At 43.8% G+C, this 57,671-nt stretch carries 51 protein-coding genes and 1 tRNA gene (2 of these 52 running past the window's edge); 31 read left to right on the forward strand and 21 right to left on the reverse strand.

All coding sequences use genetic code 11. The features are described 5' to 3' along the window. From AM228_RS02080 to AM228_RS02095, 5 genes are all read right to left on the reverse strand, one after another. Positions 1-755, reverse strand: the start of a protein-coding gene (locus AM228_RS02080; RefSeq protein WP_054464435.1) for a flotillin family protein. Its footprint begins 841 nt before the window's first position; only the first 755 of its 1,596 coding nucleotides appear in the window; it begins with the start codon at positions 753-755; the stop codon falls past the left edge of the window. A 66-nt stretch (positions 756-821) separates the two neighbouring features. Further along, positions 822-2,207: a flotillin family protein gene (locus AM228_RS02085; RefSeq protein WP_054464436.1), complete on the reverse strand. Its 1,386-nt coding sequence runs from the start codon at positions 2,205-2,207 to the stop codon at positions 822-824. A gap of 30 nt (positions 2,208-2,237) precedes the next feature. Beyond that, a complete protein-coding gene (locus AM228_RS02090; protein WP_054464437.1) occupies positions 2,238-2,846 on the reverse strand; it encodes an NfeD family protein in 609 nt (202 codons plus the stop codon). A gap of 444 nt (positions 2,847-3,290) precedes the next feature. Continuing rightward, on the reverse strand, positions 3,291-3,560 hold the full coding sequence (locus AM228_RS31610; protein WP_156331466.1) for a hypothetical protein: 270 nt from the start codon (positions 3,558-3,560) through the stop codon (positions 3,291-3,293). A gap of 255 nt (positions 3,561-3,815) precedes the next feature. Then, positions 3,816-4,091, reverse strand: coding sequence for a hypothetical protein (locus AM228_RS02095; RefSeq protein WP_054464438.1), 276 nt, complete (start codon positions 4,089-4,091; stop codon positions 3,816-3,818). A 923-nt stretch (positions 4,092-5,014) separates the two neighbouring features. Between AM228_RS02095 and proS the strand changes: the two genes are divergently transcribed. The 11 genes from proS to AM228_RS02150 all read left to right on the forward strand — a co-directional run bounded on the left by proS (position 5,015) and on the right by AM228_RS02150 (position 14,262). Further along, positions 5,015-6,823 carry a proline--tRNA ligase gene (gene proS / locus AM228_RS02105; protein ID WP_054464440.1) on the forward strand — a complete coding sequence of 603 codons (1,809 nt, stop codon included), beginning with the start codon at positions 5,015-5,017 and terminating at the stop codon, positions 6,821-6,823. A 274-nt stretch (positions 6,824-7,097) separates the two neighbouring features. After that, positions 7,098-7,691, forward strand: coding sequence for a recombination mediator RecR (gene recR, locus AM228_RS02115; RefSeq protein ID WP_072160613.1), 594 nt, complete (start codon positions 7,098-7,100; stop codon positions 7,689-7,691). A gap of 187 nt (positions 7,692-7,878) precedes the next feature. Beyond that, complete coding sequence (locus AM228_RS02120) at positions 7,879-9,417, forward strand: hypothetical protein (RefSeq protein ID WP_054464443.1); 1,539 nt, start codon at positions 7,879-7,881, stop codon at positions 9,415-9,417. 128 nt (positions 9,418-9,545) lie between these two features. Continuing rightward, positions 9,546-10,430 (forward strand): hypothetical protein, encoded by an 885-nt coding sequence (locus tag AM228_RS02125; RefSeq protein WP_054464444.1) that lies wholly within the window; start codon positions 9,546-9,548, stop codon positions 10,428-10,430. A gap of 377 nt (positions 10,431-10,807) precedes the next feature. Then, positions 10,808-12,028: a patatin-like phospholipase family protein gene (locus AM228_RS02130; RefSeq protein ID WP_072160614.1), complete on the forward strand. Its 1,221-nt coding sequence runs from the start codon at positions 10,808-10,810 to the stop codon at positions 12,026-12,028. A gap of 343 nt (positions 12,029-12,371) precedes the next feature. Then, entirely contained in the window at positions 12,372-12,536 is a 165-nt protein-coding gene (locus tag AM228_RS31615) for a hypothetical protein (RefSeq protein WP_156331467.1), read from the forward strand. A gap of 68 nt (positions 12,537-12,604) precedes the next feature. Then, the gene (locus AM228_RS31620; protein ID WP_156331468.1) at positions 12,605-12,754 is read left to right on the forward strand and encodes a hypothetical protein; all 150 of its coding nucleotides are present in this window, start codon (positions 12,605-12,607) and stop codon (positions 12,752-12,754) included. After that, entirely contained in the window at positions 12,732-13,139 is a 408-nt protein-coding gene (locus AM228_RS02135) for a hypothetical protein (protein ID WP_054464445.1), read from the forward strand. The genes AM228_RS31620 and AM228_RS02135 overlap by 23 nt, the downstream gene beginning before the upstream one ends. 2 nt (positions 13,140-13,141) lie before the next feature. Next, positions 13,142-13,366 (forward strand): hypothetical protein, encoded by a 225-nt coding sequence (locus AM228_RS02140; RefSeq protein WP_156331469.1) that lies wholly within the window; start codon positions 13,142-13,144, stop codon positions 13,364-13,366. 234 nt (positions 13,367-13,600) lie between these two features. Next, positions 13,601-13,897 carry a hypothetical protein gene (locus tag AM228_RS02145; RefSeq protein ID WP_054464447.1) on the forward strand — a complete coding sequence of 99 codons (297 nt, stop codon included), beginning with the start codon at positions 13,601-13,603 and terminating at the stop codon, positions 13,895-13,897. Further along, a complete protein-coding gene (locus AM228_RS02150) occupies positions 13,894-14,262 on the forward strand; it encodes a hypothetical protein (protein WP_054464448.1) in 369 nt (122 codons plus the stop codon). Before AM228_RS02145 ends, AM228_RS02150 begins: the two co-directional genes overlap by 4 nt. Positions 14,263-14,430: 168 nt before the next feature. Here the strand turns inward: AM228_RS02150 and AM228_RS02155 are convergent, their stop codons facing one another. Further along, positions 14,431-16,107 carry a dynamin family protein gene (locus AM228_RS02155; RefSeq protein ID WP_231636548.1) on the reverse strand — a complete coding sequence of 559 codons (1,677 nt, stop codon included), beginning with the start codon at positions 16,105-16,107 and terminating at the stop codon, positions 14,431-14,433. Between the two features lie 216 nt (positions 16,108-16,323). Next, complete coding sequence (locus tag AM228_RS02160; protein ID WP_054464449.1) at positions 16,324-18,402, reverse strand: dynamin family protein; 2,079 nt, start codon at positions 18,400-18,402, stop codon at positions 16,324-16,326. Between the two features lie 626 nt (positions 18,403-19,028). Here AM228_RS02160 and AM228_RS02165 point away from each other — a divergent pair. The 4 genes from AM228_RS02165 (at position 19,029) to AM228_RS31630 (ending at position 23,706) form a co-directional block, all read left to right on the forward strand. Continuing rightward, entirely contained in the window at positions 19,029-19,256 is a 228-nt protein-coding gene (locus tag AM228_RS02165; protein WP_054464450.1) for a type II toxin-antitoxin system Phd/YefM family antitoxin, read from the forward strand. A gap of 64 nt (positions 19,257-19,320) precedes the next feature. Then, positions 19,321-19,566 (forward strand): hypothetical protein, encoded by a 246-nt coding sequence (locus tag AM228_RS02170; protein ID WP_231636550.1) that lies wholly within the window; start codon positions 19,321-19,323, stop codon positions 19,564-19,566. A 788-nt stretch (positions 19,567-20,354) separates the two neighbouring features. Then, the gene (locus AM228_RS30650) at positions 20,355-23,438 is read left to right on the forward strand and encodes a Calx-beta domain-containing protein (RefSeq protein ID WP_054464452.1); all 3,084 of its coding nucleotides are present in this window, start codon (positions 20,355-20,357) and stop codon (positions 23,436-23,438) included. A 100-nt stretch (positions 23,439-23,538) separates the two neighbouring features. Further along, a complete protein-coding gene (locus tag AM228_RS31630; RefSeq protein WP_156331472.1) occupies positions 23,539-23,706 on the forward strand; it encodes a hypothetical protein in 168 nt (55 codons plus the stop codon). A gap of 616 nt (positions 23,707-24,322) precedes the next feature. Here the strand turns inward: AM228_RS31630 and AM228_RS02180 are convergent. Further along, entirely contained in the window at positions 24,323-26,398 is a 2,076-nt protein-coding gene (locus tag AM228_RS02180) for a dynamin family protein (protein WP_054464453.1), read from the reverse strand. A 120-nt stretch (positions 26,399-26,518) separates the two neighbouring features. Continuing rightward, positions 26,519-26,851 carry a DUF3040 domain-containing protein gene (locus tag AM228_RS02185; protein ID WP_054464454.1) on the reverse strand — a complete coding sequence of 111 codons (333 nt, stop codon included), beginning with the start codon at positions 26,849-26,851 and terminating at the stop codon, positions 26,519-26,521. A 147-nt stretch (positions 26,852-26,998) separates the two neighbouring features. Here AM228_RS02185 and AM228_RS02190 point away from each other — a divergent pair, with 147 nt between their 5' ends. The 3 genes from AM228_RS02190 (at position 26,999) to AM228_RS02200 (ending at position 29,660) form a co-directional block, all read left to right on the forward strand. Then, positions 26,999-27,178, forward strand: coding sequence for a hypothetical protein (locus AM228_RS02190; RefSeq protein WP_054464455.1), 180 nt, complete (start codon positions 26,999-27,001; stop codon positions 27,176-27,178). A 39-nt stretch (positions 27,179-27,217) separates the two neighbouring features. Continuing rightward, positions 27,218-28,729: a threonine ammonia-lyase, biosynthetic gene (gene ilvA / locus AM228_RS02195; protein ID WP_054464456.1), complete on the forward strand. Its 1,512-nt coding sequence runs from the start codon at positions 27,218-27,220 to the stop codon at positions 28,727-28,729. A 484-nt stretch (positions 28,730-29,213) separates the two neighbouring features. Continuing rightward, on the forward strand, positions 29,214-29,660 hold the full coding sequence (locus tag AM228_RS02200) for a helix-turn-helix domain-containing protein (RefSeq protein ID WP_054464457.1): 447 nt from the start codon (positions 29,214-29,216) through the stop codon (positions 29,658-29,660). Between the two features lie 112 nt (positions 29,661-29,772). On the opposite strand, the gene AM228_RS02205 is transcribed toward AM228_RS02200, so the two are convergent. After that, entirely contained in the window at positions 29,773-30,255 is a 483-nt protein-coding gene (locus tag AM228_RS02205) for a 2Fe-2S iron-sulfur cluster-binding protein (RefSeq protein WP_054464458.1), read from the reverse strand. Between the two features lie 207 nt (positions 30,256-30,462). Between AM228_RS02205 and AM228_RS02210 the strand changes: the two genes are divergently transcribed. From AM228_RS02210 to AM228_RS02225, 4 genes are all read left to right on the forward strand, one after another. Further along, the gene (locus tag AM228_RS02210; RefSeq protein WP_054464459.1) at positions 30,463-32,436 is read left to right on the forward strand and encodes a serine/threonine-protein kinase; all 1,974 of its coding nucleotides are present in this window, start codon (positions 30,463-30,465) and stop codon (positions 32,434-32,436) included. A gap of 150 nt (positions 32,437-32,586) precedes the next feature. Beyond that, positions 32,587-34,437, forward strand: a complete 1,851-nt coding sequence (locus tag AM228_RS02215) for a hypothetical protein (RefSeq protein ID WP_054464460.1) — start codon at positions 32,587-32,589, stop codon at positions 34,435-34,437. Positions 34,438-34,496: 59 nt separating this feature from the next. Continuing rightward, entirely contained in the window at positions 34,497-34,682 is a 186-nt protein-coding gene (locus AM228_RS02220) for a hypothetical protein (protein WP_054464461.1), read from the forward strand. A 201-nt stretch (positions 34,683-34,883) separates the two neighbouring features. Beyond that, a complete protein-coding gene (locus AM228_RS02225) occupies positions 34,884-35,507 on the forward strand; it encodes a GvpL/GvpF family gas vesicle protein (protein WP_054464462.1) in 624 nt (207 codons plus the stop codon). Between the two features lie 82 nt (positions 35,508-35,589). Here the strand turns inward: AM228_RS02225 and AM228_RS02230 are convergent, their stop codons facing one another. The 3 genes from AM228_RS02230 to AM228_RS36640 form a co-directional block, all read right to left on the reverse strand. After that, the gene (locus tag AM228_RS02230; protein WP_054464463.1) at positions 35,590-37,122 is read right to left on the reverse strand and encodes a phosphomannomutase/phosphoglucomutase; all 1,533 of its coding nucleotides are present in this window, start codon (positions 37,120-37,122) and stop codon (positions 35,590-35,592) included. Between the two features lie 158 nt (positions 37,123-37,280). Next, on the reverse strand, positions 37,281-37,595 hold the full coding sequence (locus AM228_RS02240) for a nucleotidyltransferase family protein (RefSeq protein ID WP_054464465.1): 315 nt from the start codon (positions 37,593-37,595) through the stop codon (positions 37,281-37,283). A 29-nt stretch (positions 37,596-37,624) separates the two neighbouring features. After that, entirely contained in the window at positions 37,625-40,699 is a 3,075-nt protein-coding gene (locus tag AM228_RS36640) for a glycosyltransferase family 39 protein (RefSeq protein WP_072160615.1), read from the reverse strand. Between the two features lie 608 nt (positions 40,700-41,307). Between AM228_RS36640 and AM228_RS02250 the strand changes: the two genes are divergently transcribed. Both AM228_RS02250 and AM228_RS02255 read left to right on the forward strand, forming a co-directional pair. After that, on the forward strand, positions 41,308-41,694 hold the full coding sequence (locus tag AM228_RS02250; protein WP_197285198.1) for a PPC domain-containing protein: 387 nt from the start codon (positions 41,308-41,310) through the stop codon (positions 41,692-41,694). A 169-nt stretch (positions 41,695-41,863) separates the two neighbouring features. Beyond that, positions 41,864-41,936: transfer RNA gene (locus tag AM228_RS02255), tRNA-Phe, on the forward strand. Positions 41,937-42,148: 212 nt separating this feature from the next. Here the strand turns inward: AM228_RS02255 and fabG are convergent. Both fabG and AM228_RS33920 read right to left on the reverse strand, forming a co-directional pair. Next, positions 42,149-42,916, reverse strand: coding sequence for a 3-oxoacyl-[acyl-carrier-protein] reductase (gene fabG, locus AM228_RS02260; protein ID WP_054464467.1), 768 nt, complete (start codon positions 42,914-42,916; stop codon positions 42,149-42,151). Further along, positions 42,801-43,160, reverse strand: a complete 360-nt coding sequence (locus AM228_RS33920; protein WP_190879810.1) for a hypothetical protein — start codon at positions 43,158-43,160, stop codon at positions 42,801-42,803. Before AM228_RS33920 ends, fabG begins: the two co-directional genes overlap by 116 nt. Before the next feature lie 246 nt (positions 43,161-43,406). Between AM228_RS33920 and AM228_RS02265 the strand changes: the two genes are divergently transcribed. Beyond that, complete coding sequence (locus AM228_RS02265; protein ID WP_054464468.1) at positions 43,407-44,390, forward strand: acyl-CoA desaturase; 984 nt, start codon at positions 43,407-43,409, stop codon at positions 44,388-44,390. Between the two features lie 263 nt (positions 44,391-44,653). Further along, a complete protein-coding gene (locus AM228_RS02270; RefSeq protein WP_054464469.1) occupies positions 44,654-45,505 on the forward strand; it encodes a DUF3598 family protein in 852 nt (283 codons plus the stop codon). Here the strand turns inward: AM228_RS02270 and AM228_RS02275 are convergent. The 3 genes from AM228_RS02275 to serA all read right to left on the reverse strand — a co-directional run bounded on the left by AM228_RS02275 (position 45,502) and on the right by serA (position 49,114). Next, the gene (locus tag AM228_RS02275; RefSeq protein WP_054464470.1) at positions 45,502-46,092 is read right to left on the reverse strand and encodes a chromophore lyase CpcT/CpeT; all 591 of its coding nucleotides are present in this window, start codon (positions 46,090-46,092) and stop codon (positions 45,502-45,504) included. The two genes, AM228_RS02270 and AM228_RS02275, sit on opposite strands and share 4 nt — an antisense overlap. 337 nt (positions 46,093-46,429) lie before the next feature. After that, positions 46,430-47,326 (reverse strand): 50S ribosomal protein L11 methyltransferase, encoded by an 897-nt coding sequence (prmA, locus tag AM228_RS02280; protein WP_054464471.1) that lies wholly within the window; start codon positions 47,324-47,326, stop codon positions 46,430-46,432. Between the two features lie 204 nt (positions 47,327-47,530). After that, complete coding sequence (gene serA / locus AM228_RS02285) at positions 47,531-49,114, reverse strand: phosphoglycerate dehydrogenase (RefSeq protein ID WP_054464472.1); 1,584 nt, start codon at positions 49,112-49,114, stop codon at positions 47,531-47,533. 823 nt (positions 49,115-49,937) lie between these two features. Here serA and AM228_RS02290 point away from each other — a divergent pair. From AM228_RS02290 to AM228_RS02310, 5 genes are all read left to right on the forward strand, one after another. After that, a complete protein-coding gene (locus AM228_RS02290) occupies positions 49,938-50,456 on the forward strand; it encodes a hypothetical protein (RefSeq protein WP_054464514.1) in 519 nt (172 codons plus the stop codon). Between the two features lie 617 nt (positions 50,457-51,073). Beyond that, on the forward strand, positions 51,074-51,448 hold the full coding sequence (locus AM228_RS02295; protein ID WP_054464473.1) for a response regulator: 375 nt from the start codon (positions 51,074-51,076) through the stop codon (positions 51,446-51,448). Between the two features lie 12 nt (positions 51,449-51,460). Further along, positions 51,461-52,090: a chemotaxis protein CheC gene (locus tag AM228_RS02300; protein WP_054464474.1), complete on the forward strand. Its 630-nt coding sequence runs from the start codon at positions 51,461-51,463 to the stop codon at positions 52,088-52,090. A 102-nt stretch (positions 52,091-52,192) separates the two neighbouring features. After that, complete coding sequence (locus tag AM228_RS02305) at positions 52,193-54,571, forward strand: PAS domain S-box protein (protein ID WP_054464475.1); 2,379 nt, start codon at positions 52,193-52,195, stop codon at positions 54,569-54,571. Positions 54,572-54,906: 335 nt separating this feature from the next. Continuing rightward, on the forward strand, positions 54,907-55,686 hold the full coding sequence (locus tag AM228_RS02310; protein WP_054464476.1) for a photosystem II S4 domain protein: 780 nt from the start codon (positions 54,907-54,909) through the stop codon (positions 55,684-55,686). A 213-nt stretch (positions 55,687-55,899) separates the two neighbouring features. Here the strand turns inward: AM228_RS02310 and AM228_RS02315 are convergent, their stop codons facing one another. The 3 genes from AM228_RS02315 to AM228_RS02325 all read right to left on the reverse strand — a co-directional run. After that, positions 55,900-56,370, reverse strand: coding sequence for a DUF2996 domain-containing protein (locus AM228_RS02315; protein WP_054464477.1), 471 nt, complete (start codon positions 56,368-56,370; stop codon positions 55,900-55,902). A 189-nt stretch (positions 56,371-56,559) separates the two neighbouring features. Then, positions 56,560-57,447, reverse strand: coding sequence for a hypothetical protein (locus AM228_RS02320; RefSeq protein WP_054464478.1), 888 nt, complete (start codon positions 57,445-57,447; stop codon positions 56,560-56,562). A 57-nt stretch (positions 57,448-57,504) separates the two neighbouring features. Beyond that, on the reverse strand, positions 57,505-57,671 hold the 3' end of the coding sequence (locus AM228_RS02325) for a hypothetical protein (protein WP_054464479.1). 340 nt of this gene lie beyond the right edge of the window; only the last 167 of its 507 coding nucleotides appear in the window; its start codon lies off the right edge, out of view; the stop codon is at positions 57,505-57,507.

The raw sequence follows: 57,671 nt of genomic DNA on the forward strand, positions 1-57,671 counted from the left end.
AAGGCATTTTTTACCCGTCTTTCCGCCTCCGCTTTGGCAATTTCAATATCTCTTTCAATACGTTTTAGGGCAGTAATTCGCTCGTTTTCCGCATTACGAATCGCTGAAGTAGCTTTAGCCTCCGCTTCAGCAATGCGGGCATCTCGTTGCAATTCCGCTTGTTGCTTGCGGCCAATGGAATTGAGATAATGCACTTCATCAGAAATATTTTGAATTTGCAGGTTATCCAAAACCAATCCTAATTTTTCTAGGTCATCTTCTGCTTCGTCGAGCAAGCTTTTAGCAAAAGCCATTTTATCTTCATTAATTTGTTCTGGAGTCAAAGAAGCCAAAACCCCGCGCAAATTTCCCTCTAAAGTTTCTCTGGCTAAAGTTTCGATTTCCTTGCGACTTTTCCCCAGCAAACGCTCGATCGCATTGTGGATAGTTGGCTCACTTCCAGCCACCTTAATATTCGCCACTCCTTCTACAGTTAGGGGAATCCCGCCTTTAGAATAAGCCCCCGTAACCTTCAACTCGATGATCATATTACTTAAATCCATACGGAATGCTCGCTCTAATAAAGGAGTGCGAATACTGCTACCCCCTTTAACTAAGCGATATCCCACCCGCCGTCCGTCTGCCAAACGGCGATCGCTTCCGGCAAAAATTAACACCTCACTCGGCTGACAAATGTAATAAAGGTTACGCAGAACCAAAGTCCCCGCCCCACCAGCCACACTCAAGATAATTGCTAGTGAAAAAATGAACTCCATAATGATTTTTCTCCCTATTTTTTTGCTAATTTGGCGCGATTAATTAATTCAGGGCAATTCAGGGCGTTAAACTTCGGCTTTATGACCATTGCGACTGACGCTATTTCCCATCACCTTAATTCCCAAAGTATCATCCACGCGATCGAGGAACTGACGGAAAATTTCTGGGTAAGCATTCACTAAACAGGCCAAAGATTTGCCATCTCCGTTATCAATCACATTCACTTGTTCTAGTTTCAAACGGCCAGGAATTTTGGCCGCTTCTCGCAGCACCATTTCTATTTGTTGAATATAAAAAACTTCGGAAGCATCGGTGCCAGTTTCTTGCCAAACTTGGGCGAGGAGTTCGTTCACCAAAGCAGCGGCACTGGCATTTTCCGCCAAAACTGCCGCATCCCCTTTAGCTTTGAGTTGTTGAGCTTGTTTATGGGCTTCTGCGGGGAGCACTTCATCCGCTTCTAAGCGCAACCGCTCTAAGTGAGCTCTAATGGTTTGTAATTGTTGTTCCGCTCTCGCTCTAGCTTCTTGGGCTGCCGCTTTAGTCCGCTCTTCTTCTGACCGCGCTTGTTGTTCTAATTCCGCTTTAATTTTGCGGAGTTCGTTTTCTTTTTCCTGGATAATTGTGCGAGCTTGAGTTTTGGCTACTTGCGCTTCTTGTTCGCATTGGGCTTCTACTCGGTCTGCTTCACCTTTGGCGTTAGATTCGGCAATTTCTGCATCCCGTAAAATTTGGGCAATTTGTTTGCGTCCAATGGAATTCAGGTAATCGACGTTATCAGAAACGCTTTGGATTTTTAAGGTGTCTAAATGGATGCCCAGTTTTACTAGGTCATCTTCTACATCTTGGGCAATGCGTTCGGCAAATTGCAAGCGGTCTTCGTTGAGTTGTTCCGGGGTGAGGGTGGCAACGACACCGCGTAAATTGCCTTCGAGAGTTTCCCTGGCAACCCGAGCAATTTCGCCGCGATTATGATCGAGAAAACGTTCAATGGCGTTCCCAGCAATGGCAGGGTTGCTGGAAATTTTTACATTGGCGATCGCATGAATTTGTAGTGGCGTTCCCCCTTTGGCGTAAGCATTAGAAATCTCAATGGGCACCGCCATCGTTCTGAGATCCATTCTTTTAATGGTTTCCAAAATTGGGATGCGGATTGTCCGTCCGCCAAAAATGACCCGATAACCCACTTCTTGACCGTCTTTAGTTTTGTGTTTCCTGCCTGAAAGTACCAGGATTTCATTGGGGTTACAAATGCAGAGAAAATTATTAATAAACCACATCAGTAAAGCTAAAGCCAAAAATCCGCCAACAGTCAAGGGTAAACTCATACCCATTAAGGTCATATTTTGGCTTTGGCTTTCCCCAATAGCCCCAATAGAGCGATTCGCGGGGACTTGTGCCACTTCGATCGCGACTACTTCTTGTTTGAATGAAGATTTAAGTTGATTTTCCATTTTATTCCCTAGCAAAATTGACTGTACCTGTTAGATATCCGTAGATTCATCGGTGACGACCCAAAGCTGATTATTTTTTAGGCCAACAATTAAGACGCGATCGCCTTTTTTAAAGCCTTTTTCTTCATCGGTGAACGCCACCAAATTCAGGGTTGAACCTTTAACGTTTAGCTGAACTTTCCCCTTACTCTGGCTGTCAAAGGGAAGGGAGACTTTACCGGATAGACCAATTAAATCATTGGCACGAATTAAGGAATCCGCTTGATGGCGCCGGAGGTTTCGCAAGACCCAAACCATTGAAGTGCCGCAAAAACTACCGATCAGCACCGATATTGAGGCGATCGCCAGTTGAGGAATTGCGGGGGTCAATTTCGACAGAACAATGCCGGTTAAGCCGAAAAAACAACTGCAGAACGTCCAAAACTTAATCGTCAAAAACGGCAACCACAAAGTCATTTTTTTGGATCGCTTGGTCAGGGTGAGTATTTTCTCCCCTTCTTCAATGTTCCGAGATTCTTCTGTAACTTCGATGTCAGCATCGAAGTCATGGTCAAAATCTACGCCGTCCAATCCTGCCAAGGCAGCGAGGGCGACGAAAATTCCGCCAATAGTAAAGGAAAAAATATAGATGGGTAGCATCTTCTATCCAGAATGACAGCCAGAACCGGGCAAATAATCTTGCAAGATTATTTGCAAGTAATCTTGCAAATACTTAAATTCTGACAAATAAATCCAGAGTTTACCACCGTTAAACTTTAAGTTTTATTAAGTTTTTGGTCTAATGATTTAAATTTTTTAGATAAACTTAATATTTACCTGGTTTTCAGGAGGTTGGCCGAGTCTGGGGGCGAAAACCAGGGGCTGAGAATTTTTTCGAGAAAAAATTCCCCTAAAAAAATGGCTGAATTGCCATGAGAAAAACGGTCTGATTACCACCGCAAATATTCTTAGCCTTCTCAGCCTGGGTTAAGGTCATGGGATATTTTGAGATTTTAAATATCTCAACGTTACCGGGAAAATCCCCAATCTCCAAAATCTTTATCGGCAAATTTAATCCCGGTTTATCGTCAAGCGGCTCCTGGTTTAACTGACTTTTTTTCGGGATGGGCTATCAGTAAAATCGGGAGTTTTTAAGGGAATAATTTTCTCATAATTCACAGATAAATTCGATGAATTACTTATGGTTCCTACAAGAATAGGCTCTGGAATAAAAGAACGAATCGCCAAAGGACAAGCTTGCCAAGTGCCTCGGACAGATACATTCAGAAGATGACAAAGACCTCCCCGTCTTCCTTCCACTTCATAGTGCTGGCAAAAACGACAGGATAAAGTAGAACAATTGTTAGAATTCATGGCATTTATCGCTTTCCACAAGGAATATTAATGATCGATGATTGGGAAAAATTATGCGGCGATCGCGGATGGCTATTTGAGCAAGCCAGATCCATAAACTTCAGTGATTGATATCAATTCAGGCGACTTTACTTTTTTATGATCTCCCAAAAAACGAATAAAACCGATCAAATTTAAATTTTATGTTTGATTGATTAAATTATTTTTAATAAATATTTTTTTCAGCCAGATTATGCTAACTAACTAATAATGGTTTTAGCCAGGCATAATTTGAGCTTGATGGCTGAAATTATGCTCGTAATTCACCACTTCGGAAATCAGTGGTTCAATCAATGGATGAATCATCGGATAAGTGTAAGGAGCATGAGAGTAGGTGGAGATATTGGTCATTTTCTGTACATAAAAAGAACATCCGATCAATTCACTATGTACGGGGACAAAAAGCAATTGACAAAATTCTCCGCGTGTTGTAAAGGCACGATAATGCATACAATGTTGGCAAGAAAAATTCTCAATATTCTTGGAATTCATAAAACATCTCCTGGCTAATGACACTATTTAAGTTTGTCCAGTAGTTCCGGTTTTGAGTGCGATCGCAATTCTTTGTCCCTGTGATCTAAACTTCATTTTTTGGTGATGGCGATCGCTCATCCCCTTAGAAAAACATTGACAAGACCAATACAGCTTGATACAGCTTGATGTCGAATTAGTCAGGATGATTTAACATTTCGAGAAATAATTACGAGAAATTCTCTTGGCTTACCCAGTTGACCCAAGGGCAAATTTTGAGTGAATCGTTATCTAAGGGATTTTTAGCTACTTGAGGAACAAACCTAAGCCCAAGCTGGACTGGTTGCGGAGTGAAAAAATTAATCGCCATGAGCAAAACATATCTCACTTACCCGATGAAGATTTGGCTAAACAATACTTTATATCTCTAAATTAAAAAACATTGTAGTTTGGATCACTTTATTGGCAAATCTTTAAATTAAACAGTATTGTAGATTGTAGTTTGGATCACCTTCTCTGCTTAACTTCAATTTTTAGCATAATCATCTGAGGTTAAGACCTGGTTGTAGGCGATTAAAAAAACTGTTATAAAATACTGTAATAAAATGTTCAGAATTTGCGGTCAGCCTTACCATGATGTGTTGACAATCTGGTAATCTGGTGGGGAGCTTTTTGTCCGCTTGTGCGGGGAAGATAAATCGGACTGCGGGATCCTGTACCCCTGTGTTCCTCTGCCGATGGCGAGCCGATGGCGGGTTCCTCTGCACAAGAAGCCCCCCTAGCGCCAGCACCCCAGCCCCCATCCCCCTATCCCCCCAGAGAAGAAAAGGGTGGGCAGTTGCCAGCATCAGTCCTAAAAAAATTAGCGCGATCGCACCGAGTACCATCAACACCTGAGATAATGAATTCTCTTGTTTGTAAAGGATTTTGTAGAGGAGCGAAAAATGCGACTATCTCAAATGCTGTTTGTCACCCTGCGGGAAGATCCAGCGGAAGCGGAAATTCCCAGCCATAAACTTTTAGTGCGGGCGGGTTATATCCGCCGCATTGCCGCTGGGGTCTATGCCTATTTACCCTTCATGTGGCGCGTCCTCAAAAAAGTTTCCCAAATTGTTCGGGAAGAAATGGATGCTACCGGCGCCCAGGAATGTTTGCTGCCCCAAATGCAACCAGCCCAATTGTGGCAAGAGTCAGGACGGTGGGATACTTACACCAAAACTGAGGGAATTATGTTTGCCCTGACTGACCGACAAGAACGGGAAATGGGACTCGGTCCAACCCATGAAGAGGTGATTACCGCGATCGCCCGCGATACGATTCGGTCTTATCGGCAATTGCCCTTACATTTATATCAAATTCAGACCAAATTTCGGGATGAAATTCGGCCTCGGTTTGGCTTGATGCGGGGCAGAGAATTTATTATGAAAGATGGCTATTCTTTCCATGCCTCAGAAGAAAGTCTGAAAAAAACTTATCAGGATATGGATCGGGCTTACCGAAATATGATTCGCCGTTGTGGTCTAGATTTTACCGCCGTCGAAGCAGACTCAGGGGCGATCGGGGGAACGGGTAGCCAAGAATTTATGGTACTCGCAGAAGCAGGAGAAGACGAGGTTCTTTATACCGCCGATGGCAAATATGCGGCGAATGTGGAAAAAGCCGTTTCTTTACCTGCTGATGGGGAAAATTCGCCATTTACTCAGTATGAAAAACGGGAAACTCCGGGTACAGATACTATTGAAACTTTGAGCAAGTTTCTCCAATGTTCGCCAACTCAAATTGTTAAAAATGTGCTTTACCAAGCGGTGTATGACAGTGGCATGACGGTGTTGGTATTAGTTAGCATTCGTGGCGATCAAGATGTGAATGAGGTGAAGTTAACCAATGAGTTAACTAAGTTAGCCAGTCAATACCAAGGCAAAACTCTTATTTCCTTAACCGTTCCTGATGTCGATGCCCAGCAAAAATGGGCGGCGAAACCTTTACCTTTGGGTTATATTGCTCCGGATTTGTCCGATGATTATATTGCTAAGAATAAACAGGTTGCGCCTCAGTTTTTGCGCTTAGTTGATCAAACTGCTATAGACCTGCAAAATTTTGTCACCGGGGCTAATGAATCCGGTTATCATGTGGTTGGGGCAAACTGGGGCAGCGAATTTTCCTTACCTAAAATTCAGGTGGATATTCGGAAGGCTAAAGCTGGCGATCGCGCCAAGCATGACCCAAATCAAAGCCTACAAACGGCGCGGGGAATTGAAGTAGGTCATATCTTCCAATTGGGGATTAAATATTCTCAAGCAATGGGGGCAACTTATACCGATGAATCCGGAGAAGAAAAACCCTTAATTATGGGTTGTTATGGCGTCGGAGTTTCTCGCCTTGCCCAGTCAGCGGTGGAACAATCTTATGATAAAGATGGGATAATTTGGCCAGTGGCGATCGCGCCTTATCATGCCATCATCACCATTCCTAATATTAACGATGCCGAACAAGTAGAAGTCGCGGAAAAACTTTATAGCGATTTAAATGCCGCTGGAGTGGAAACCTTATTAGATGACCGCAGTGAACGGGCTGGAGTAAAATTTAAAGATGCGGATTTAATCGGCATTCCCTATCGAATTGTTCCCGGACGTTCCTTGAAAAACGGTAAATTAGAAGTGGTCAAACGGGCTACCCATGAATCTCAAGAAATCCCCATTGAGCAAGTCGTAACCACCATTAAACAATGGGTTAATGCGGCATTATCGGTGTAAATTAAAGCCATCAATTAGTCACAATAAAACCGGTTTTTTATAAATAAAATCCGGTTTTGTTTTTATTAACATATATTGATCAAAAATTTTTTTTAATTAAAAAATACCAGAAATTGAATATTTCAATATTCCGTGGATCTGAGGTGCCTAAACTGATTAAATTCTGGGAACAGAAACATCAGAAGATGATGGCGATCGCCTCCATTGCTGTAGGTTCCTTTATAATAAAGCCTGGATTTGGTGAGGTTGGGCATCACCCCCAAGGAGGCTTCCCATTTATACTCGTCCTTTAGCTCGTTTAATCGAACAACTGCAACGGTTGCCAGGAATTGGGCCAAAAAGCGCCCAAAGACTTGCTTTGCATATCCTGAAGCGACCGGAAACTGAGGTACAAGCCCTGGCGATCGCCTTGATGGAGGCGAAAAAACAGGTGGGGCTGTGCCAAGAATGCTTTCATCTTTCTGCGGAGCCGATTTGTGAAATTTGTTCTAATCCCAATCGCGATCAAAATATTCTTTGTGTGGTGGCGGATTCGCGAGATTTGATTGCTTTGGAAAAAACCCGGGAATATCGCGGCAAGTATCATGTTTTGGGTGGGGTGATTTCGCCAATGGATGCGATAGGGCCGGAACAATTGACGATTCAACCCCTGGTTCGTCGTGTCAGTCAGCAAAATATTCAAGAAGTGATTTTAGCCATTAGTCCCAGTGTGGAAGGCGAAACCACTACTTTATATGTGGGGCAACTGCTGAAACCCTTTACCAAAGTGACTCGAATTGCTTTCGGTTTGCCAATGGGCGGCGATTTGGAATATGCCGATGAAGTAACCCTGGCAAGGGCTTTAGAAGGACGACGAGAATTAGATTAGTTGTTGGTTGTTGGTTATTTGTTATTCTGGCAGAGGGGCGGAGGAGCGGAGGAGCGGAGGGGCTAAAAACAACAAACAACTTTCCCACAACCCCCCAAACCCGATGGCCGTCAAACGCCATCGGGCAACAAACAACTTTCCAACAAATAACAAATAACCAAATCGTACAATTAACTTGAGAAAAAAAATGAATGCAAATATTTATGCGATCGCGCCTCTAATCATACCGGGGATGATTCAGCTTCCGAGCAATTGGTTAGTGTTGCTGCCTTCCTATTTAGTGGTTTTTTGCGCGGTGTTGGTGATTTTGACCGCAATTGCCATATTGTTGCGCGTGATAGTTTATCAAAATTTGACCCTGATTGCTCATCAAGTCCGACGACTAATTCACCAGGAAAGCTTACGGAAAAAACCGCAGATTGTTGAAAAAATTGAATATAGATTACAACAATCTTTAACCAACTTAGATCGACTTAATACTACGGCTTTAGTGGATCAAGTTTATAGCCAACAATTATCAAAAAATCAACAGTTAGATTATTTTTGCCGGTTATTGCCCAATTTGTTGTTAGCTTTTGGTCTGCTGGGAACATTTTTGGGGATTACGATGAACCTGAGTGATTTAAGTCAGACGATTAATGAATTTGGCAGTAACAGTATTGATGATTTGGTGCAGCAAGTGCAAAGACCATTGCAAGGGATGGGCGTGGCTTTTATTAGTAGTTTAACGGCGGTTTCTTGTAGTGTTATGTTGACCTTGGTGAATTTATTGCGGAATACTAATGTAGCCCGATATCAACTGTTAAGTGCCTTAGAAGATTATGTGGATAATGTTTATATTCCCAGTTTAGGGCATAAAAGCCCAATGGAGCGATCGGTCGATCGCCTAGAAGAGTTCTTTCAGCGATTTACCCACGAGTTTGGCATTTCTGTTAGACAAGCGGTTGAGCAATCTTTGGGGGAAAAAGTAACCGCAATTATGGACGGAAATCGAGAAGCAAATCATTTGGCTAATCAAGTTTATACCCGCTTTTTAGAGTCCGCTGGGGCGATGAAATCTGGGGCAATGATTTTCCGGGAGTCAGCGAATATTTTTGAACGGAGTCAGTTTGCTCATAAATTAGCCAGTTCTATGGAAAGTTTGGTGACGACTCAGCGGGAATTATCGCGGTCTGCGGGGGTGTTGAATCAATCCACTCAATCGATTCAAATGGCGATCGCGGCTTTACAAAGTTCTAATGCGGAAATGGTGCGGTTAAGTGAACAAATTAATTTAAGCACCAAACAGTCTTCAGAAGTGCTGGGAATGACTCAAGCGAATCAATATTCTCTGGGAGATGTGGTGAACCAACTTCAGCAAGCAAGCCATATTTTCCACTCCGTAATTAGAACTTTGGATTTACTGCAAAAACGCTTAGACAATCGTTCTGATCGCTTAATTAATGTCCATGCGGAATTGTCAAAATTAATTGAAGTGGTGCAGGATTATACGGAAGATGTCACGGTGAATTTGCAAGCAATTGGCGATCGCCTAGTGGTGGCAATTAATGAAAATAGCACCTTTGCTACCTCCCAAAAACAAGAAGTCACTACCAAAATTTATCAACTGGGGAGTGATTTAAATATGGTGAAATCCCACCTGGGGGAATTAGTCAAAAATTTAGAAAATCATCCCCAAACAGATGATAGTGAATCAACTCGGATTAGTTATCCACCAGAAGCTTAGTATGGAATTGTAAGCATTCATAGGGGCGAAAAGTATTTCGCCCCACCGAACCGATCTTTTTTCAACCAAGAAGATTTGGTGAATTAGAATAGTAGAATAGAGGGAAATGATTATGAGTTTGCGATATTATGAGTTTGCGATCGCGTCGTCAAGAAGCCTTAGAAGATTTTGATGTTTGGCCAGCCTTTACGGACTTAATGTCAAATTCTTTTATGATTTTGAGCTTTATTCTGTTGCTGGCAATTATTAAACCCCTGGTTTCAATTAATAGTCTGCGAGCCACAGAAGAACAATTAAGAAGTGAAAACCGGCAACTGCAACAACAAATAGAAAATGCCCGGGCAGAAGTAGCCAGGAATCAGGCTCAAATTCGTTTTTTTAACAATGAAATTCGCCAACTTGAAGCCAGTGTCACTCAGCAACGACAACGGGCTGAAAATGCCGAAAGACAAGTGAGGAATTTTGCCGATCAAGCCCGAACATTACAAACCCAGTTAGACGAAGAAACCCAGCGACCCAAAGCCCCGCCGATTATCGTGATTCAAGAAACTGGTTCTTATCAATTTCAGTCCGGTAGTGCGGCATTACCTGAGCCATTAACCCGCTATATTCGGCAACAGTTAGTCCCCCAAATTGAGACTAATGCCGCACAATATCAAATTGATGTGGTGGAGATTATTGGTCATACCGATGGTCAGGTGAATCAAGGGGGAGTGAGTAATTTAGATCAAGTGCTAGAAAATGTGGCCAAGGGGAATAACTCTTTAAATCAGTTATCTCCCGGTTCTAATGCGGATTTAGGTTTAATGAGAGCCTTAGCCGTGGTGAAAATTTTACAGGAAATTCAACAAAAAGAAGGGCGGCTAAAAGGGTTACAGTTTCGTCCATATTCGGCGGCGCAATTAGTTACTCCTAGCGGCGATTTCGCCGAAACGAATCGCAATCCTGATGGAAAACGGCGGCGAATTGAAATTAGATTTACCCGCTTGGGTCAGGTGACAAATGTGGAGTAAAACAATTAGAAGTGGTGGCTAAAAAAATGGGCGATCGCTCCCATATGATTTAATCTGATCTAATCTAACAATGCCTTCGCCATTTTCATGCATTGCCTTGAAAATGGCGAAGGTATTGATCTAAGTTAAAGCATATTTCAAAAATCCCACCCAGACCCGATCGCCCTCCAGATAGAGCCGATCGCCCAGTCCTGGCAAGTAATCGCCCGTTACTTGGGCGATCGCACCCCCTATTCCCTAAATTTAGCCTGCCTGAATTTAGCCTGCCTGAATTTAGCCTGATTGATGATTTTGATGGCAAAATCGCAGTACAACTAAACTAAGTGCAATCAAAAATCTAACACTTCATGCAACAGTAAACCAGGAGGGCAATCAAAGTGTCACTTAGAATTTTAAGTTTAGATGGTGGGGGAATTCGGGGGGTTTTAGCCGCCCAAATGCTGTTGAGCCTAGAAAAACGCTTAGGGAAACCACTGAACCAATATTTTGATTTAATCAGCGGCACTTCTACCGGGTCAATGTTAGCTGCCGCCATTGCTATGGAAATTCCGGCGGAAAATATTGTTGATTTCTACCGACAAAAAGGCAAAATCGTCTTTCCTTATACGGATGGTTTAGATGTCAAGCGACTACCCGTGATGCTGGAATATGGATTTTTAGGGCCGAAATTTTCTAATCGCGGCTTGAAAACTGTCCTCCAAGATCTCTTCGGAGACAAAAAACTCGCAGATGTAAGTAAATGCAAGTTGTTGATTACCAGTTATGACACCTTGGAACGAGAACCGATTATATTTAAAAGTTGGGACTCTAAATTTGCTCAAACACCATTGTGGGAGGCTTGCATTTGTTCGGCTTCAGCCCCCACTTTTTTCCCGGCTCATAAATTAGAGCGAGAATATCATGGGACAGTGGTCAGCGCCACAGAAACCACAATTATTCTCGATCAAATGGCCGCAACCGATCATAATGATTACCGAAATATGGAGATGACGATTACCAACGGCAAAGGCAAGAATCAGCGACGGATGATTAAGCAATATAACGGGGAAAAACGAGAGGCAATTGTTAATGAACCTTGGCAAGAAATTCCCGATCGCACTTCGACTTATCAATTATACAAACAATACTGTGCGATCGATGGCGGTTTAGCGGCTAATAATCCCACCGCTTGCGGAGTGGCTGCCGGAATTCGACTCGGTTATAGCCTCAATAATTTGCACGTTCTGTCTATTGGCACAGGGGATCCGACCCGAAAAATTCCTTGGGAAGCGGCGAGAAAATGGGGAGCATTTCAATGGATTAAAGGTGGTTTAGTGATCAAGGTAATGACCGATGCTCCCTCGGATATTTACGATTATATTACAGAGCAAATTATTGGGGATAATTCTCGTTATATTCGCCTACAATTTCCCTTAGATCGACAATTAACCGCTAAAAGATTAAGCGATGATATGGATGACGCCAGTGAGGAAAATATTAACAATTTAATTGAAGCGGCAGATGTTTATATCAATCTGCCAGAAAATCAGAAAATTTTAAAGCAGTTTTTTGCCCAGTTCGAGCCGGATTTGGGGGAGTTTTCTGGCACCCAAACCTGATAACAATGATTAAAAAAAGCTAAAAAAATCAAAAAGAATAACAACCAGGAATGAGTCAAGGCGATCGGGCTTTCTCATTCTTGGCCACTCAAGGATAAGTAACTATTCCGATCAATTTGATAGAATTGAATTGCCGTCAATATTTTATGAAAATTTTCGGTAAATTTTTTACGGCAAAAATTACAGCTTACAGTTATATTTACCGAGCTAGGTAAAGAATCAAGAGTATCTAAATAAAAGTTTACTATAATTCTCGGAATATCTTGGCATAATTGAGATATCAACCATAAAAACTGTGTTTTAGTTTTTTATCGTTAATTAAATCTGATTGATGGAGATAATCATGCTGAACTTATCTGGCTATCAGGAGACAAAACTTCTCTACAGTGGAAACCGTACCCTAGTCTATCGAGCGATTCAAGTCCAGACTCTCCAAGCTGTTATTATCAAAGTGTTGCGAAACTCCCACCCCAACTTTAATGAGTTGGTTCCTTTCCGCAATCAATAAGTTGTTCCAAGCAGGCGATCGCTATGTAGGGGTGAAGCATTACGAGAGTCAATCTTTCATTAGCACCGATGAATCAATTGCTGGAATGCGCGGGCCACTACATGGCCGTAAAATATTGCTTTTTGCACGATCGCATTCAGCAAGCGGCTTATTCCCTAATTCCCGAAAATTTGAAACAAAGCACCCATCTAAAAATTGGCCAACAATTACCTCGATAAACTGGCCGAATCAGATCCACAAAAACGAATTTTTGAACAGGTCAAACAGTTAAATTACGGCCAACATTTAATTACAGAACCGCAGCAAAAAATTCACCTAGCCAAACTCAACTGCCGGAGAAAAAGCCAAAAATGCCACGGCTTATCAAGCAGCGGCAATCTATTTAGGGGTGGGAATGCAATTACTAGGCAATCATGGGATTTTGAGTATATTTTAACCAAAAATATTTATACCTTAGCCACGGAGGTAGCTTATCTCAATGGAGATTTTGCCGATATAGAAATCTTGGCTCGGTTAATGTTACGCCACGGCAAAAACTGGATCAAATTCCCGTTTATGAAACTCTCATTGTTGCCCATATTGTGCAAAAAAAACAACTTTTAGCGGTGAAAACAGCTTTATCAGTGTTGCAAAAGTTAGGGATTTCACTGCCGGAACAACCGACCACCGCAGACTTTACTCAAGAACCCAAAGCAGTTAATCAAAATTTACAAGGTTGCCCCATTGAAAATTTGGTCAATCTGCCTTTAATCAGCGATCGCAACATGGCTGCGAAAATGCGAATTTTGGCCAGCATTTTTTCCGCATTTACTCCCGTTAATTGCCTTTAAAATAGTCAAATCTATTCAATATGGAAATGCCCCAGATTCGGCGTTTGGTTATAGTCTTCATGGCTTAATTATTTATGGAGTTTTAGGCGACATTGAATCAGGATATGCTTATGGTCAAGTAGCCCTGTCTTTACTAGAACGGGGTCAAGCCAAGGGTTATCAGGCTTCCGAGAAATTTTTGCCACATTTATTCAACATTGGCAAGAACCTTTACACGCCACCTTGCCCCTATTAATGCAAAGCTATCAAGATGGATTAGAAGAAGGAGATTTAGAATTTTCCGGCTATTCTCTCTCCAATTATGCCTATCATTCTCTATGGTTAGGCAAAAATCTGAAAGATTTATCCCAAGAAATAGCCAATCATAACCAAGCTTTAGCAAAAATCAACCAAAATGTTGCCCAAACTCACCACAAAATTCACTGGCAAACTCTGCTGAATTTACTCGGAGAAGCCGAAAATCCGCAAATTCTGGTTGGCCGAGTTTATGATACCACGGCAATGGTTGGCATGAAGAAAAAAGTGATTTGACCGGACTGGCTTTTTTATTCCTTTGCCAGATGTTTCTCTGTTATCTCTTTGAAGATATGCCAACCGTTGCCCAGCACTTAGCAACCGTGAATCAATATTTGGGGGCATTAATTGGTTCTAGTTGTATTGGGGTTTTTCATTTTTATGATTCTTTGGTGCAATTAGCCAATTTTGATGGGGAATTAACCGCTACAGCTAATGAAATTTTAGACCGAGTGAACGCCCATCAAGAAGAAATCGCGAAATGGGCTAACTCTGCCCCAATGAATTATCAGCATAAGTTTGATTTGGTAGCCGAAGAAAAATATCGGCTGTTGGGAGAAATCCTCAAGTCGATTCAGAAAATTCTCAATAAAAATTTATAGTCATTTCAATTGTGCTTGAGACAATTGAAATGACTATAATAGACAAGAAGGCAAAATTCGTTCAAAGCCCCCCGAAAATCCGCCATCGGTTGGGAGGTTCGATCTGTTATGCAAGCAAGAGGTCTAATAACTGGGCGATCGAATGAGTTGACAATTTTCTGGGTTAAACTATTTTAAATTAGCCAAATTTTGCTGAAACCTAGCCAATAAATTAGCTAAAAATTCTATTTCATACTGAGCCATCATCATCTCTTTTGATGGTTCAGGATTTTGGATGACAATCATCTGTCCTACTTTGATTTCATAGTCTTTTAAAGTAGCGAATGCTTGCTCGCTAAATCGAGTTAAATAGTCTTGGGCGGCATGGTTGTAAGCTTGAATTAGTTGAGCTTGATAAGCTTCATTAGATAGGTTTGATTTTGGGGAATTTGACGGTGATTTAGTTAAAATATAGGTAGCACCACCGGCAACCGCTGCCCCCACTGGGCCGCCCAATAACCAACCTAATCCAGTGGCGATCGCTGTTGGTAAACTACTCCGAGATTTTTGTCCTGATGGTTTGATAGAATCAGGAGGGGCAGGTAATAAAACCTGGGGCGGTTCGGGAAAAGAAATGTCAATTTCCCCCGGATGATTGATGGGAAAAAATTCACTGGCTTTCTTCACCCATTCCATAATTCCGGTTTGATATTTGCCAATTTCTGCTTGAAATTGTTCGGTTCGCCAAGTGTCAAATTTAGTGGTTTCTAAAGCTTTGGCTAGGTCGTTTTGATAGCGGTCTAATAATTTGGGTAAATATAGCCAACTTTGAAAATCCGATAAGGCAGAGTCGATTCCTTGTTTAATCAGTTTTTCGGCTTTTTGTTGAATGGCAATTTTTTGCTGTTGTTTTTCTTGGGCAGTTGCTAATGATTGTAATGCCTGGGATTTTTTTGCTTCTAATACTTGGCAAATTTGCTGCGCGATCGCCTCTATTCTAGATAAGGGTACAGTGTTTTTTTCTTGTTGGGCAGTAACAATCATTTGTAGGGCTGATTCAAACATAGATAAGCCACTGGTTTGCGCCGCAGCCACATCACCTTTGAGTTTAGCACGCAATGCGGGCAAGGCATCAACCCGATATAAATTACTCACTCCATCCGGCAAATCTGCCCGAAAACTTTCTGCCACAAACCGCATCCGGTTAGATACTTCTTTTTGCTCTTCGGGTTCTAGTAAATTGAGAAAATTAACCACAAATACTACCGTGTTAATCCCCCGATCTAATAGCCAATCTCGGAGATTTTCTCGTTCTCCCAAGGTCATCAGTTTCCGACAATCTAAAAGCTGAATAATTAAATCTGCCCCTAAGAGGCGATCGCGCACTAAATTATCTTGGGCTTCCTGGTCATTAGTGCCTGGTAAATCCAGAAATTCTACCCCAGTTTTCAAGAACGGATGGGGACAATAGACTTCTACGGATGCCACATCATCGCGCATTCTTCTGGCATCAGAAAGAATGGCATAATCCTGGAGAATTTTAGTCCCCGGTTCGCGAATTTCTTGGCCATTAGTTAAAGTAATTTTAGTGGATAACTCTTGACCGTATTTTACCAGAATCGCCGCCCCAGTGGTGGGAATTAAATCAATGGGCAGAGTCTTTTCTCCCAGTAACGCATTCAGTAGGGTAGATTTGCCATAATTAAATGGCCCAAACACCGCAATTCTAAAAGCGGGATTTTCCAGAAACTCACCAAGGGCGATCGCATCTTTTCGCAGTTGGGCATATTGCTGCTTATCTAATAGACCAATGGCCGATTGCAGGGTATGAATAAAATCCTGATTAATTTGCTGCTGTTTGATCATAATTATTCAATTCAATATCCAAATTATCAAAAATATAATTTTTTCTTAGGGTGCGTTAGGCGGTCAAAAGGTTTCATATTGATTAACCTATATTACGATCCGCCGTAACGCACCGATTACAAACCTTTCGTAGGGTGCGTTAGGCGGTCAAAAGGCTTGATATTTATTACCCTATATTACGATCCGCCGTAACGCACCAAATAGTCTATTCAAATATCAAGAAACCGCTACCAAAAACTCCTGATAAACTGTCTCAATATCCTGTGACTCTGAAGCTACGGTAGCCTCCAAGGTTTTCAACCGGGCTAATTCCGCCTCGCGATTAATTTCATAAGCTTCTTTTTGTTTCAGCAAATTATCTAACTCAGCTTTACGAGATTGAATATCATCATTCACTCGTTCACTCACTTCGCGATCGTAAGTTTCAAAACATTCTTTAATCGCATTATAAACCGGCTGCCATTGCTGTTGCGCCACTTCTGGGAGATATTTGACTAACTCTTTTTTCGTCGCTTTGACTAATTCTTTCCGGGCTTGATCTGCTTGGAAAACTCCCACACCCAAAGCCAACATTCCCAAACCCACAGGGCCGAGAACCATCCCCGTTGCCGCAGTAATTAAAGCCCCAATTCCCGCCACCGTAATTAAATTTAATAAGATATTTTGCCAGTCAAAACCAGCCCCAGCCATTGCCACTCCTGCCAAATTTCCCCGCGCTAAAGAAAACAAACCCATCGCCCATTTTGCCCAAGCAGGAGATTTATCTTCGGTGGTAGAACCGATCGCCGCTTTCACTTTTTGTCCGGTTAGTTTTTCAGAGATTTTATCGGTGACATTAGTATAATCTGCCCCATACTTAGACGCACTCATGGATAACTGTAAAAAAGCCGCGTCCATCTCTTTTTCTACGCTACGAGTCCAAGCGGCTAATTTATCGGTGACATATTGCTCAAAAGCTTTGGCTAACTGTTGTTCAAAGGCTGAACGTTTCCCCGCACTCAAGAAATCCAGAAACCGTAAATCTGGCTGATAGCGGAGAAAATCCGTTTCAAACGTATCCCCCAATCCGAGAATATAATCCCGGAAAGAATTAGCAATACTGCTGGCTTTTTGATCGCGCATGGTTCTAATCTCATTTTGGAAGCGATCGCGAATCTGATTTAGTTGCTCAAACTCCGGTTCTACGGAGCTAATTTTCTCTTTTAATGCCTGGACATTTTCATTTAACAAAGGAATCCGCCGCTGGATGGCTTCCCGGACATAACTATTGGTTTGTCGGGCTAAAGTGCGGGCTTGACGAAATTCTGCGATCGCTCGTTCTTTAGTTAAAAAAGTATTCAGCGCCCCCAAAAACGGGGAAAATCCTGTTCCTTCCAACGAGGCATCAGGATTTTTAATCCGGCGTCGAAGTGCCTGAATTGAAGACAGTTCAAACACCCGCTCATCATAAATACTTTGTCCTTCTAGCTGACAATATTCCGCCAAATTTGCGTGAAAAACCCGCCGGAGTCTATCCTCTGCTGCCGCCAATTCTTCCGCATCATCTGGGTCAATCAAACTTTCTTTCACTTGGTCCCAAGCATTGATTAAAAAGAAGACCGTTAACCCTCGGTCTTTAATATAGTTTTCTAAATAGCGGCGTTCGCCCAAAGTGCAAGGTTGTGACGCTCGCAAAACAAATAAAATCGCATGGCAATTATTAATATAACCCAGGGAAAGTTCGTTACGCGCTTCCGTATCATTCAGCCCCGGACTATCCACAATTTCCACCCCTTTTTGTAGCAACGGTAAGGGATATTCTACTACCGCATAATCTACATTAGGAAAAGCTTGCTTTTTCTCAGCTTCTAATCGTTTTGCCTCCGCTGGATCGATGGTATAGCGCTGTTTAAAGCTTTTAAAATCGATAGTTTCTGGGGCTGTGTTATCATTAAAATAAACGGTGACTTTTTTTTCAGATCCATAACGCAATACGGTTAATAACGCCGTGCAAGGATTCACATCACTGGGCAGTAAATTTTCCCCAATTAGGGCATTTAAAAATGTACTTTTTCCCCGTTTCATATCCCCTAACACCAGCAGTCTAAAAACCCCTTGACTTAAGTTTTTACTGGCTTTGGTCAAATCACCGATTTCTCGTTCCAACCCTAAACGCCCGGATTTTGTATCACTTTCGGTTTCTGAACGGGTTAAAGTAGCGGCTATTTCTGCCAAAGAATCAGCGATCGCCCCACGGACTTTAGCCACCTTATCCAAATCATTGATAAACTTGTTGCTTTCAATTTGATAACTCATAGGAATTGTGTTCTAAACATCACCAACACAGCACATTTGAGGTCTGAAATCCAATCTAGCATAAAATTAGCTGAGATCGCCGGGGTTCAGAAACCGGGTTTCTTTAGATCATCTCTGTCACTCAACCAACACTCTCATAGAAACCCGGTTTCTTTCCTGGGGGCAAACAGGCGATCGCGCATGGTGAGAGAACCGGGTTTCTTGAGATCATCTCTGTAACTCAACCAAAACTTTCATAGAAACCCGGTTTCTTTCCTAGGGGCAAACAGGCGATCGCGCTTATGTTTAGGTCAACCCAGTAGGGTGCGTTAGGTGGGAAAAATCTGGGGAAATATTCGTTAATTTATTTGTCCACCGTAACGCACCATTAATTTTTGGCATGATCTTCAACGATAAGAAAACCGAGAGAATGCGACGCTAACCTGAAAAAATAGATTCCCGCCTTCGCGGGAATGACAAGTATTGCTGACTGGTTCTGACAAGTATTGCTGACTGGTTCTGACAAGTATTGCTGACTGGTTCTGACAAGTATTGTTTACTAATCCCGATTTCTGGCGGTTAAGGTTTCAATGCTATAATGTATCTAGACGGTTTGGATTCGGTTGTTTATATCCATCGATATCACCATGAAAAGTATTGATATTAACCAAGCATTACCGCAAATATCTGATCTTTTGGATATGGCTTTTTCCGGTGAAGAGATTATTATTACGAATCAGAATCAGCAAAAGATTAAAATTTCTGCTATTTCTGTAAACTCTCAGCGTCCACCTTTGTTTGGCAGCGATCGCGATCGCATTTTCATCGCCGATGATTTTGATGAACCTCTCGATGATTTTCAGGAATATATGTAATGCGCTTTATTTTCGAGATTAGAAACCGGGTTTCTTTTCTAAAATTTCGGGTTAATTGCCAAAATTGTCCCAGAAACCCGGTTTCTTGTTGGCGATCGCGCTTAGGTTGAGAAACCGGGTTTCTTTAGATCATCTCTGTGACTCAACCAAAACTTTCATAGAAACCCGGTTTCTTTCCTGGGGGCAAACAGGCGATCGCGCTTATGTTGAGTTGAGAAACCGGGTTTCTTTAGATCATCTCTGTGACTCAACCAAAACTTTCATAGAAACCCGGTTTCTTTCTTGGGGGCAAACAGGCGATCGCGCTTAGGTTGAGAAACCGGGTTTCTTTAGATCATCTCTGTGACTCAACCAAAACTTTCATAGAAACCCGGTTTCTTTCCTGGGGACAAACGGGCGATCGCGCTTATGTTGAGAAACCGGGTTTCTTTAGATAATCTCTGTGACGCAACCAACATTGTCATAGAAACCCGGTTTCTTTCCTGGGGACAAACAGGCGATCGCGCTTAGGTTCAGAAACCGGGTTTCTTTAGATCATCTCTGTCACTCAACCAAGAAACCGGGTTTCTTTAAGAAACCCGGTTTCTGACCCGGTTTCTTTCCTGGGGGCAAACAGGCGATCGCGCTTAGGTTGAGAAACCGGGTTTCTTGAGATCATCTCTGTGACTCAACCAAAACTTTCATAGAAACCCGGTTTCTTTCCTGGGGATCGATCGATTGTCATGGTTCGCCCCTAAAAATTTTAGCTTTTTTTAACTTTTTCGGCTTTTCATTTTTGCGTAAGTGGGTTAATATACTTGTCAAGCCAGATAAATGATTATTCGGTTATGGCGATCGCTCTTCAAACAGCGTAAAGCCTAAGATCCAAAACGCTGTACGGTTGTGAGTATCGACAGCTAGTTATTTTCCATAAACTAAATAGTTAAATCGCCAAGTCTGTGACGAATGTGAGTTTCGCGGGACTGGGGAAGGTGGCTAAAGAACCGAGTTTTTCCAGGGATATTACTTCGGTAAATTTGCTTTGCCAAAAAACCCGGTTTCTGAATACCTCCAGCTTTTTATGTTTGTCAATCAGTAGCTTGGTGAGGAATTGAGATTATGAAATCGCTGACAAGTGATGCTGAATTGTTGAATGTTCAAGTGTCAGATGCGCTGCAAGATGTTGAGAATTCCCTGAAAAGTTTTGCCACCGAAGGGGATTATGATGCCAAAATGCAAGGGATATTTGGCGATCGCCTGGATGGGGAAAAAGCACGAGTTTTGGCAGCATCTTGGGTCGCTGGAGATTTTAGCGCTTTTCCGGCGATCGAGGTTCGGGACTCCGCTGAGATTAATGGCGCATGGGGGGCTTTTGCCCAAGCTACGGGCAAGATTTATCTGTCGCGGGAGTTGGTGAATGCGGGAGATGTAGGGGCGATCGGCTCTGTTCTCCTAGAGGAATATGGACATTATATAGATGCACAGGTGAATTATGAAGATGCACTAGGAGATGAGGGGGAACTTTTTGCCGCTTGGGTTGAGGGTCAGCCATTGAATGAGTCGGATATCTTGACCCTGAAAGCTGAAGATGATTCGGCGGTGGTGGTTTTGGATGGGCAAGAGGTGAGTATTGAGCAGAAAAATATCTGGTTCTGGGAGCAGAAGGAAGAGGTTCGTGAAGTCATACAAGGGACGAATGAAGGTGATCTTATACAGGCTGGGCCTGGCGATACTGTTTACGCTCTTGGTGGGAACGATAATATTGATTATTATAAAGGAGTAATTGGAGGAGAATATATAAGTCTGGGCGAAGGAGATGATTTGTTTAAAAATTATACCTTCCGCGAGCAAAAGGCTTCTATAACTGTTGATGGGGGTCCCGGAAATGATAATATTGAAGGAACTTCTGACAATGACACAATTATCGGAGGATCTGGCGGGCTCTCGGCTGGTGGGGGACTCGGTGACGATCTTTATATTGTGCCTCTCGATTCAGGTGTGATTATAGGGGACGCTGGCGGTAATGACACAATCAGATTTGAAAGCGGAAATTTAGCTTTGATTCCACCAACAGTGGGACAAATTGGTATAGGAACTATCGGGACTGGCCACCTGGTAATCGATACTAACAAAAATGGTGTACTTGAGCCAAACCCACCAAATTTATTTCCATTCAATGATATGACGATTCAGAACTTTTATACTTCTGATAGTCAGGGGAAATGTATCCCAGATTTTGGCTTCATTGAAACCGTAGGAAATCTATCGGGTCAGGAAATTCTAGATTTTATTTGCAATCAAAAAGACACTCCCACCACTCCCACCATATCGATTACTAACGCCATCAGAAGAGAAGGAGACCCCTCGCCCTTGGAGTTTAAAGTCACATTGTCAGAGCCGAGCGATCAGGTAGTAACTGTTGCTTACAGAACGGAAGATGGCACAGCGACGACTCAAGACAAAGACTACGCCCCACCGTCGGGAGTTCTAGAACTTAGATTTGAACCCGGAGAAACACAAAAAAAGATATCTATTTACAGCAATTACGACAAAGAGCCAGAGGGTCAAGAAAATTTCTATGTAAAACTTTCTGACGCAACCAATGCCGAACTGCCTTCACCGGATTATGGTGCTACTGGTACTATCCTTGATGGACCAGACCAAAATCTACTCAAAAAAGAACAAAAAGCAACTTATAATCAAGCAGCAGCCTATTATACTGCCGAGGCAGCAACGTTTACTATCTTGGCTGCGGTAGCCGCAGCGACAGCATTAGGAGCAGCAGCAGCAGCCGTTTTTACAGTTTATGCGGGTTTAGCTGGAATTCTTGCAGCAAGATATTCATTGTTAGCACAAGACCCCCCCGATCCCAATTTCACAACGATCGCCGAACCAATTACCCCTTCTCTATCTCAACAACCATTTACCGCCACTGATTTGGGCAGCCAACAACTCGCCGATGCTGCTAATGCAATGATAGCGAATCAAACCCAATGGATTGGTGTTGCCCAAGCCTTACAAACATCCCTCGATCGCGCTGATGGTGCCGTTGCTGCTGGGGATGAGGCTTGGCAAAAACAACAAGAACAAGCCGCGCAAAAATATACCCTAGCACTAGGAGCATTAACAGACCCTCAACCTCAACTGTTTGCTGACTTCTTCAATGCCTATCAAGCTGCTGGACTTCCGGCCATAAATCTTACGGTTAGCGATGTAATTGATTATCAAAATCAGCTTCGCGCCAACGGTTTATCCCCCGAAATGGTACAAACCCTGACGGAACTCGGTGCCGATAGCGTCACCCAACAAGAGATTCTGCAAAATATTTTAACCCTCGATCCCAATCAAGTCGTCTCTATGGGTGGAGGTGTTTTCCCCAATGCCCTAATAGATAACTCCTTCAGAGATTCTATCATTGCCAGCGCCGCCGCATTCGACCAAGGAATCATCGGCGCAGGCTTCACAGACGGAGTTGTTGCTATCACCATACCCACCCCTAATGTCACTAGCAATGGTCTTGCCACCGGACTACCGCCAAATGCCAACATTCCCGACACCAATCTAATCACCCTCACCGATGGCCCTGATACTGCTCTTCCTACCGTAGCAGCCGGTCAACAAATTCTCGGCTTATCCGGTCAAGATAACCTCACTGGCACCACCGCCGCCGATCAGATTAACGGCAACCAAGGAACAGATACCATCAACGGTTCTAATGGCGATGACACTTTATGGGGTGGCAAAGGTTCAGATCAGATTGATGGTGGCGCGGACAATGATTTAATTTATGGCAACAAAGATAACGATATTCTCAATGGTGGAGACGGTAACGACACCCTGCATGGTGGGCAACGCCGGGATATTTTAACCGGAGGTGCCGGTGACGATATCCTCGCGGGAGAACTCGGTCAAGACATTCTCACAGGTGACGCGGGAAATGATACTTTTATCCTAGCCGGAGGAGAATTCGCCGCCCTGAGTTTGCCACAGGCTGATGTAATTATGGACTTTACCCTAGGGGATAAAATTGGTCTCGCTGGTGGGTTAGCTTTTGCTGATTTGACCTTAGAAACGATTAGCCTAAGTTTGAATAATGCCGCCGCAATTACCGCCACTGCCTTGAAAGCCGGTGGAAATTATTTAGGGATTGTTGCTGGTATTGCTCCTGCTACTTTGACCGCTGATGTTTTTGTCGGTGTGTAGAATACATCAGAAACCGGGTTTCTTCACCAAGATTTTGGTTGTAGGGGCGAAGCATTCGGGCAGTTAATTCTCGGTTTCAACAGTTAAAATAATTACCCGAATGCTTCGCCCTTATCCTGGCAGTGCGATCGCATTTTTCGAGGAACTCAGAAACCGGGTTTCTTCTGTGGATGCCAAAGATAACTGTGATATGCCGAAAAGAAACCCGGTTTCTAGGTTATCTGCGAGGACTCAGAAACCGGGTTTCTTCTGTGGATGCCAAAGATAACTGTGATATGCCGAAAAGAAACCCGGTTTCTAGGTTATCTGCGAGGACTCAGAAACCGGGTTTCTTGGAAAGCTGAAAACGGATAACTGTGATATGCCGAAAAGAAACCCGGTTTCTAGGTTATCTGCGAGGACTCAGAAACCGGGTTTCTTCTGTGGATGCCAAAGATAACTGTGATATGCGGAAAAGAAACCCGGTTTCTCCGGTTAAAAGCCCAAGAGGAAGCCCCTCACAGGGCTTCCCGAAGTGAGTTGTGAAACGAGTTAGGGATTTTACCTGGCCCGGAGAGTATAAGGGGTTTTTTGCTCTTACTTTCTTCGCTACTCCGGGCCAGGTACTCCCAGGTATCGTTTGGGCTTGTTGGATGTGTTTCCGACCCCAAAAACCTGAATTATTCTTAATGACTATATATTATTATTTTATTGGCAATTTGTCAAGTATTTTTAGATAAAATTTAAGTTTTACCGCCAATTATATGTCAATCTTTGGTGCGTTACGGCTATTAATGCTACTAAAATATGAACCACTAAGGCACAAAGGACACGAAGAAAAGATTCCTTTGTGCTCTTTGTGTCTTTGTGGTGAAATTCCCAAGAAAATTTAAACTAATAAACTACTAAACAGGAGATGAGAGTAAATCTTGGTAAGCCGATTCGATAGTTTTTAGCTGGGAAAGTACCTCCCCATCCAACATTTTCAGGCGGCTTAATTCCTGAGCATAATCAATCTCTTGGGATTGCTTTTGTGCCACCAAGTTGTCAAGTTCCCCTTGACGAGATTTAATATCCGCATTCAGCCGCTTGCTGACTTCGCGATCGTAGTCATTAAAACATTGCTCAACTACATCATAAATCGATTGCCATTGAGATTGGGCTATTTCTGGAAGGGATTTAATAAACTCTTTCTTGGTAGCTTTGATAAATTCTTTCCGGGCTTCATCCGCTTGTAAAGCCCCCACTCCTAAACCTAATAAAGGAATGCCGATTAAACCAATGGAAGCGAGGGGGCCGGCAAACAATAATAAAAAGGTACTAATGCCAATTACCGCTACATAATTGACCAGAATATTTTTCCAATCAAATCCAGCACTAGCCATCACTACCCCAGCCACATTTCCCGTAGTTAAGGAGAAAAAACCCATTGCCCAACTCGCCCAAGATGGCGCATCTTCTTCTAATTCAGTGTTAATTCCCCGGTTAAATTTTTTCCCGGTTAATTTCTCGTTAATCAGTTGAGTGACTTGAGTATAATTTGCCCCATATTTGGCAGCACTTTGGCTCAGTTGGGCAAAAGCATCAGCAATTTGTTTTTCCGCTGTCAGTTCCCATTCGGCAATTTTTTCATTCAGATAACGCTCAAAAGCTTGCTGGAATTCCGCATTAAACTGTTCTCGTTTGCCCTTTTGCAGAGAATCTAAAAAACCGAGATTTGGCTGATACCGGACAAAATCCAATTCAAAAGTCTTGCCTAAGTCTAAAATATAGGTGCGAAAAGAATCAGCCACTTTTTTGGCTTGCCGATCGCGCATTTCCCCAATTTCTTCCTGGAAGCGATCGCGAATATCCGTCAACATTTCAAACTCTGGGGACACCGACGCAATCCGATTTTTCAACTCTTGCAAATCTTCCCCTAACAAAGGAATTCGACGGGCGATCGCATCATGGCAATGGTTATAACTTTGACGGGCTAAAGTTCGCGCTTGGCGAAGTTCTGCCACCGCTCTTTCTTGAGTCAAAAAAGTATTTAAAGCCGCCATAAACCCAGGAAAACCCGTTCCTTCTAGGCTATCTTCTGGGTGTTTTAACCTGCGCCGCAAAGCATTAAGAGAACATAGCTCAAATACTCGTTCATCATAAACATTAGCCCCATTAATTTGGCAATATTCTGCCAGATTAGTTTGGAAAAATTGCCGCAGTTTTGCCTCTGCCTCCGCCAATTCTGCCCCATCATCGATATCAACCAGACCCAGGCGAATTTCATCCCAACCATTAATCAGGAAAAACACATTTAACCCGCGACCTTTGATATAATTATCTAAATAGCGGCGTTCATTCAAAGTCAAAGGTTGTGCAGCCCGTAACACAAACAAAATAGCTTGACTATTATGCACATAATTTAACGATAACTCGTTGCGGGCTTCCGTATCATTTAGACCGGGACTATCCACAATTTCCACCCCTTTTTCTAAAAGAGGTAAAGGATACTCGACTACCGCATAGTTAACATTAGGAAATGCGGCCTGATTTTCTCTTTCCAGCTTTTTCCCTTCATCGGGGTCGATAGTATATTTTTGCTTGAAAGTATTAAAATCGATAGTTTCTGGAAGTTTGCCTTCCTTAAAATAAACCGTAACTTTTTTTTCTGGGCCATAACGTAACACTGTCAGCAAAGCCGTACAAGGATTCACATCACTGGGTAATAAGTTTTCCCCAATCAGCGCATTCAGTAACGTACTTTTACCCCGTTTCATATCCCCCAAAACCAGCAGTCTAAATACTCCTGATTTTAGATTTTTACTGGCTAATTTTAGGTCTTCAATATCCGCGTCTAATCCGAATTTTCCTGAGTTATTTTCGGCAACCTCTTCTGAATTAGACAAAATTTCAGCCATTTTTACCAGAGAGTCCGCCACATTCGAGCGGATACTGGCAACTCGATCTAAGTTATTAATTAACCTGGTACTTTCCATCATGGTAATGATTCCGATTAACTATTATAGAGGTTATTATCGGGATTACAGAGTTTTTCTGGATTCCCGCCTGCGCGGGAATGACAGGTTTTTTTGTAATTCATAACTCTGAGAAGTGCTGTATTATTTGACATTCACATCATCAGATTCAAAGAATATTTTGTAGGAAAACCAAGCAATTCCTCCAACGAGAATAAACCCAGCAATCCATGCTCCTAGCTGAATGGAGGCAATTCCGATTACCACAACTCCGACAAATTTACCAATTTTAATTGCTTGTCTTGTCCATCGTTTCAGCTTATTTTCTGGCGGTGTATCTGGCACAGTTTTATAAAGAGGCGGTTCTTTTTGGTAGAGTTCATGCTCTAATTCCCTCAGTCGAATCGCCCGTTCGCGCTCTTCGATTTCTTTTTGTTTTGCCTCTAAGTCTTTTTCTGGGTTGTTAGAATTATTCATTTGATTTCACCCCTTCTATCTGGAAAAATTAATTCATTCAGATTGAATTAATTCATCTCTATTCCAATTATTGATTAAGCGAAAGTTTAATTGGTTTAGCCACATCTTTTATTATATTACCATATTTAATTCAGTTAACAATTCTTGATGATGGCGAAGAAACCCGGTTTCTGCGTTAACTTTGGCCAAATTACAAAGATTTTATTAAGAAACCCGGTTTCTGAAAGCCCCAAAAAAACCATCTGCTATAAGGCCAAATCACAAAAATTTAAGAAAAAAACCCGGTTTCTGTTCCCTCTGGGGACGAATGCGATCGCTTTAAGATAAAATTGCCTCACATTCACCGAAAGAACGAACCATTGCCTCATGCGTTGCGATTACCTGGTACAAATTCTCACCGCCCGTGTCTATGATGTTGCCCAAGAAACGCCTCTAGAATTAGCCACAAACCTCTCAGCCCGACTCAATAATAAACTGCTGCTAAAGCGAGAGGATATGCAGTCAGTTTTTTCCTTCAAGTTGCGGGGGGCATATAACAAAATGGCCCAACTGCCCCCAGAAGAACTTGCCCAAGGAGTCATTGCCGCCTCCGCAGGCAACCACGCCCAAGGAGTCGCCCTGTCAGCCCGTCACCTAGGCACCCAAGCGATTATCGTCATGCCCGTGACCACCCCCCAAGTGAAAATTGATGCGGTCAAAGCCAGAGGCGGACAAGTGGTATTACATGGGGAAACCTATGACGAAGCCTACGCCCACGCCCGTCAACTCGAAGTAGAAAAAGGCTTAACTTTTATTCATCCCTTTGACGATCCTGACGTGATCGCCGGTCAGGGAACTATTGGCATGGAAATTTTACGCCAATATCAGCAGCCAATTCATGCCATTTTTGTCGCCATTGGTGGCGGCGGGTTAATTTCCGGCATTGCCGCTTATGTGAAACGGTTGCGCCCAGAAATCAAGATTATTGGGGTGGAACCCGTTGATGCGGATGCCATGCATCAATCCCTCAAAGCCAGAAAACGGGTGAAATTGTCCCAGGTGGGCTTATTTGCCGATGGGGTAGCGGTCCGAGAAGTGGGGGAAGAAACCTTTCGCCTCTGTCAAGAATATGTGGATGACATTATTTTGGTGGATACGGACGATACTTGCGCCGCGATTAAAGATGTGTTTGAGGATACCCGGTCAATCTTAGAACCCGCTGGGGCATTGGCGATCGCTGGGGCCAAAGCTTATGTGGAGAGAACACAAATCCGAGGACAAACCCTGGTTGCCGTCGCTTGCGGCGCTAACATGAACTTCGATCGCCTCCGGTTTGTGGCGGAACGGGCGGAATTTGGGGAACGTCGGGAAGCCATCTTTGCCGTCACCATTCCCGAAACCCCTGGCAGTTTGCGGCGATTTTGCGACTGCTTGGGCAAACGGCAGCTTACCGAATTTAACTATCGCATCGCCGATCGAAAACAAGCCCATATTTTTGTTGGGGTGCAAGTCACCAACCGGGCTGATGCCGTGAAAATCGTGGAAACCTTTGAAGCCAATGGCTTAAAAACCCTCGATTTAACCGATGACGAACTGACCAAAATGCACTTGCGGCACATGGTTGGCGGACATTCTCCCCTCGCGCATAATGAGTTACTGTACCGCTTCGAGTTTCCCGAACGTCCCGGCGCCCTAATGAAATTTGTCGCCTCCATGAGTCCCAACTGGAATATCAGCCTATTTCACTATAGAAATAATGGCGCGGACTATGGCCGAATTGTGGTCGGAATGCAAGTTCCTCCAGAAGAAATGCAGGAATGGCAAGCATTTCTCGATACCCTCGGTTATCGCTACTGGGATGAAAATCATAATCCGGCTTATCAGTTATTTTTGGCCTAGTTAGGGTTCAGAAACCTGGAGGGGTGGGAAACCTGGAGGGGTTAGAAACCGGGTTTCTATGTAGGGGCCTGTGGGGTGGCAAAGGTTAACTGAAGAAACCCGGTTTCTTGTCCCTGGGGTGGCAGAAACCTGGAGGGGTTAGAAACCGGGTTTCTATGTAAGGGCCTGTGGGGTGGCAAAGGTTAACTGAAGAAACCCGGTTTCTTGTCCCTGGGGTGGCAGAAACCTGGAGGGGTTAGAAACCGGGTTTCTATGTAGGGGCTTGTGGGGTGGCAAAGGTTAACTGAAGAAACCCGGTTTCTTGTCCCTGGGGTGGCAGAAACCTGGAGGGGTTAGAAACCGGGTTTCTATGTAGGGGCCTGTGGGGTGGCAAAGGTTAACTGAAGAAACCCGGTTTCTTGTCCCGGTTTCTTGTTTGCCGAAGTATTTTTAAACATCTAAATAGCATAAAATAAAAAGAGATGACCCCTAGAATCTTTTAAGAATGGCAGGACAACCCTTTCTGACAGATCCCCAAAGAAAACGACTCCAAAAGGCTTTACGAGAAAGCGAATGCCCTAGATTTCGGGAGCACGCCCTGATTCTCCTGTTGAAACATGACGGCAAAACCTATGAGGAAATTGCTGACTTTATTGGGTGTTCTTATAGAACCGTGGCTTATTGGTGCGTACATGGGGATCCAGACAATCTCGAAACCATGAAAGACCGACGGGAACAGGGGAATTATCGCAAAGCAGACAGTGATTATATCGACTTATTGCTTAAAATCGTTCATCAAAAGCCTAATGAATTGGGCTATGAAAGTGAATTTTGGACCAGTGGACGATTAGCGGCTTATCTGGCTGAAAAAACCGGAATTGAATTAAGTGGCACTCAGGTGATCCGCATTTTGCGTAAGCATAAAGTCCGCTTGCCCCGCAGTCGAGTTTAATTGGCGCGATCGCCCCTGTGCGGCTAGATCCAGAAGCGGATTCGCTCGCGCAGCGGTGCGGAGCACTTTGGCGGGTTCGTGGGTGCTGTCCCCCGTTACCCCCCATCATTGTTTAAGCGTCGCGAGTCCGGGCTAAAGTTTCCCCCACGGCTAAACGAACATCTTTAAGTTGAGTAATCACGGAACGAGTAATTAATTTTCCAGACTCTACGACCACTTCCCCAGTCAGAGGGTGAAGTAAAGGTTGTTCCGTTCGTCTGCCAATTAATGCTTCAATATCTTCGATCGCGTCAATATACATACCAGCGGGCACTTCTACCACCACCCCTTCACCCAGGACTCGTGACTGACAGGCAAGGCGAGAATTGGGTTTGGCGGTGGTAATCACTTCTAGGGTGCGCTGTTCCCGTTTAGAGATGCCGGAAAGACTTTCCATCCCGTCTTTGATGTAAACATGGCAAGTCGCGCACATTCCCCGTCCGCCACATTCTTTGAGAACGTGCAAGTCTTCTTGCAACAGTGCGGATAAAAGATTAGCGTTAGTCTGAATTTCCGTATTTTGGGCGATCGGTTCTAGCCTGACAGTTTTAACCATATTGTGCTGATGAGCGTGTAATCTATTTAAATCTATAACTCAATCAGCGGTGATTGTGGGCAAAAGCGGCGGCAAAGGTAAATTTTTATTTGAGTCAGTACGGTGCAGGGACAAAATTAGCACAAAAAATACAAATTGCTTCGATGTTCACATCGGAGCGACAATAATCATAGTTTAAGTGGCATAACATGGGGGCAAACCAGCCGTATGAAGGAGTGGGTTCAAGATAGTAAATCGCGGTCTCTTAGCCGACAGCTTCCGAAATACCGCGTTTTGGCCCGGGTGGGACAGGGACAATTTGGCCAGGTTTTTTGTGCCGTAGAACGGCAAACCGGCCAACTGGTGGCATTGAAGGAAATCACCCACCGTCGCTTATCCACATCTAAGTTTTTACGAGAATTGGGGTCACTGTTGACCTTACAACATCCCAACATTGTCACCTGTCGCGCTTTTGAAGCCACCACCACGGCGCGATATTTGGTCATGGATTACTGTGAAGGCGGCACCTTGCGTGAGTTGCTAGAGTCGGAAAATTCCCTTTCCTTGGGTGAAGCCTTAACTATTATGCAAGGAATTCTGGCGGGACTAGAACAAGCTCACCGTCACGGAATTATTCACTGTGATATTAAGCCAGAAAATATCCTCCTGGGATTAGATGCCGGGATGTGGTTGCCGCGCTTATCGGATTTTGGCATTGCCCGTCGCTTGTCAGAAATCGCTCAAAATCGAGGCACCGTAGAATCAGCGGACGGGAGTATTGATGTGGTGGGAGCGCCTGCTTATACGTCCCCGGAAGCATTTTATGGGATGTATTCTCGCTCCTCGGATATTTATGCGATGGGAATTGTGTTTTTTGAACTGTTGCTGGGTGATCGTCCTTTTACGGGAATACCAGAACGGTTGATGTGGGCGCATTTAAATCAACCCCTGGAAATTCCCGTTGGTCTGCCAGAACCTTTGCAGGCCATTTTGAAACAGGCTTTGGCCAAGTTGAAAGGGCGCCGCTATGGGACAGCGGCAAAAATGTCAGAGGCGATCGCGCAAGTAATGAATCATCCAGAGATTTTACCCTTGATGGCAAGACCTCTGCCCTTCAAAGAAGCTGACCCCAACAAAGATGAGGACAGAATACAAGTGCCAAATATTTGTATCTTTGACCAGCAAGAATTACCTGGTGTTTTAACAGGTCTATGTTCAGGACATGGTAATCTTTACGGAATTTTCCAGCAAAACACAGTTTTGAACTGGCAGCCATGCCAAACCGAGGCAATACACCTAAATTTCCCAGAACCGGTTCAGGAAATTATCCCTTTGGCAAATAGCTGTTTAGTGAGTACCTGTGAGTTAGACCCAGGGAAAAGCGGATCGATTTACTGGGTATCGGCAAAATCTAGGCAACCTCACCGCTTGTTGAAGTTTAAACAAGGGTTTACGGTAGCGGCTGACCCTTGTGGTCAATCGTTGGTGGTGGCAGTTTTGAGCCAGCCGGAAAAAAAGACTCTGCGATTTGGGTTTTATTCCTTGGGAACCGATCAAGATGGAAACAAACCACCGCCGGTGAAGTTGTTAAAAAGCCTTTCTCTGTCCGTGGGTATGTTGCCCCAGTTGATGTTTCTGGATCGCCGTCATGTATTAAGCGTCTGGCACAGCCGCGAAGCCAAAAAGCCCCAAACTATCTTTAAGATGTATAGCCGTAAGGGGACGCAGATGGGTTCGGTGCGATCGCCTCTTCTCTTTGAGCGACTGATTTTCACCGATGCCCCAGGGATTTTGTTTGGCATTGTCCGGGAGCCCAGACCCGCCGTCTGGCGGATCCAGCTTTTCCCCATGCAACTGATGCGAATTCCCCTAGAAACCATGCCAACTTGTTTATCTCCCATCCCCGGAGGCTGTCTGTTAGCCAATGCTAAAGGTGAAATCACCTGTTTGGATCGCCAAGGACAGAATAATGGTAAGTTTCAATTTGGCTTCCAGGCTCCCCTGGGATTTGGGTTTTGGACTGGAACAGAAGCTGAAACCGCTGAAACCACCGCTGAAACCACCGCTGAAACCGCTGAAACCACCGCTGAAACCAAAGATATCACCAACATCACCAACAATTTTCTCGGTCTAGCTGGGGTCACAGAGGCGGCGAATGGTAGCTGTATTTCTTTTATTCAAATCAAGAAACCGGGTTTCTGAATTTAAGTGCTGATTTTTGGCCTAAATTGACACATAAACCCGGTTTCTGCCCCAAGTTTCTGAATTTAAGTGCTGATTTTTGGCCTAAATTGACACATAAACCCGGTTTCTGGAAATCTAGAGTATCAACATACAACATCAACTTCAAAAATGCTCGACTCTGCTGAATTTGCTTTTCTAAGCAAAACCGTCCTCAAACTAGGCGATTCGCGCTGGCCTCCGCTCTCGCGGAATCGCATAAACCGTTCGTCCGCAGAAACCTCCTTGGTCTCAGAACAACAGACAATAGACAAGACAACCGACCAGACAACCAACCAGAGACAAGCAACCCAACCAGTATTAGAGGCAATGACGCGACTGGTGGAAATCGTCGCGGAACTGCGATCTCCTTTCGGTGGATGGCCTGCGGACTTGCCAAAAACCTCAGAAAACCTGATTCCCTACGTCCTGGACGAAGCTTACGATGTCCTGGACGCCTTCGGGCAGTCAAGCAACAGGGCTTCCGGGGCTTCCGGGGCAGAGGAGCAGAGGCGCAGAGGCGCAGAGGCGCAGGGGAGCAAAGGGACAGATGGGAAAAATATCTCCCCCGCACCCCCGCACCCCTGCACAAGCGCACAAGCGCACCCCTCTCCATTAATCGTCGTCGATAATTTAATTCCTCGATTACTTTGGCATCTAGTCAGCAGTTCTTATGACGTAATGCAACTAATTGGCGGCGTTCCTGCCCAGATAGTGCGATCGCCTCAAAATCCTGAGATTGGCTTAATCCGATTAGTGGTGGGTTTGTCCGTCTGGAACTCAGACCATCATTGGTTTATCGACTTAGCCACCCATAACGTAACATCTGAGCCAACTCCAGAAACTCCAGAAACCGGGTTTCTTAATTTAAGTTCTGGTTCAGAAATCGGGTTTCTTAATTTAAGTTCTGGTTCTTGGCATAAATCGACGCAGAAACCGGGTTTCTCGCAGAAACCCGGTTTCTTGTCACCGATTTCCGCCGGTCAGCTAATCACTCAGTTACGCCAAGAAATCGAATTTACCAGCCCAGAATTGGCCAAGTTAATGGAACCGCAATCGGTGGAATGGTTGTCGCCAAATCACCAATGGCTTAGTGGTTTTCTGCAACTGACAATGGATTGGGAATTTTTGCCCCAATCACCAGAAAATTCCCCAGAACCAGAAGGTCAAAGCGCACCCTTGGGTCAACCAATTGTTGCCGATATTTCTGAATCATTCCCTCGGTCTGGTCTGTATGGTAAGCGAATGCTGCGACTTTCTCAACCGGCAATATTGCAAGAATCCGCCAAAATCCCATTTGAAGAAACATTAATCAGAATACTGCCACAGATTCAGCCAGAATCTATTTCAGACACCGGGTTAGAAACCGGGTTGCTTGAAAAAAACAAGTTTCTAACAGCGGAAAATGAATCTCTCAACTCAAATCTAATTTCTGAGTTGGTGACAACTGCTTATGATTTAGTCGAAAATTGGGAGTTTCCCTGGGGTGACGGAGAAGTTTTGATCGATGAGTGCATGGAGCGATTACTCTGGCAAACCATTACCAGTTCTTATCCGATGATGCAGTTAATTGGCAGTGTAGAGGCGATGGTTCTCAGCCCCGGAGAAGACTGGAAAATTGGCATTCTCCGGTTATTAGCCATTTTTGAAATTCAGGTGGGAAATGAAACAATTACGGTGGATTTATCCACCGGTCAATCTTGGGAAAAACACCCCGGTCAAAAAGTTTTGTACTTGTCGCCAAACACTATTGTGCGATTCCTCGACAGCGGATCGCTTCGCAAATCGCCCGATACTGAATTATCCATGCAACCCCTAATGGTTGAACAGATCCTACATAGTTTGAGCCAACAAATTAAAGCAAATACCCCCTCTTTTCAGTGGTTAATGAATGGAGCCAACATCGATATCCAAAATCTAGCCAAAAACTGGGAATCTGGGTTAGCACAATTTCGCTTAGAATTAGAATTTATCCCGACTTAAATTAACACAGAAACCCGCTTGCTTCTTAGGGTGTAGGGTGTAGGGTGTAGACCACACCGATGACGAACCCACGGCGTCGGAATTTTCCGAGTTTGTCGCAGAAATCCGGTTTCTTAACTCGGTTTATTAGCAGAGATTGTCGCAAAAACTATATTTACGCTTTATTTAAAAGTCCCGCAAATTCATTACAATTGCCCCAAGGAATTGAGGGTGATTTACAACTAATTGATATCATGTCCGCATAATCACTTATAATAGAGCAACCCAGTAATATCAAGTCCGTGTATTCGCTGATTATTCACGTAGGGGCTTTCTCGCATTCGCCCCTACTGTCCCGAACCGCTTCCTTCGGAGTATGCGTCCTTGGAGCGCTATATGCGGGAATCCATCTTAATGAGACAGGATTGTTTTTGTAACCGATCGCACGGACTTGATATGAGACGGAATTGCCGACGGAAAATATCGGGGCGATCGCTGAACCAGGGTTAACATCTCTAACCCCCTTAGAAAAAGACGATCGCCGTCTGATGCAGGCAGTTTTGACCTACGATCACATTCTTTGTGAATTATTTAACCAAACTACCATTTTACCCCTAAGATTTGGCACCATCTTCCGTTTATATGCGGATTTAATCGCCCATTTAAACCAGCAACAAAAAGAATATCTAACCAAATTAAACCAATTTGAAGGCAAAGCCGAATACACCCTCAAAGTCGTACCCTTAGATGTCCCCGTACCGGATACAGATCCGCAAGCCAAAGGAAAAGCCTATTTATTAGCTAAAAAACAACGCTTTTCCATAATCCAAGAATTTCAAACCCAACAAAATCGTGAATGGGAAAATCTCCAACAGGCGATCGCAGAAACCCGGTTTCTCCACGAAACAGGCAAAGAAGCCGGATTTCTAACCATTATCGGCGAACCCCAAGGCACGACCAATAGACTTTATTTATTAATCCCAAAAAATCAAGAGTCGCGACTTCTAGAATACGTCCAAACATGGCAGAAGAACCATCCCACTTGGCAATTATTCCTCAGCGAATCACTGCCGCCCTATCATTTTGTTTAAAAGTTTAAATCGATAGATATCTCTCGTTCCCAGGCAGAGCCTAGGAACGAGAAAACGAGAAATATAAATGGGGATAAACGGATTATTTAAACACCGATAAATCCAAAGCCTCAAAAGACTCGAAAAACTCTAACAGTCGAGTCACAATTTTATTCACCCCACCGGGAACATTCGACTCAACATTCAAAGGAATTACCGGGTCATGCAGAGACAAGCGCAACAAAAACCAGCCATCTTCCTCTGGGGAATGACAAGAAATCCGCACCCCTTCATAATTATTCGGCACAATTTGCCAACCCGCTTGCTTGGCGGCAAATTCTTGCAGTTGGTTAATTACCTGATGCCCATATTCTTTAAACTCTGGTGTGCTAATTTTTAACCGGAATTCCTCGCTTTCTGCTGGTTCCTGGAAATTGGCAATTAAATCTAATAAGTTTTTGCCAGCTAATTTAGATTTAGCTAATTCAATTAATAGCTTAGTAATCAAATAAGCCCCATCATCCAGAAAATAATTTTCTTTCATCGCCCCATGACCGGAGGTTTCGATCGCCAACCAAGACTCTTCCCCGGATTCATTCAAGCGAATTGACTCATTAATCACATTCTTGTAACCGCGTTTATAACGATGATGTTTACCTTTTAACTCTTGTTCAATAAACGTAGTCAGTCCATCGGAAGTAATCGAATCGGTGACAATTGTAGACCCCGGATGTTCTCTTAAAACAATTGCCGACATTATAGCAATTAAGCGATTGCGGTTTAATTCTTTGCCGGTAGAATCCACTGCTGCCCCGCGATCGACATCCGTATCAAAAATAATCCCAAAATCCGCTTTTTGGGCGATCGCTGCTTGACAAATCGAAGCCATCGCCTCTTTATCTTCCGGGTTGGGGATATGGTTAGGAAATGTGCCATCGGGTTCTAAAAATTGGCTGCCCGTCGTATCTGCCCCCAGGGGTTTCAGCACTTTTTCCGCATAAAAACCCCCTGCCCCATTGCCCGCATCCACAATAATTTTTAAGCCTTTAAGAGGCTCGTCAAAATGTTCGGGATGATTCACCGCTGCGCGAATTTTTTGCACAAATCCAGCGGCATAAACGGAAATAAAATCATGGTGGGAAATGCTTCCTTTCGTGGCAGCAGGTTCAAATTTATGGTGTTCTGCCAGTTCTAAAATTGCCGAAATATCCGCTTTTCCTAAACCACCGTGAGAAGTGAAAAATTTTAAACCATTACGATTAAAAGGTAAATGACTAGCGGTGAGCATAATTGCCCCATCACAGGCAAATTCCGGTGTCACAACACTCATAAACATGGCCGGAGTTGACGCCATGCCAAAATCATAAACTTTAGCCCCCATTGAAGTAATTCCAGCGGTGGCGGCTTCGATTAAACTTACTCCCGATAATCGACTATCTCTGCCTAAAGAAATAGTTAATTCTGACGCAGCTTTGCCAAATTTTTCCGTTAGCCATAACACAAAAGCTTGCCCCAAAATTTCTACCACTTTTGGGGTAATATTGACTGGTTCATGGGCGACTCCTTCCAGGGCGACTCCCCGGATATCTGAACCATTTTGTAATTTTTTCCAGTGAAAATGTTTGTTATGTTTCATATAATGCTGAGACAATCAACTCCTCTAATATTACCCTAATATTTCTCTTTGTGTTCTCTGTGTCTTTGTGGTTAATTTTTCCTTTAATACATAATCCGAATATTTGATATAATATAGATTTTTTTGATGAAAAAAACATATGAATTAATCTAATATAATCATTTTTTAACATAGATTACCTCGGCTTCAGCTAAAACTTGTTCTCGGAAATAGCGGCTCAGGTCTTGAGGTGTATTCAAGTCAACGGTACGACCTAAACGTTCCGAGAGTCTATCTTGAATGTTAATAAAGCGAAATCCGGGAGTTTTTCCCGCTTGAAATTCTACTAAAATATCAATATCACTCTGCGGTCCAAAGTCATCTCTTAACACGGAACCAAATAAAGAAAGTTTTTGGATATGGTAGGTTTGGCAAATTTCGGCAATGCTCGGTAATGGAATATTGATTGGATAAGCCTTGATTTGTTTTTCCATAATTATGACTTACTCATCTATTTTCTATTTTAGCGATTTTTTGGCTTATGTTGAAATTCTTTAGCTTTTTTAAAGATTATTCTCCCAATCAAAAAGCCGATCACTCCTAGGAAAGCCCCGATGAGAATTAATAAAGATAGTCCCACTTTTGAAATTAATCCTTGCACTTCTGGGGGAAGCAAGGGGGAGGTGCGGTGCCAGGTTTTGAGCAAATTGCCTTGGAATAATGCAGCTAAAGCATTGAGAATTTGAAATTCTTGGCGGTTTGGGTCAATTTCTAGGGCGGGCTTCAAGGCTTTTTCTGCCGCACCTGGACGCCAATCATAGAGATTTACAAAAGCAAGATAGCCATGAGCATAAGGATTTTTTGGATCAAGTTGAACGACTTTTTCTAAAGCCGCGATCGCACCTGGGGCATCTCTTTTTAACACCATTGCTAAAGCTAAATTATAGGCATAATCGAGATTATCCTGTCCGCTTAATCGCGCTTTTAAAGTTAATTGGGCTTGGGTTAAATAATCTTGAGTCGGGTCATATTGGTTGATTCTGCCAATGTCATCAAAAACAGGACTGAGGGCATCCACTCCCAGGGGTAAGGCAGTGGCAAGCGATCGCAATTGAGTGACTAAATCCAACTCTGGCGCAGGAGTTGCCGCCGCCGTTGGGTCAATTTTGATTTGCACATTATTCGGCACTTCTAACGGATAAGTTTCGCCAGTTTGCCGATTAAGATATTCCGCTTTTAAAGTATAGATTCCTGGGGCAATATTCCCCGGTGGCAACATAGCTAATGTTTCGGTGATAGAAACAGAGTCGGTGATAGAAACCGGGTTTCTTGAAGAAACCGGGTTTCTTGCGTTTTTATGCAACTTTCCTAAACCGATCGCGCGATCGTGTAACCAATAGTTAGTTTGGTTATTGGTTGTTGGTTGGTTGTTGGTTGTTGGTTGTTGGTTGTTGGTTGTTGGTTGGTTGTTTGGTTGTTGGTTCCAGGTTAACAATACTAAGCCATTTTGCAAATCTTGCCAGTTGCCCAACCACTGATAAGTCACGGGAATAGGTTGCCCTGGGGGGGCAGCAGGGGACACGGTGACATTTTCTAATTTAATTTGCGGTGGCGGGGTGATATCTGTCGTTATGACTTGAATGCTTGGGGATTGGCGGTGATAGAGTTGCAAGGTACTACCATCGGGTAATTGCCAGGTTTTGTGCAGTTGGAAGTCTGGACTTGTCTGGACTGCTTGCACTGTGGCGGCTTGCGCTTCTACGGGCACAGAACCTTGGTCGCCGGTTTTGGTGAGAAACCAAGACAGCGATCGCACATCTTGGGCAACCTGCGATCGCCGGGTTCCCACCTGACGGCCATAAACTTGGAAATTCGCCAACGCCCCATAATAATTCAGGGTATGCTGATTCACCGTAGGGGTAGAAGGCAACACCCCCACGGTTGAACGTAAATAAGGTTCGGTTTGGATAATTTGCGCGATCGCCTCACGAATTGGCCAAACAGGGCCTGCATAAGCATGATGTTGTCCTGGTTGTCTGGAGTTTATCCTGGACAAATCATCCACCGGCCATAAATTCACTGTCATCAGTAACAATGTCACAGCTACAGTCCCCGCAGGAACCCACCGCCCAACCGAGGGGAGAGAAAAGAGAAGAGAGAAGAGAGAAGAGAGAAGAGAGAATATATTTCCTCTTTCCTCTTTCCTCTTTCCTCTTTCCTCTTTCTTCCCCCAACGAGGCGATCGACTCTGCCACTCGACTAACCCATTGGCTAAAAAAATCGCCACTACCGGCAAATAGGGCAAGACATAGCGAAAATCTTTGTTGATATTCAGGGAACACAGCAAATAAGCCCCTAGCCAGAAAACTAGCAACCATCGCCGGGGAGGAGAAGCGGGGGAGCGGGGGAGCGGGGGGGCAGGGGGGCTCTTGTGCGGGGGAGAATTTTTCTCCTCTGCTCCTCGGCTCCTCTGCTCCTCTGCCCCTACACCGATGGCGGCCCTACACCCTACACCCTCTTCCCTATTCCCCGTTGCCCGTTGCCTCTTGCTTCTGGTTATGTACAAAAAAAATCCGGCGATCGCCACAATTAATAATGGCAAAGAAACATGATGGGGCAATTGTTCAAGATAATAAGTCCATGCCCCCAAGGTATTTAATGGCGGATCTCCTTCCGCGATCGCCGAGTCAATAGTTGCCCGTTTACTGCCAGTCAGAATTAGTAACCAGTTGGTGCGATACCAGGGATACATTACCGCGATCGCCAATAAGTTCGCGATCGCCAATTGTGCCAGTCTGCCCCACTCACGCCGCCAAACGCTGCCGACTACTACCCATAAAATTGGCGCAAACAAAAATAACACCGCTGTTTGCTTAATCATCAAGGCCAACCCCAGAGATAGCCCAAAAGCGATCGCCATACCCCACTGACTAGGGGCAAGCCCTAACTTTAGGAAAGAGAATAGAGGATAGAGAATAGAGGATAGAGGAGAGAGGATAGAGGATAGAGGATCAAGAAAATTCTCTCTTCTCTTTTCTCTCTTCTCTTTTCTCTCTTCTCCCCTATCTCCTCTCTCCTCTCTTTTCTTTTCTGGTGGATATTTCCAAAGAGTTAAACAATAGAAACAGAGAGTCACCACCGCCGTTAGAGGATAATCGAGGAGAAAGTCCAGGCGGACATTATATAAGCCGGGAAACAACATACATAAACCGGCAGCCCATAAACCAACTTTCTGGTGAAATAACAAACTGCCTAAGCCATAGACCGAAACCAGTAAAATCGCGCTAAAGAATAAATTCACTAAAGTGGCGATATCTTCACCTAAGCCAAAATAGGAGTGAAATATCGCCGTAATCATATAAGTGCCGGGAGGAATTTTAGACGACAGTTGCCATAAACTTGTCCACCAGTCAAGATTCCCCCACTGAGGAGTTTGGAAAGCTTGCCAATAGTTCAACGCCCCCGTCAGATAATCCGCCTGGTCCCAACTGGGGATAGAGTTATCAATGGCAAACCAGAGGCGATCGCCAACAGCGGAAACCAACCAGATTACCCCTAAAATTATCCAACTGTGCGATCGACTCAACTGATTAGTCATTTTTTCTGAAGTTCTTGGTTGTTGGTTGTTGGTTGGGTTTCGGGGAACGGGGAACGGGGAACGGGGAAAGGGGTTCGGAGGGGCGGAGGGGCGGGGGAGCCCGCCGTCGGCAGAGGGGCAGAGAAGAGAAAATTTTCCTATTTTCTCTTTCCCATTTTCTCTTTCCCATTTTCTCTTTCCTATTTTCTCTTTCCTATTTCCTCTTTCCTCTTTCCTCTTTCCTCTTTCCTATTGCCTGTTGCCTTTGGTTCTTGGTTCACGGTTGATTGTACCCCTGTCCCCACGTCTTGCCGTCGTCCTGTCAGTAGTCAGGGTAAACTGTCCCCAATTCTTACTTTCTGTGTTAAATTGCCCATTGTAAAACTTGTCAGGTAAAACTTGTCAGTTAAAATTTGTCAAGTAAAATTAGCAAATTTTGATGCCAAATAGTTTGTTTTAATGTACAATTTCCCGGCTTAGGGAAAATTCTTCCAGTATCTTAGATAAAACTTGTCCATTATTGTGGCTTTTTTATAATGACTCAAAATCCTTTGTTTAACTGGTGCCGCGCCACGTTCGCGGTAGCGGTGCGGAGCACTTTCATCCCTGCAACGGTGGCGGCGATCGCCATGAGTACCCCGAAAGTAAACGCTCAAGTTATATATAACCCGATTGACTTAAAGGGACGCTATGAAATTACCGATGTTCTCTCAGAAAAAGATATTCCCACGGGTCAAGGGGGATTTGCCCGGGACTACCGAGTCACACTCACCGATGTCGATCAAGTAGCGATCGATTTAATCTCTGATGGTTTCGACGCAATAGTATCCTTAATCGGTCCTGATGGCACCACCATAGCGGAAAATGATGATGGACCTGATGGCACCACCAACTCTCTATTATTTGCCAGAATCCAAACTACCGGCGATTATATTGTCCGAGTCCGAGCCTTTGGCGAAGGTGGAGTGGGCAACTTTACCCTCAAAGTCACTCGCTTGCGCCCAATAGACAACTAATAGACAAAACCTTCATGGGTCAGGGACGTGAAGTTAAGGGAGTCGCCCTGTTTCATCGCGTCCCAATTTCAATCGGCGCTTTAAAGGGGGAGGCAGAAAAAAATTTTTACCAATATGGGTTGACAATCCTGAGTTAATTAGTTAAGATAATAAAGTTGAACAAACACAAGCCGGGATAGCTCAGTTGGTAGAGCAGAGGACTGAAAATCCTCGTGTCGGCGGTTCAAACCCGCCTCCTGGCATATTAGATTAACAGATTAAATAAACCCCTATAGGCTATGGCTTATAGGGGTTTATTTTTAGCGATGAGAATATCAGTTCACTCAAATTTGACTCATTTCTGCAAGCTGGGGCAATTGATGAATTGCCCCAATCACGAATCAAACCGATCAATATGATGGGTAAGTCCTGGTGAGTTGCAAATATATTTTTCAGATATATTTTCCGATCGCTTCTAAGCCATAACCATGCCGCCATCGACATTCATCACTTGACCTGTAATATAGGCAGCCGCAGGATCGGCAGCTAAAAATCGCACTAACCCAGCCACTTCTTCGGGTTGACCAAAACGACCGAGGGGAATATATTTCAGCAGTTCCTCTGTGCCTTTGAGATCCTTGGTCATGTCTGTGGTAATGAATCCAGGGGCAACCGCGTTGACGGTGATGCCGCGAGAGGCGAGTTCTTTGGCAATGGTTTTGGTAAAGCCGATGACTCCGGCTTTGGCGGCGCTATAGTTGCCTTGTCCAGGGTTGCCCATTTGTCCGGCAACGGAGGCAATATTGACGATTCGACCGGCTTTTTGCTTGAGCATAATTTTGGCGACAGCGCGGGTACAGAGGAATACTCCACTGAGGTTGAGGTCGATGACCGCTTGCCAGTCTTCTAATTTCATCCGCATTAATAAGGTGTCGCGAGTGATTCCGGCGTTGTTGACTAGAATGTCGATGCGACCCCATTGATCCATGACGGTTTTGATCAGATTATCTACTTGGTCTGGTTGGGAGACATCTGCTTGTAGGGCGATCGCCTCTCCTCCCGCTTGGGTAATGGTCGTCACCACTTCATCCGCAGGCCCACTGGAACTGGCATAGTTGACCACGACTTTAGCCCCTTCTGCGGCTAAGGCGATCGCGATCGCCCGACCAATTCCCCGTGAAGCCCCAGTGACAATCGCCACGCGATCGGGTAATTTTTGCATCTGTTCTGGTAAAAGTTCCATCTTTAATTTCCTCGGAAATTGATCGCAAACTAACCGATTTTAATGCGATTTGGTTACAGCAGCGAGGCTGGCTGTTGGCGGGGGTGCGGAGGGGCGGGGGAAGCCGCCGTCGTGTAGGGTGTAGGGTGTAGGGTGTAGGGAAGAGGGAAGCCGCCGTCGTGTAGGGTGTAGGGTGTAGGGAAGAGTGAATAGTGAAGAGTGAATAGTGAATAGTGATATTTATTTTGTAGGGGCGAATGGCCATTGGCCCCTACGAATGCATAACTTTTAACTTCAGATTTAGCATCAGAACATCAGATTTTAGCATCAGTAACTTTACTGTTATTTAAAAATGGTTAACCTGTGAAAATATTTGCTGGATTTATGCCCGCCGAGCGGTTAATTTCTGGCTTAAAATAATTGGTTTAAGTTGTCAAGGTATATTTGCCGTTATCCGTCCTAAAATCAGTTAGGATAGCTAAAGCTAACCATGATTTAAATCGGTGTCAAGATGCCGCTAGATTCTCAAATCAAGCCTCCGGTGAATTCTCTCGATGTCCTAGAAGAAGCTCAGAGACGATCAAATATCCCCCATGTCACGATTCCTAGACCATCTCAACTGAAACGAGAACGGTGGATATTTGCCGCGTCGATCGCCCTGCCATGTTTAGGCTTTATTGGTGCGATCGCCCTAGGGTTTTATTCAGGAATCACCGCCCTAGATTGGATCCTATTTCTGAGTATGTTTTTCCTCACGGTTCTGGGTATCGAAGTGGGATATCATCGCCTATTTTCTCACCATGCCTTTGAAACCGTTGCCCCCATTCGCGCCTTTTTAGCGATCGCTGGCTGCATGGCGCTACAAGGCCCTGTCATCTACTGGGTCAGCAATCATCGCCGCCATCATATCTACAGCGATCAAGCACAAGACCCCCATTCACCCTACTTTCAAGGCTCCCAGTCTGTGGAATTACTCCCAGGACTCTGGCACGCTCATATCGGTTGGATTTTTGACCCAGAAAGAACCAGTCCCGGTCGTTATGGTCGGGATATTCTCAAAGACCCCTTAATAATGACCATTGACAAATTTTACTTTGTTTGGGTATTTTTAGGTCTTTTAATTCCTGCCATTTTAGGCGGAATTTTCAGCGGCAGTTTAGCCGGAATTCTACATGGTTTTCTCTGGGGAGGAATGGCGCGGATGTTCCTAGTCCAACAGGGGACTTATAGCATTAACTCTTTCTGCCATGTGTTTGGCAATCGTCCTTTTGCTACCCCAGAAAAAAGTACCAATAATCTTTGGTTAACTATCCCAACTTTAGGGGGGTCTTTACACAATACCCATCACGCCTTTCCTAACACAGCAATTAATGGGTTTGAATGGTGGCAAATCGATCCCGGTGCCTGGTTTATTCGGGGATTAGAAAAGCTAAATCTAGCCTGGAATATCAAAATGCCAACTCCGGAAATGATTGCTGCCAAGAAAATTAAATAGTATAGCAATCCGTTTAGAGGTTGTGGTAATTGTAGGGGTAACGGGTTTGGCTTGGTGAGCTTACCCCTACAGTCTAGGGGCAGCCACCGCCACGGAGAAGCCCCTACAAAACTTTTGGCACCACTTTAGCATTGCTATAAGCGAAAATCAACCATTCTCTGATTTCATGGCCACACAGACTCTACCCTTTAGCTTTAACCTGAATATGAGATAAAATCAACGAGATAAAATTAACGCTCGTTTATCTATCAAAATCTCTAACCATGTCCAAGTATGAATTAGCGTCTCAATGGGACAACTTCCTCCTGAATTTAGGGGTTTGGCAAGGGTCATTTACCCGAATTTCCCCCCAAGGAGAAATCCAAAGTGATACCCCCACCGTTGTGAGGTTAGAAGGCTTAGACAATAATCGCACGGTTAAACAGGTAGTGGAGCGCTTTCCCCAAAATACCGATGAAATTCCGCCCCCGTTGGTACTGCAATATAGTTCTTTAAACCGCAGTATTTTATTCTTTAATAATGGAGCCTTTTCCACTGGTTCGATGCAATTTGGACCCTTTAGTGAGTTTGGGGCAGAATTTGGTTTTATTGTTGGCGATCGCCGATTGCGTTTGGTGGAATTATTTGACCGAAATGCTAATTTTGCCAGTATGACCCTGATTCGGGAATATCGGGAAAATACCAACACCCCCGAACGTCCTCCCCTGACGATAGATCGACTCCTCGGAGACTGGGAAGGAGAAGCGGTGACTATTTATCCAGATTGGCGATCGCCTGATGTCTCCTCCACTCGTCTATCCTTACGTCGGCAAGGAGACAATCTTTCGACATCTTTGAGTATAGAAATGAGTGCAGAAAACTTTAGCTTCACTTCTACCGCAGAGATTCAAGGTTCCCGGCTTTTATTCAACCAAGGAAGTATGCCGATGCAAATTCTGTTACTGCCCGACGGTGCATCGTGCAATACTCCCCTAAGCATTCCTATGCGTCAACCTTTTTTCCTGGAAGCGGGATGGTTGCTTGACGATCGCCGCCGACAGCGCTTAATTCGCCGTTATGACGATCGGGGAGGATGGGACAGTTTAACCCTGGTGACAGAGGAGAAAGTAGCTTAATTCGGCCAAGAAAATCCCTGGATTTTTTGATACTCATAAGGGCCAATTAATGCCCCCCACAATCCTTTTCCGGTTTCTGGATCGACTCCGCGATCGAAACTTTTAAAGCTATCTTCGCTGACTTCTAAGCCCAAAACCACTTGACGGATTTGGCCATCATATTCAAAGAAGCATTTTGCCCCCGGTTCCGGTTGGGCAATAAATTTTTGCTCTTGCTCCGTAATGGTCAAAGCACAACCGGGTAAATTAACTAAATCTTCCGGTAAAAATTGATTCAGCAAGTGAGGATTTGTCCCGGCACCGCGAAATTTATTCGGGTCTTTAAATCCATAATATTGGCCGATGAACTTAGCGGGATTATCGCTCGGTTTTAAGACTAAAATTCTCTGGCGATAGGGTTGATCTAATTTTAAAATTGGCGCTTGCTCGGCAAAAATAGCTAAGTTGCCGTCAATTTTTATGGGTAAAAGCCGATGCCAAAGCCGAATATGTACAAACCAATTCGGTTGTTCTTTGGCTTGATTAACGTTTTCAAATTCGCCTACCAGCCATTGTGCTAAAATGGTTAATTTGTTTTGTTGGGTCATTTTTTCAACCAGCGATCGCTGCCTTTTATAGCACTTGTAATAGTTATGAATTACAAAAAAACTGTCATTCCCGCGCAGGCGGGAATCCAGAAAACCTCTGTAATCCAGATAATAACCGCTATATTGGTTAGTTAACTTTTGGCTTTTTTATTTAGCTATTATTTCTGCCCGTAAACTTATGATCGTCACCCTAAAACGCGCTCTGGATTCCCGCGAAGGCGGGAATGACAGAGAAAAATTATTACCTCATAAGTATGAAAAACGCTAGATCCAAGCTTTTATCCTAAAAATAGCCAACAAAAAATAGAGACGTTGTAGGAGGCAACGTCTCTATTTTTTAAGCGTGACGCACATTAAAACAACACCAATCTTGACGACGCCAAAGGGCGGCAACGATCCAACCATGTTGCTCTAAGGTATCGGCGACAGGTTTGGCTTGATCGAGCAAAATTCCACTGAAAATTCCCCAAGTTTCTGGGCCGGCGATCGCATTCATCTCTGGGATTAAATCAATAATCACTTCTGCCAAAATATTACAGACGATCCCATTCACAGGTTGGTCAATTAACTCCTTGACCTGTAAAACACTGCCTTGTTGAATCGTGATTTGCTCTTTGGCGATTTTATTTAATTCGCGATTTTCCCGTGCTGCCCGCACTGCTAGGGGATCAGTATCTACGGCGATCGCTCGATGCGCCCCCAAAAGGATCGCACCGATGGATAAAATACCAGAACCACAGCCAATATCAGCAATGACCGCATTTTGTTGCTCACTATCATCTCCGAGGCGCATTTCCAGGGCTTCTAAACAGAGTTCCGTGGTTGGATGATCTCCAGTGCCAAAGGCAACGCCCGGATCCAAACGCAAAATCAGGCGATCGCTATCCGTGGGGATGGGCAGCCATGCGGGATTAATCAAGAAGCGATCGCCAATTTTCTGGGGATGCCAATGCTTCCGCCAATTAACGCCCCAGTCCTCTTCCTCGATTAAACTCCACTTAATCACGGGAGCTTGAAAGCTCATACATAAAGCATCTTGCCTGAGCAAAAGGGACAAAGCCGATAAATCCAACAACTGTGCTTTTTCTTGGGGTAAATAAGCCAACACCAAACAAGAAGAACCTTTAGTCTGAGAAGCTGTACCCTGACAACCAAAACTTTCCAGCCTTAAGAAGACTAAATCTTCCAAAGCTGGTTCACAAAGCACTTGAATTTCCCACCAATTATTTGCCATATCAATTAGAGACTTTAGATTTGAAATAAGCATTTAACTATAAGTTATCAGCTATCAGTTATCAGTATTAAGCTATCAGCCGCTAGGTATCAGCTATCAGCCGTTAGCTGATGACCGTCAGCTAACGGCTGATCCCTGACACCTGATACCTGATAGCTGACTAAATTGGCTTAGTCAAATCTAAAATCATTTAACTAAAATCCTTTAAAGGGTGACGGTACAGGCATCGCGAATCCCTGAAACCTTCATAATCTCAGCCAAAATTCCTTCTGGCAAAGGATCGTCAAGGCTCAGTACCATGACCGCATCGCCGCGAACAATTTTGCGACCCACCTGCATACTGGCAATATTCACATTGAAACTGCCCAGTAGGGAGCCGATTTTACCAATAATCCCTGGCATATCTCGGTGCCTGGTTAAGAGCATATAGTGAGTTGGCGCCACGTTGACGGGGAACTCATCCACATCGGTGATCCGAATTTCCCCATCCCCTAAGATCGCCCCAGTCACCGTATGCTGGCCCAGAGAACCTTTAGCTTCTAAATGCAGGGAACCGGCATAGTCACGAATTGACGCATCACGAGTTTCAATCACCCGAATGCCTCGTTCTTTGGCTTCGATGCTGGCATTCACATAATTGACTCGTTCCCGCAACGCTTGAGAGAGCAGACCTTTGAGGGCAGCCACGACTACAGCTTGACTTTCATTGTTAGCCAAGTCCCCTTGGAGCCGCACATTTAGCAGTTCCACGCGCCCACCGGCCAATTGAGAGACTAAATTGCCCAAGGTTTCCGCCAATTCTAAGTAAGGGCGTAGTTTCTCCAGGGCATCTGGGTAAAGTCCGGGAATGTTTACCGCTGAACGGGCAGGCAGTCCCAAAAGTACATCGCGAATTTGTTCGGCTACGTCAATGGCCACATTGACCTGGGCTTCAGTGGTGGAAGCGCCGAGGTGGGGGGTGAGGACAATTTCTTTGCCCAGTTCCCGCAAGGGCGACCCTTCTTCTAAGGGTTCATTGTCAAAGACATCTAAGGCGGCTCCGGCGATCCGACCTTCTTTTAAGGCGGTGGCTAAAGCGACTTCATCAATAATGCCCCCCCGAGAACAGTTGATAATCCGAGCGGTCGGTTTCATTTTACCGATCGCCTCCGCATTAATCAGATTCGCGGTTTCCTTGGTTTTGGGGATATGCAGGGTAATGTAATCGGCTTCTCGGAATAATAAATCGAGATCGACTAAGCGACAGCCGAGTTGATCCGCTCGTTCAATGGAAATAAACGGATCGTAAGCCAGCATTTTCATGCCCATTGCTTTGGCAATGCTGGCTACATGGGAGCCAATTTTGCCCAGTCCGACAATTCCCAGGGTTTTTTTGTAAATTTCCGCGCCGACAAATTTTTTCCGCTCCCATAAGCCATTTTTAACCGATGTATTGGCATCAGGAACGTAGCGGGAAAGGGCCAGCATCATAGCCAGAGCGTGTTCCGCAGCGGCGATCGTGTTCCCTTCAGGGGAATTGACGACCACAATCCCTTTACGGGTGGCTTCTGGCACATCCACATTATCGACGCCAACGCCAGCGCGACCAATGATTTTGAGGCGATCGCCCGCTGCAATCATTTCTTTAGTAATGCGGGTGCCGGAACGAATCATCCAAGCATCATATTCAGGAATGATGTTGATGAGTTCTTGAGGTGATAGTCCAATTTGAACATCAACCTGGGCGACCTGGGATAGAATATCTATTCCAGCTTGATCAATAGAATCTGAAACGAGAACCTTTGGCATGGTCAGCAAGTAGGTTGCAACTAACAACAGCAAGCCCGATCGACACAGGGGTAATGTCAGAGGGATATCATCCGCTCAACCTAGGCCAGTAGCTTTGGTATTCAATGACGATCTCTGACCCATCAGAAAAACCTCTATACCCGGAAGACTTGGTGCAGTAAGTCATTTTAGCGGTAAATGGGTAGAAAATCTGATGACACATCAAAGTTTTTTTTACTTTCCGATCTCAAAGCCGGGAAATTCGTGATTATTGTGGCAGAAAATGGGCATAATTATCCAGAGGCTTACTCGGCTTAATCACTCTAATCACTCGATCATCTCCCGGCACGATCGGGCTTTCTCACTTAGCGACCCAGCAATGTAAGTTAATGTAAGTTAATGTAAATTTCGCTTTTCGGTAAGTTTAGTTGACCCTAAGCGTTTTTTCCCGAAATCAAATCAATCTTCTAGAGATTCAATCCCGCACTCTCTTTCACTGTCTTTCAGTAAATTCGGAGCATCCCATCTTGGTAAATCTTGATCAAAACATCCAAAACATCACTTTTTTAGCCTTATTCCGCCTGATTCTTCCCGGTAGGGTTGGCTGGACTGCGGCTAACTCTTCGGTTGACCAGTCATTTTTTCCTTTTTTTTACAAAATCCCCCTGGGGCAGCATAAATTTCTAAATTTTCTGGCACTGCCTGGCTCAAGTTCAGATATATTATAACTATGACTGCTGTCTATTATAGCACAAAAATGCTATTTTTTTTTAGCAAAAAAAAGGATTTTGCCGGTTCATTTTTGTGGTTTAATCGTCTATTCATTATTAGTAATTTCTGTGGTATGAAATATCTCGTAGCGGTTCTGGCAGATCGAATTCAAGCGGAAGCAGTTTCCGTTGCCTTGGAAAAAGAAGGCATTCCCACCAGTCAAATCCATATTTTAGGAAAAGGATACAAAAGTGCTGATGAGTTTGGGTTTATCGATCCCAACCAAAAAGCCCGGAAGCAAGCTCTCCTAATGGCAACTTGGCTTGTCCCGTTTGGCTTTGGGGCTGGCTTTACCTTCAGCTTCATTACTAATTTAGACACATTTGCCTGGGCTGGGGAAATCGGCAATCACCTAATTGGTGGACTCTTGGGAGCAATGTCTGGAGCAATGGGTAGCTTTTTTGTGGGTGGTGGGGTTGGTTTAGTGTTTGGCAGTGGCGACGCTTTGCCCTACCGGAACCGGCTGAATCAAGGCAAATATTTAGTGATCGTTCAAGGGGCGGACAGTTTAATTCGCCAAGCCACTCCGATTATAAATCAGTTTAAACCAGAAAATATTCAAGGTTATACTGAGGACGCTAACTTTATTTAATCCCCATTTAATCCGCCTTGATTTTTCTCTTCTTTTGGGCAAAAGTGAACCATAAGAGGAGCAGCAGAGCAAGGTTAACCGTTGAAATGCTTTTAGAATTAGTGTGGATTAGTGTGGATTTTATGGGTGAAGTATTTGGGATAAAATTATCTCATTTGTCATAATTTCCCAATACTTCCCGCTTTCTTTATTTAGAGAAAAATCTATTTTTGGGAAGCAGAGAAATGTGCCACTATATATGATAACAAAAAAAATTACCAATGTAATTTTTTCAATAGCGATCGCCTAGAATGGCTATAATTATAGCGATGGCTATCACGGGTAAAAGTTAATTGGCTCCGGTAAGCATCGGCTGATGATAATTCAAAAAAGCCGATTTCAAAAACGCCGATAAACTAATGAGTAAAAAATGTAAATTCACAATTAGGAAAAAATTTGATTAATTTTTGATTCATCCTTGTTTACAGATATTTAGATCGGAGTATGATGAAAAAAATTCTCACCAGCAGAGCAATATAGTCCATCACTGATGAGATTCTGTATCTAGTCAGTTCCAGACGAGTCAGTCAAAACAATCAACGCCCGGATCGGTTAGGAATTATGTTGGAGGGATGGTAATGGCCAAAATTCTCATTGTGGATGACTCAACTTTATCCAGAAGAATTCTGCGAACAATTCTCATCGCAGAAGGACATCATATTATTGAAGCCACAGACGGATTAGTGGGAATTGAAACTTATTTAATGGAACAGCCGGATTTAGTTTTGCTGGATATGGCAATGCCAGGACTACCCGGAGATGAGGTGCTGGAAAAAATTCTGGAGTTGAATCAATCTGCCAGAGTCATTATTGCCACCGCTGACTTGCAGGACTTAACCAAAACCAAAGTCCTAGAAGCTGGGGCGATGGGTTTTGTCAACAAGCCATTCAATCGCACCAAGGTATTAGAAGTGGTGAATCAGGTACTTAGCAATACCCCAGATGTTTTATAAGGAGATAGAATTATGGATCTCACTCAAACCCAGCTAGATGCTTTGAGTGAACTAATTAATATTGGCTTTGCCAGGGCCGCCAATTCGTTGAGTGAACTCACCGGCGATCGCGTCTTACTCGATGTGCCGCAGGTTTCCATCCATACCATTGATGAGCTTAGGCCAAAACTGGCCAGCTTTGTGGAGGGAGAAGTGGCCACGGTTCAACAGATATTTAACGGACCTGTCTCTGGCAATGCCCTATTATTATTAAATTATGACGGAGCCGTCATGCTCTCAGACTTAATTACCCCAGAGGCTCATATTCATAGCAAGCGATTGGATACCGCAGCATCAGAAGTGATCACGGAAATTGGCAATATTTTGCTGAATGCCTGTTTAAGCGTATTTGGCAACTTATTACAAATTCAAATTTCTTTTTCTGTGCCGCGCTTATATCTGGAAGCGATTGATGGCTTAATCCATTCCCTGGTGATTGGCAAGGAAGAAATGCGGTATGCCATGCTCGTTTACACCGGATTTCGACTCCAAGAAGATGAGGTGAAAGGTTATCTGGTACTGATTTTGAGCGTGGTTTCCTTGGAAAAATTACTGGAAGCGGTGGAACATTGGGCAGATGTTTCGGTGGAAATTCTGGAATAATGATGAGGACTCCCTGAACACTCGAATGATTTGATCGCGATCGCTCAAAATTTACTGAATCTCCATAAATCCCCTTGATCCGACAGCAAAATTACATGAATTATGATGAATGAGAAATTTAACACAAATTACCATCAGGCATTGGAACACTGGCTAGACGCCCTCGCCGATCAAGGAGTCTTTACCACCGATCCTAACTTGAATATTATCAGTTGGAATCATTGGCTAGAAATCCACAGTGGTTTATCGGCAAGTGAAACCATTGGGCATAATTTATTTGAAGTTTATCCCACGTTAGTAAAAAAGGGCATCGAGCGTTTCTATCGTCAAGCCCTCAATGGTCAGGTGGTGATGCTTTCTCAGCGGTTACATCGTTATTTGCTACCGATGTCCACTTCAGCGGTGCAACATCAATTATCCTATATGCAGCAGAGTGCTCGCATTGGCCCATTGATCTCAGAATCAAAGATTGTGGGCACAATTACGGTGATTCACGACGTGACGGAACGGGTGATTCGAGAAACACAACTCCAAGACCAAATTGAAGAATTAGAACGCACTGATGCGGTTTTGCGATCGACTCAGGCAAAATTGCAACATTTACTGGCATCCAGTCCGGCAATTTTATATACTTGCCAAGAAAATAATACCGATCAAATTACTTTGCATATGACCTTTATCAGTGACAATGTTCTAGAACAATTGGGCTATCAACCAAATCAGTTTATTAATCAACCCAATTTTTATTTTGAACATATTCACCCTGATGACACTGAGTTAGTTTTACCAAAAATTTTGCATCTAGGGAAAACCGGACACCAAATTATTGAACATCGATTTTTACACGCTGACTGTAGCTACCGCTGGCTACGCAATGAAATGAAAGTGATAGACAGTCTGGATGGTAATATCGAGCAAGTCGTCGGCGCTATGTACGACATTACCGATCGCAAAGAAGCCGAAGCCCAAATAGAAGAACAAGCGGCATTGATCGGAATTGCCAAAGATGCGATTATGGTAAAAGATTTAGAGGATAGAATTTTATTCTGGAATCCTAGCGCCGAAAAATTATATGGTTGGAAAGCATCAGAAATTATAGGAGAATATGCCAATAAAAAACTTTCTAGTCAAATTTATGATAATTATTATAAGTTAGCTAAAAAAAATACAATTGAGAATGGAGAATGGCAGGGTGAATTACATAAAATTAACAAAAACGGCATGGAAATCATTGTCTCTAGCAGTTGGACATTAGTCAGAGATAGCAAAAATTATCCGAAATCTATCCTAACGGTAGATACGGATATTACCGAAAAGAAGCTTCTAGAAGCGCAGTTTCTCCGGGTGCAACGTATGGAAAGCATTGGCACTTTGGCGAGTGGCATTGCTCACGATCTCAACAATATCTTATCCCCCATTTTAGCTGCCGTTCACCTGTTAAAAATGGATCTCCCAGACGAAAAGCGAGATCAAATTTTAACGATGCTGGAAAATAATACGATTCGCGGGGCGGATTTGGTCAAGCAAGTGTTGTCTTTCGCCAAGGGATTAGAAGGTGAACGGACAATTATTCAAGTCAGACATATTGTTGAAGAAGTTAGATTAATTGCTGATGAAACCTTTCCCAAAACAATTACTGTGGTCACCAACGTTCCTAGAGAATTGTGGTTAATTTATGGCGATCCCACTCAACTGCATCAAATTTTGATGAACCTATGCGTAAATGCCCGCGATGCCATGCCGAATGGCGGCACTTTAAAAATTTACGGGGAAAATGTTTGGATTGATGAAAACTATGCTAAATTAAATTTAGATTCCCTGGTCGGTGCTTATATTTGTATTACGGTAAAAGATACAGGAACGGGAATTCATCCCGATCATTTAAATAAAATATTTGAACCTTTTTTTACTACAAAAGAAATTAGTCGAGGCACGGGTTTAGGTCTGTCCACGGTGATGGGAATCGTCAAAAGCCACGGTGGATTTATTCAGGTGGCCAGTCAACTGGGTGAAGGAACTCAATTTAAAATTTATTTACCCGCCGCACCGGAAAACCATGCCGAAACAATTCCAGAAATTGATTTTCCTCAAGGACAGGGTGAGTTAATTCTGCTGGTGGATGATGAGTTGGTGATTTTGGAAATTAGCCAAACTATTTTAGAAACGAATAATTATCGAGTGATCACCGCGAAAAACGGGATTGAGGCTTTGGCTCGATATACTCAGTACGGAGAGCAAATTAATCTGGTATTATTAAATATGATGATGCCGGGGATGGATGGGAAAACGACTTTGAAATACTTACGGAGTATTAGCCCCCATTTGAAAGTTATAGGGGTGAGTGGTTGGCCTTCTCATTTTGAGGATGATATGGCAGTTAAACAAGAATTAGTCGGTTTTTTGTCCAAGCCTTATACTAGCCAAGAGTTGTTAAAAATTTTGGATAAAGCTTTGCATTCACCTTCAGATATTAGTTCTTAGTTGTTAGTTGTTAGTTGATTTTTTTTGTTGCTAGTTGTTATTTGTTAGTTAACTTTTGTTAGTTTTTTGTTGTTGGTTGTTAGTTCGGGAGATGTCTGTTAAACAACAAATAACAATCAACAAATAACAATCAACAAATAACAATCAACAATCAACAATCAACAAACAACAAACAACAAACAACAAACAACAAACAACAAACAACAAACAACAAACAACAAACAACAAACAACAAACAACAAACAACAAACAACAATCAACAAACAACAAACAACAATCAACAATCAACAATCAACAATCAACAATCAACAAATATATTAATAGGGAAAATTAAGATGCTACCCAAAGAAGAACTGTTAAAAGGTATAGAAAATCGAGACTGTGTTGCCCGCATTATTGACCAAGCAAATCAAGCGATTAAAACTTGGGAGGTGGTGTTGACAGATTTTTTGTCTCCCCCAGAGTTGGCGGATAGTCTAAAGGCTTTTAAGTCTTTGACGGAGGTTCATTGTGTGAGTTGGGGCGGCTACCCCCAAGCGGAACGCACCCGTTTGGCGATCGCCCGTGAGGAAATTCCCCTTGATGTGTCACAAGTGCAGGTCTGCGCGTTAGAAATTGCCGGAAATTTTCTGTTTGACACTGCCAGTCACCGGGATTTTCTGGGGGCAATGTTGGGGACGGGAATTGTCCGGGAAAAAACTGGTGATATTGTTGTTTTGGGCGATCGCGGGGCTCAGGTGATTGTGGTGCCAGAAATGGTGGAGTTTCTGGAAATGGAACTGAAACAAGTGCGATCGGTGCCGGTGAAAACTCAACGAATTGAGTTGACGGAATTAAATATTAAAGAACCGAAGAAAAAGCAGTTAACCACCGTGGAAGCTTCTACGAGGTTAGATGCGATCGCCTCAGCGGGGTTTGGGATGTCTCGGAGTAAAATGGTGGATTTTATTAATGCCGGAGACGTGCGAATTAACTGGAAAGAAATCACCCAACCCAGCTATCAAGTCAAATCCAATGATTTAATTGCCATTCGCGGCAAAGGACGCCTAGAAGTCGGGGAAATTACCGTCACCAAAAAAGGCAGATATCGAGTAGATTTAACGCGATATATATAATTCTATTTGTAGGTTGGGTAGAACGAAGTGAAACCCAACACTTGCGAGGAAAGAGGAAAGAGCATGCATAGGAAAGAGGAAAGAGTGAAGAGTGGAGAGTGGAGATTTCAATTTTCACTCTTCTACGAACCTTTATTCTCTCTCCTCTATTCTCTCTCCTCCGTTGGGTTTCGTACCTCAACCCAACCTACAATTTTAGGCTCATCCCTGACCTCAATTTGGGGCTAACCACTTTTGACCATTTAACCGTTGAATCACGCCAAATAACATCAAGTCCAGAGTAATCTTGCGCTCATCAATCAAAAACGGCTCCAAGGTACTGGGTTTAGCACCGACATCAGAACAAGAAAACCCTCTAGGGCCAGAAATATCCGCTTTGGGGAAATAGAGATTAAATTGACGTTTGCCATTGTTCCAGCGACCAATCACCTGCCAGCATTCGGAGTTGGCACCCAGACCAGACATAGGAAATTTTTGTTTTTCCAACATCACCTCAATATCGTCCAGACCTTCTTTGACCAAAGCTGCTTTTAAGGCTGGCAGATAGTCTTGATGCATAAAATCGGCAAAGGGCTTATCTTCTGGCTTGGGGGCTTTGGCTTTGGCTGCATCGGCTTTGGCTGCTTCCGGTTTGGCTTTGGCTGCGGGTTTGGCTTCTGTGTTTGCTGCTTGCTCTTCGCTCATAAATCGATCCTTCTATGGTTTGAGTAATGGGTGGTTAGCGATCCAAAAAAACAGACTTTTTGCCACCTGTACGAATTTAATCACAATCCTACTAACATTTTTAGCGGGCAATTTTAGCCTATCCATAAAAAAGAAAGGATGAAGGCTTCTGTAGTTAACCCCTCATCCTTTCGGTTGGCATCAATGGGATTAGATTTCCGCGATCGCGCGTTCGATCAGCCGCCGCGCTAAAGTTTGGATCCCGGTATGCTCATAATAGTTGGTAGTCATATCCAGGAATGCCGCCACATAGTCCAGCTTGTCATCGGCAATTTCCACATAGCCTTGTAAGCTGCTGAGGACTGATTGGGGGGTTAAACTCCGTTCTCCGACAAAATTGCTCATCCAATCAGACACGGAAGAAAAGCTTTCGCCGATAAAACTCAACTTACTACTGGCATTATTTCCGGGAATTAGAGTGCTCACGGACTTAAAGGAACCATTCTCCTCAAGTTCTTTCGGGCTTAAACTTTCAATGGTGGATAATCCTTTTTGGATAAAGTCGGGGCCGAGGGGAATTAACCCATCCAGGCAAACTAAGGCCGCCATTCGCATAATCGACTCACCGCCATAGTCTGCTAACGAGGCGAGAAAGTCCCCAATGCTATCGCCGGGAATGCCGTTAATTTGACAGAAAGCTACCAATTCCACGACTAATTTCATTACTAAGTCAATGGTTTGCGCTTTGTCTGCTTTGGGGGTGAGTTTGTTTAAAAAGCCGAGAAAGCTGATATCTTCACCAATTTTATTGGCCATTGCCGCAGTACCGAGGGCGGAACCGGCGCTATCAATGGTTTGGTAAAGCCAGAGGGCGCGTTGGTAGCCTTCGTTTTTGTCGTTGAACAGATAGATGGCCCGATCGCCTACTTGTTGGATAATCTCTGGGTCGTCTTCCCCGGTTACTTGCCGAATGGTATTTTCAAAGCCCACCAGGTTGTTCCACTGACCGGGAACCACAAAGTCAAGGGCGCGGAGGACTTTGACCGTCATATTATTGGTTGGTAGCTGATCCACCAATTCAAAAATCGGTTTACTCATGGAAAGACTCCTATTTGAAGATTACTAAGTTTGGATTTTGTCTGGAATAGACAAGGATTATTTAAGTCTAGATAAACCACTGAGATTAAATTCTGAAATCCACTTTTCGCGATCGCTTGGTGACAAAGAACTCGATTGCACTTTTACTTGATAACGGTCAGCCACCAACACTGAAGTCATAGTTTTTCCTTGTTCTGCTGCTGGATAACCGCCAATTTTTTTCG

This window comes from Planktothricoides sp. SR001, from assembly GCF_001276715.1.
In the GTDB taxonomy this organism is placed as follows: domain Bacteria; phylum Cyanobacteriota; class Cyanobacteriia; order Cyanobacteriales; family Laspinemataceae; genus Planktothricoides; species Planktothricoides raciborskii.

What these genes read in the sequence shown, in the direction of transcription:
- AM228_RS02265 (WP_054464468.1), top strand. Translation starts at nt 43,407, where the DNA reads ATGCCGCTAGATTCTCAAATCAAGCCTCCGGTGAATTCTCTCGATGTC.
- AM228_RS02220 (WP_054464461.1), top strand. Translation starts at nt 34,497, where the DNA reads ATGACGAACCCACGGCGTCGGAATTTTCCGAGTTTGTCGCAGAAATCC.
- AM228_RS02125 (WP_054464444.1), top strand. Translation starts at nt 9,546, where the DNA reads ATGAGTTTGCGATCGCGTCGTCAAGAAGCCTTAGAAGATTTTGATGTT.
- AM228_RS02090 (WP_054464437.1), bottom strand. Translation starts at nt 2,846, where the DNA reads ATGCTACCCATCTATATTTTTTCCTTTACTATTGGCGGAATTTTCGTC.
- AM228_RS02230 (WP_054464463.1), bottom strand. Translation starts at nt 37,122, where the DNA reads ATGAAACATAACAAACATTTTCACTGGAAAAAATTACAAAATGGTTCA.
- AM228_RS02290 (WP_054464514.1), top strand. Translation starts at nt 49,938, where the DNA reads ATGAAATATCTCGTAGCGGTTCTGGCAGATCGAATTCAAGCGGAAGCA.
- AM228_RS02215 (WP_054464460.1), top strand. Translation starts at nt 32,587, where the DNA reads ATGCTCGACTCTGCTGAATTTGCTTTTCTAAGCAAAACCGTCCTCAAA.
- AM228_RS30650 (WP_054464452.1), top strand. Translation starts at nt 20,355, where the DNA reads ATGAAATCGCTGACAAGTGATGCTGAATTGTTGAATGTTCAAGTGTCA.
- fabG (WP_054464467.1), bottom strand. Translation starts at nt 42,916, where the DNA reads ATGGAACTTTTACCAGAACAGATGCAAAAATTACCCGATCGCGTGGCG.
- AM228_RS02320 (WP_054464478.1), bottom strand. Translation starts at nt 57,447, where the DNA reads ATGAGTAAACCGATTTTTGAATTGGTGGATCAGCTACCAACCAATAAT.
- AM228_RS31630 (WP_156331472.1), top strand. Translation starts at nt 23,539, where the DNA reads ATGCTTCGCCCTTATCCTGGCAGTGCGATCGCATTTTTCGAGGAACTC.
- serA (WP_054464472.1), bottom strand. Translation starts at nt 49,114, where the DNA reads ATGCCAAAGGTTCTCGTTTCAGATTCTATTGATCAAGCTGGAATAGAT.
- AM228_RS02270 (WP_054464469.1), top strand. Translation starts at nt 44,654, where the DNA reads ATGTCCAAGTATGAATTAGCGTCTCAATGGGACAACTTCCTCCTGAAT.
- AM228_RS02275 (WP_054464470.1), bottom strand. Translation starts at nt 46,092, where the DNA reads ATGACCCAACAAAACAAATTAACCATTTTAGCACAATGGCTGGTAGGC.
- AM228_RS02085 (WP_054464436.1), bottom strand. Translation starts at nt 2,207, where the DNA reads ATGGAAAATCAACTTAAATCTTCATTCAAACAAGAAGTAGTCGCGATC.
- AM228_RS02305 (WP_054464475.1), top strand. Translation starts at nt 52,193, where the DNA reads ATGATGAATGAGAAATTTAACACAAATTACCATCAGGCATTGGAACAC.
- AM228_RS02210 (WP_054464459.1), top strand. Translation starts at nt 30,463, where the DNA reads ATGAAGGAGTGGGTTCAAGATAGTAAATCGCGGTCTCTTAGCCGACAG.
- AM228_RS02145 (WP_054464447.1), top strand. Translation starts at nt 13,601, where the DNA reads ATGCAAAGCTATCAAGATGGATTAGAAGAAGGAGATTTAGAATTTTCC.
- proS (WP_054464440.1), top strand. Translation starts at nt 5,015, where the DNA reads ATGCGACTATCTCAAATGCTGTTTGTCACCCTGCGGGAAGATCCAGCG.
- AM228_RS31620 (WP_156331468.1), top strand. Translation starts at nt 12,605, where the DNA reads ATGAATCAATTGCTGGAATGCGCGGGCCACTACATGGCCGTAAAATAT.
- AM228_RS02165 (WP_054464450.1), top strand. Translation starts at nt 19,029, where the DNA reads ATGAAAAGTATTGATATTAACCAAGCATTACCGCAAATATCTGATCTT.
- AM228_RS02180 (WP_054464453.1), bottom strand. Translation starts at nt 26,398, where the DNA reads ATGATGGAAAGTACCAGGTTAATTAATAACTTAGATCGAGTTGCCAGT.
- AM228_RS02310 (WP_054464476.1), top strand. Translation starts at nt 54,907, where the DNA reads ATGCTACCCAAAGAAGAACTGTTAAAAGGTATAGAAAATCGAGACTGT.
- AM228_RS31615 (WP_156331467.1), top strand. Translation starts at nt 12,372, where the DNA reads ATGCTGAACTTATCTGGCTATCAGGAGACAAAACTTCTCTACAGTGGA.
- AM228_RS02250 (WP_197285198.1), top strand. Translation starts at nt 41,308, where the DNA reads ATGAGTACCCCGAAAGTAAACGCTCAAGTTATATATAACCCGATTGAC.
- AM228_RS02240 (WP_054464465.1), bottom strand. Translation starts at nt 37,595, where the DNA reads ATGGAAAAACAAATCAAGGCTTATCCAATCAATATTCCATTACCGAGC.
- AM228_RS31610 (WP_156331466.1), bottom strand. Translation starts at nt 3,560, where the DNA reads ATGAATTCTAACAATTGTTCTACTTTATCCTGTCGTTTTTGCCAGCAC.
- AM228_RS02315 (WP_054464477.1), bottom strand. Translation starts at nt 56,370, where the DNA reads ATGAGCGAAGAGCAAGCAGCAAACACAGAAGCCAAACCCGCAGCCAAA.
- AM228_RS02120 (WP_054464443.1), top strand. Translation starts at nt 7,879, where the DNA reads ATGAATGCAAATATTTATGCGATCGCGCCTCTAATCATACCGGGGATG.
- AM228_RS33920 (WP_190879810.1), bottom strand. Translation starts at nt 43,160, where the DNA reads ATGGCCATTCGCCCCTACAAAATAAATATCACTATTCACTATTCACTC.
- prmA (WP_054464471.1), bottom strand. Translation starts at nt 47,326, where the DNA reads ATGGCAAATAATTGGTGGGAAATTCAAGTGCTTTGTGAACCAGCTTTG.
- AM228_RS02295 (WP_054464473.1), top strand. Translation starts at nt 51,074, where the DNA reads ATGGCCAAAATTCTCATTGTGGATGACTCAACTTTATCCAGAAGAATT.
- AM228_RS02300 (WP_054464474.1), top strand. Translation starts at nt 51,461, where the DNA reads ATGGATCTCACTCAAACCCAGCTAGATGCTTTGAGTGAACTAATTAAT.
- AM228_RS02205 (WP_054464458.1), bottom strand. Translation starts at nt 30,255, where the DNA reads ATGGTTAAAACTGTCAGGCTAGAACCGATCGCCCAAAATACGGAAATT.
- AM228_RS36640 (WP_072160615.1), bottom strand. Translation starts at nt 40,699, where the DNA reads ATGACTAATCAGTTGAGTCGATCGCACAGTTGGATAATTTTAGGGGTA.
- ilvA (WP_054464456.1), top strand. Translation starts at nt 27,218, where the DNA reads ATGCGTTGCGATTACCTGGTACAAATTCTCACCGCCCGTGTCTATGAT.
- AM228_RS02190 (WP_054464455.1), top strand. Translation starts at nt 26,999, where the DNA reads ATGATGGCGAAGAAACCCGGTTTCTGCGTTAACTTTGGCCAAATTACA.
- AM228_RS02185 (WP_054464454.1), bottom strand. Translation starts at nt 26,851, where the DNA reads ATGAATAATTCTAACAACCCAGAAAAAGACTTAGAGGCAAAACAAAAA.
- AM228_RS02200 (WP_054464457.1), top strand. Translation starts at nt 29,214, where the DNA reads ATGGCAGGACAACCCTTTCTGACAGATCCCCAAAGAAAACGACTCCAA.
- AM228_RS02160 (WP_054464449.1), bottom strand. Translation starts at nt 18,402, where the DNA reads ATGAGTTATCAAATTGAAAGCAACAAGTTTATCAATGATTTGGATAAG.
- AM228_RS02095 (WP_054464438.1), bottom strand. Translation starts at nt 4,091, where the DNA reads ATGAATTCCAAGAATATTGAGAATTTTTCTTGCCAACATTGTATGCAT.
- AM228_RS02155 (WP_231636548.1), bottom strand. Translation starts at nt 16,107, where the DNA reads ATGATCAAACAGCAGCAAATTAATCAGGATTTTATTCATACCCTGCAA.